This is a genomic window from Streptosporangium longisporum (assembly GCF_039534895.1).
GTDB classification, from domain to species: domain Bacteria; phylum Actinomycetota; class Actinomycetes; order Streptosporangiales; family Streptosporangiaceae; genus Streptosporangium; species Streptosporangium longisporum.
In genome coordinates, this window is record NZ_BAAAWD010000032.1 from 113,338 (window position 1) to 171,008 (window position 57,671).

Below are 57,671 nucleotides of genomic sequence, written 5' to 3' on the forward strand. Positions count from 1 at the left end.
CGGCCTCCCGCACCAGGTCGGTGTCGCGCGGGTCGACGGTGAACGCGGCGTGCCCGGCCAGGTGCGGCCACTTCGCCTTCTGCGCCTCGGTCAGCGCGCCGGGCGTCAGCCGGATCAGCTTGAGGTCACCGGTCAGGTCCCCCTCGGCGTAGGCGATGCCGCCCTTGCCGGAGAAGGCCAGGGCGTAGCGGTTCGACGCCGAGGAGTCGATCTTCCAGGCGACGGTGGAGCGGTCGATCCAGTGCGCCGAGGACTTCGACAGGTCGGCGTCGGCGCCGCGCGCCGCCGGCTGGGGCAGCAGGTGGCCCTCGGTACCGGCGACCCGCCACACCTCGTGGCCGTCGGCGGCCAGGTCCAGCGCCTGGTTGTCGGGCAGGTCCTTGGTGTCGCCGTTGTGGATGATGTAGCTCACGTTCGCGGCCCCCTCGGTCAGGGGGACGCGGAAGTACACGCCGAAGGCGTCCCTGCCCGCCGGCTGAAGCGGCGTGGCCCACTCGGTGGGAGCCGCCACGTCCCCCCACAGGTGCAGTCCCCAGCCGTCATAGTTCCCGTCGGGCCGGTGGTAATGCAGGATCGCGACGTTCTCGGCCGCGGCGCGGGTGGCGTGGACCGTGGCCGAGCCGGACACGACGTGGGCGTCCGGCTGCGCGGCCGGGGTGAACGACTGGTCGGCCCCGGGGTCCTTGACGTCCCCCCTGTGCACGATGAAGTTCACCGGGACCGACGCGTTCTTCAGCGGCACCCGCCAGAACGCGCCCGAGGCGTCGACGCCGTCCGCGGGCCTGGGTGCGGCCCACTCGGTGGGCACCCCGTCGGCGAGCCCGTCGCCCCACAGGTGCAGCCCCCAGCCGTCGTAGGCCTTGTCCGGCCGCGAGTAGTGGACGGTCGCGTACCCCTGCGCCGCGGCGCGGGAGGTGTGCGTCGAGGCCGATCCCTGCCTGAGCCAGACCTCGCCGTTCCTGGCGGGGTCGACGATCCGGTCACCGCCGTCCTTCTCGTCCCCCTTGTGGACGATGATCCCGACGTTGGTCGCGCCCGGCTTGAGCCTGATCCAGGCGAAGCGGCCGTAGTCGTCCTCGCCGGTCAGCGGCAGCGGCGCGGCCCACTCGGTGGGGTTCTCCACGTCGCCCCAGACGTGCAGGCCCCAGCCGTCGTAGTCGCCGTCCGCGCGCTGGTGGTGCACGACCAGCCAGTCGCGCTTCACCGTGCCGGGCTGCTCGGGAGCGGGCTCGGCGCCGACCGTGGCCGTCGCCGTCGCCGAGGCGAACCGTCCCGCGGAGTCCTTCACCACGGCCTTGTACGCGACCTTCGTGCCCGCGGCGAGACCGCGCAGGTCGTGGAAGACCCGGAAGACCCGGGAAGAACCGGACGCGTTGGGCGCGTCGTCGGTGCCGATGACCCTCCAGGGGCCTTCGCCGGCCTTGGCGGCGAAGGTGACCTGGTCGAAGCCGGTGCCCGGCACGGTCGCGGTGACCGGGATCCGGCCGTCCTCGGCGGTGCCCCTGATCTCGGCGCCGGGCAGGGCGACCGAGACGGCCGGGGCCGCGGCCGGGGCGGCGAGCCTGGCCGAGGCCCGGTAGACCACCGCGGACAGGGCCGGGACGGTGAGCCCGAGCCTCGTGTCCGCGCCGGTGGTGAGCGCGGACGGGCCCTCGCCGTACACGCGGGTGAAGGCGGCGCCCGCCGAGAAGGTGGGCACGGCCGCGGTCGCCGCCTGCTCGGCGTTGTTGACCGCGACCACGTACTCGATCTGCCTGCTCGCGTCGATCCTGGAGAAGGCGTAGACGCCGCCGGAGGCGAGCCGTTCGATCTGGGCGCCGTCGGCCAGGGCCGGGTGGGCGTCGCGCAGCCCCGCCAGGGCGGCGATGCTGCGGTAGAGCGGGTGGGAGGGGTCGTGGTTGTCGCGCGCGTGGGTGGCGCCGGTGCCGATGAGGTCGTCGTCGAGGTAGTCGGCGGCCTTGGCCGGGAACAGCGGCGCGCGGGCGTCCTGGTCGCCGCCCGAGCCGGTGAAGCCCTGCTCGTCACCGTAGTAGACGACCGGCTGGCCGCGGGTGAGGTACATCAGCTCGTGGGCGAGCAGGTCCCTGCGCAGCAGCTCGGCGTCGGGCGCCCCGGGGTTGTCCTGGGCGACGAAGCGGCCGATGCGGCCCATGTCGTGGTTGCCGAGGAAGGTCGGCAGCGACGAGGCGTTGCCGTCGGCGTCGGTGTGGTGGTCGTCCCCGGCGTACAGCCGGGCCAGCCTGGTCGCGTCCGCGGTGCCGCCGACGAAGGAGCGGGCGGCCTCCTGGAACGGGAAGTCCAGGGTGGCGTTCATGCCCCCGCGGGTGGAGTAGCGGCTGGTGAAGGCGGGCTCGCCCGAGTAGACCTCGCCGAACATGAAGAACCGCTTGTTGCCGTGCTGGGCGGCGTAGCCACGCAGGGCCGGGGAGAAGCGCTCCCAGAACTCCATGTTCACGTGCTTGGCGGTGTCGATGCGGAAGCCGTCGAGGCCGGTGTCGCGCACCCAGGTCCGGTAGATGTCGATCATGCCCTTGACGACCTCGGGCCGCTCGGTCCACAGGTCGTCGAGGCCGAAGAAGTCGCCGTACTGGTCGTTCTCACCGCTGAAGGTGGAGTCGCCCCGGTTGTGGTACATCGTCGGATCGTTCAGCCAGGAGGGCGTCTTGACCCTCTTCGGTGCGACCGGCGTGTACGGGAACGAGCCGGTGTCCACCTCGGGGAAGGTGTCCTTGCCGGCGTGGTCGCGGTCGTCGAACGGCCTGCCGTCGGTGTCGACGTAGGGGTAGGCGCCCTTGGAGCGGTAGGAGTAGGTCTTCTCGGCGTAGTCGATGACGTCGGCCGTGTGGTTGGTGATGATGTCGAAGAAGACCTTCATCCCGCGCCGGTGGGCCTCGCGCACCAGCTCCTTCATCTGGGCGTTGGTGCCCAGGTGCGGGTCGATCCTGGTGAAGTCGGTGATCCAGTAGCCGTGGTAGCCGGCCGAGACGTTCGCGCCGGTGCCCTGCACGGGACGGTTCGCGAACGCGGGGGTGATCCAGATCGCGGTGCTGCCGAGCTTCTTGACGTAGTCGAGTCCGCCGAGCAGACCCTTGAGGTCGCCGCCCTGGTAGAACCCCTTGTGGGAGGGGTCGAAGCCGGTGGCGAGCCGGTTGCCGGACAGGCCGCCGGTGTCGTTGCGGGGGTCGCCGTTGGCGAACCGGTCGGTCATCGCGAAGTAGAAGCGCTCGCGGCTCAGGTCGGCGCGCAGCGCGTCCCGGGCCAGCTCCCTGTCGGAGGGCTCGGCGGTGCGGCTCAGCGGCGAGACCACGGGCGCACCGGTGCCTGTGGTGACGGTGGTCCCGGAGATCCGCGGGGCGGACGGGGACGCCGATGACGGGGCGGACGCGGGGGAGGCGGACGCGGCGGCGGGGGGCGGGGTGGCGGCGAGGGGGGTGATCAGGGCTGTCACGAGCGCGACGCTCGCCAGCGAGGTCGTTCTCGCGCGCCGTGGGGGAAGTGGCCAGACCACGGGGGGCCTCCACGGAGGTTGTTTCGGAGGTATTGCCCGGAAGTTACTCATTGGGACACGTCTGTGCAATCCCTTGCGGCAATTTTCTGAATATCCGGTAAGGCGACGGTGCCGGAAGGGAGATGCGTCACCGCAAGGAACCGTACAAATAGGACTTACAGCTATTTAAGGGTCAATACGGGTGTACGGATTTGCGGGATGGATCGGTGATTCATCGGCTTAGGGGGTCGTTTGTAACGACTTTGCAGACTCTTGCAGAAACTTCTTCCACTCAGGTTCACGTCGGCGTAACGTCCGGCGTACTCCAGAACCGGCCGGACAGCTCAGTTCGATGTCCGGCCACCCCCCTTGAACCTGAGGAGAAGAACATGCGGCGAGCCTTCCCTGCCGCGACGATCGTCGCGGCCCTCGCCCTGGCGGTCTCCGCCTGCGGTGGCGGTGAGGCCGCTCCGGCGGCCCCCGCCCAGTCCGCGGCGGCCGACCCGTCGAAGATCAGCGGTGAGATCACCTGGTGGGACACGGTCCGGCCGGACAGCGAGGGGCCGACGTTCCAGGCGCTCATCAAGGAGTTCCAGGCGAAGTACCCCAATATCAAGGTCAAGTACGTCAACGTCCCCTCCGACCAGGCGCAGAACCAGTTCCAGACCGCGGCCCAGGCCGGCGCCGGGGCGCCCGACGTGATCCGCTCCGAGGTGGCCTGGACCTCCCAGTTCGCCTCGCTCGGCTACCTGCAGCCGCTGGACGGCACCCGCGCCGTGGAGAACGAGTCCGACTTCCTGCCCGGCCCGCTGAGCAGCACCAAGTACCAGGGCAAGACGTACGCGGTGCCGCAGGTGACCGACACGCTGGCGCTGCTGTACAACAAGAAGCTGCTGGCCAAGGCCGGGCACGAGAAGGCCCCCGCCACCGTCGAGGAGCTCAAGCAGGTCGCGCTCGACGTCAAGGAGAAGACCGGCGTCAACGGCCTGGCCCTCAACGTCGACTCCTACTTCCTGCTGCCCTTCATGTACGGCGAGGGCGGCGACCTGCTCGACGTGCAGAACAAGAAGATCACCGTCAACTCCCCGGCCAACGTCAAGGCCATGGCCACCGTCGCCGACCTGGTCACCTCCGGCGCCGCCCCCAAGCCCGCCATCCAGGACAGCTACGCCAACGCGATGACCGCCCTCAAGGACGGCAAGGCCGCGATGATCTACAACGGCCCGTGGGCGCTGGCCGAGATCTACCAGGGCAAGGAGTTCAAGGACAAGGAGAACCTGGGCATCGCCCCGGTCCCGGCCGGCTCGGTCAAGGCCGGCGCCCCCACCGGCGGCTGGAACCTGGCGATCTACGCGGGCTCCCCCAAGCTGGACGCCGCCTACGAGTTCGTCCGCTTCATGAGCACCCCCGAGGCCCAGGCCAAGGTCGCCAAGGAGATCAGCCTCCTGCCGACCCGGACCTCCGCCTACGAGAATCCCGACGTGCAGGGCAACAAGGACGTCGCCGTCTTCAAGCCGATCATGGACACCGCGGCCCCCCGGCCGTGGATCCCCGAGGGCGGCCAGCTCTTCCAGCCGCTGCTGGAGGGCTACCAGTCGCTGGTCGGCGGCAAGACGACCCCCGAGGACATGCTCAAGAAGGTCGACGGCCAGTACCGCGGCATCTTCAAGGACTGGAGCTGAGCCGTGGCGCTCTCGACTGGACGTGTGAGCAGCACGACCAGGGACCGGGCCGCGGGCGCCGAGGGCGCCCGCGGCCAGGGCCGCCGGTCCGGCGGTGGCGGCCCGTTCCGGCGGGCGCTGGGCAGGCACTGGTACGCCCTGGCCATGGTCGCCCCGGTGATCCTGGTCACCGGCCTGCTGATCGGCTGGCCGCTGGCCCGCGGCGTGTACCTGTCGCTGACCGACGCCACCGAGGCCAACATCGGCCGCACGATCGGCGTCAACGTCATCCCCTCCACCTACGAGTTCGTGGGTCTCGAGAACTACGTCGGGATCCTGACCAGCTCCCTGTTCTGGGACAAGCTGACCTGGACGGTCACCTGGACCGTCGCCTGCGTGGCGCTGCACTACGGCCTGGGCCTGGGACTGGCCCTGCTGCTCAACCGGCGCCTGCGGTTCCGCTCGGCCTACCGGCTGCTGCTCATCCTGCCGTGGGCCATCCCCGGGTTCGTCTCCGCGTTCATCTGGCGCTACCTGTACAACAGCGACTTCGGCGTGATCAACGCGATGCTCAAGGCCGCCGGCCTGGGTGCGGTCGGCTGGCTCGACGACCCGACCACGGCGAAGATCGCGGTCATCGCGGTCAACGTGTGGATGGGCGTGCCGTTCATGATGGTCGCCATGCTGGGCGGGCTCCAGTCGATCCCCGGCGAGCTCTACGAGGCCGCCGAGGTGGACGGCGCCACGCCGTGGCAGCGCTTCCGCTTCATCACCCTGCCCGGCCTGAGCACGGTGTCGAGCACCGTGGTCCTGCTGGGCACCATCTGGACGTTCAACATGTTCCCGGTGATCTACCTGATCAGCGGGGGCGGGCCGGGCAGCTCCACCGAGATCCTGGTCACCTACGCCTTCCGTGAGGCCTTCACCGGCGTCCGCAACTACTCCAACTCCGCGGCCTGGGGAGTGATCATCCTCCTGCTCCTCGTCGTGCTGGCCGTGGTCTACCGGCGCTCGCTGCGCAAGCAAGGGGAGGTCTGGTGAGCACCGCCGGTATCAGGGGCGCCGGGCGCGCCCGGGGACGGGGGGACCGCGGCCTGGGCAGTTCCGTCCTGCTGCACGCGACCCTGCTCGCCGCGGTCGCCGTCTCGCTCTTCCCGATCGTGTGGCTGGTCCTGACCTCGCTCAAGCCGCGCCACGGCTGGCTCTCCAGCGAGCTGGAGATCTTCAACCAGCCCTCGCTGGACAACTACACCCGGGTGCTGACCGAGACGCAGTTCCCGACCTGGCTGCTCAACTCGGTGATCGTCGCCGCCCTGACCACGGTCATCGGCGTCTTCCTGGCCTCCACCACCGGGTACGCGATCAGCCGCTTCCGCTTCCCCGGCTACCGCGGGGTCATGTGGATGCTGCTCGTCACCCAGATGTTCCCGGTGGCGATCCTGATCGTCCCGCTCTACAACCTGATGGCTGGCCTGAAGCTGCTCAACCAGATCCCCGGCCTGGTCATCGCCTACATGACCGTGGCGGTCCCGTTCTGCGCGTGGATGATGAAGAGCTACTTCGACTCCATCCCGCGCGAGATCGACCAGGCGGGGATGGTCGACGGCCTGACCCCGTTCGGCACCTTCTGGCGGGTCATCCTGCCGCTGGCCAGGCCCAGCCTGGCGGTCACCGCGTTCTACTCCTTCATGACCGCCTGGGGCGAGGTCGCCTACGCGACCGTCTTCATGTCCCAGGAGGAGAAGCGCACGCTCGGCATCGGCCTGCAGCAGTTCGTCGGCCAGCACTGGTCGGACTGGGGACTGCTCACCGCCTCGGCGGTGCTGATCGCGGTGCCCGCGGCGGTCGTCTTCCTGCTGGTCCAGCGGCACCTGGTCGCCGGGCTCACCAGCGGCGCCACGAAGGCGTAACACTCCCGTGCTATCACGTCCTGACATGTCATTTGATCGGGGGATTCAACCATGACCGAGCTCGTCCACGCGGACCCGTCACCATCGGGCACCGGCACCGCCACCCGGTGGTGGCGCGACGCGGTGATCTACCAGGTCTACGTACGCAGCTTCGCCGACGGCAACGGCGACGGTGTGGGGGACCTGCTCGGCGCGCGCGGCAGGCTGCCGTACCTGGCCGACCTGGGGGTCGACGCGGTCTGGCTCACCCCGTTCTTCACCTCGCCGATGGCCGACTTCGGCTACGACGTGGCCGACTACCGGGACGTGGACCCGATCTTCGGGTCGCTGGCCGACGCGCGGGCCCTGATCGACGACGCGCACCGGCACGGCCTGCGCGTGATCGTGGACGTGGTGCCCAACCACACCTCCGACCGGCACGCCTGGTTCGCCGAGGCCCTGGCGGCGTGCCCCGGCGACGCGGCGCGGGAGCGCTACATCTTCCGCCCGGGCCGGGGCGCGGCCGGTGAGCTGCCGCCCAACGACTGGGAGTCGATCTTCGGCGGCCCGGCGTGGACCCGGCTGCCGGACGGCGAGTGGTACCTGCACCTGTTCGCCCCCCAGCAGCCCGACCTGAACTGGGAGAACCCCGAGGTCCACGCGGAGTTCGAGTCGATCCTGCGCTTCTGGCTCGACCTGGGCGTGGACGGCTTCCGCGTCGACGTCGCCCACGGCATGGTCAAGGCCGAGGGCCTGCCCGACGTCGGCCACCCCGACCAGGTGAAGATGATCGGCGCCGACGTGGTGCCGTTCTTCGACCAGGACGGCGTGCACGAGATCCACCGCTCCTGGCGCAGGCTGCTCGACTCCTACCCGGGCGAGCGGATCGGCGTCGCCGAGGCGTGGGCGCCGTCCCCGCAGCGGCTGGCCAACTACGTCCGCCCCGACGAGATGCACCAGGCGTTCAACTTCCACTTCCTCAAGACCCCCTGGGACGCCGACGCGTTCCGCGCGGTCGTCCAGGAGTCGCTGGCCACCGCGGACCTGGTCGGCGCTCCCAGCACCTGGGTGCTGTCCAACCACGACGTCAAGCGTCACCTGACCCGCTACGGCGGCGGCGAGCTCGGCCTGCGCCGCTCCCGGGCGGCCGCCCTGCTGACGCTCTCCCTGCCCGGCTCGGCCTACGTCTACCAGGGCGAGGAGCTCGGCCTTCCCGAGGTGCTCGACCTGCCCGAGGAGTTCCTGCACGACCCGCAGCGCCACCGCAACCCCGAGGACGGCCGCGACGGCTGCCGGGTGCCGCTCCCGTGGGCCGCCGACGAGCCGCACTTCGGTTTCAGCCTGCTCCCGGGCACCGGTTCCCCCTGGCTGCCCATGCCCGCCTCCTGGGGGCCGCTCAGCGTCGACTCCCAGCTGCGGGACCCGCTCTCCACGCTGAACCTCTACCGCGAGGCGCTGAGGATCAGGCGCGAGCGCCGCCGCTTCGACGACGCCCCGCTGACCTGGCTCGACTCCCCGGAGGGGACGCTGGCCTTCCGCCGGGGCGACGGGTTCGCCTGCACGGTCAACCTCACCGGCGAGCCGGTCGCGCTGCCCGCCCCCGGGCGGATCCTGCTGGCCAGCGCCGGGACGACAGTCGAGGACGGCCTGGCACGGCTCGCCCCCGACTCCGCCGTCTGGTGGGGAACCGATGGCGCATAGCGCGGGCCCGCTGGGCAACGGCACCAGTGGCGTCAGCGGTACCGGTGGTGTCGGCGGCGTCGGCGGCACCGCACGGCTGACTGACATCGCCGCCCAGGCCGGGGTGAGCGAGGCCACGGTCAGCCGGGTGCTCAACGGCAAGCCGGGCGTCTCCGCCCTCACCCGGCGCTCGGTGCTGGCGGCCCTGGACGTCATGGGGTACGAGCGCCCGCAGCGGCTGCGCCAGCGCAGCAACGGGCTGATCGGCCTGGTCACGCCGGAGCTGGACAACCCCATCTTCCCGGCGTTCGCCCAGGCCTTCGAGAAGACCCTGACCCAGCACGGCTACACCCCGGTGCTGTGCACCCAGCTCCCCGGCGGCGCGGTCGAGGACGAGTTCACCGAGCTGCTGGTGGAGCGGGGGGTCAGCGGCATCATCTTCGTCTCCGGTCTGCACGCGGACGTCACCGCGCGCGCGGACCGCTACACCCAGCTCATCGGGCAGGGCGTGCCCATCGTCCTGCTCAACGGCCACGCGGCCGACGTCCCGGCCCCGTTCATCTCCCCGGACGACCGGGCCGCGGCCCGGCTGTCCGTGCAGCACCTGGTCGACCTGGGACACGAGCGGATCGGCCTGGCCGTCGGTCCCGGCCGGTTCGTCCCGGTGATCAGGAAGATCGAGGGGTACCGGCGGGCGATGTCCCGGCTGCTCGGGGTGACCGACGTGGACGGGCTGATCTCGCACTCGCTGTTCTCGGTGGAGGGCGGCCAGGCCGCGGCCGCCCAATTGCTGGAGCGCGGCTGCACCGGCATCGTGTGCGCGTCGGACCTGATGGCGCTGGGCGCGATCCGCGCCTGCCGGGACCGGGGCCTGACGGTGCCGGGCGACGTCTCGGTGGTGGGGTTCGACGACTCGCCGCTCATCGCGTTCACCGACCCTCCGCTGACCACCGTGCGCCAGCCCGTGCAGTCGATGGTGACCGCGGCCGTGCACACCCTGCTGGAGGCCGTCACCGGGACCCCCGGGCAGCGGCACTCCGAGCTCATCTTCCAGCCCGAACTCATCGTGCGCGGTTCCACGGGCTCCGGTCCCAAGATCCTGCGCTGACCCTCCGCCCGCCGGCCTCCCGGCGGGCCCCGCCCCTCGCCTTCTCACGCTTCACGCACCCGTCACGCCACGGAGACCGGCACCCCGCCGCCTCTCCTGTTCGGCACGCGCGTCCCCGGGTCGTCACCGATCCGGGCCCGCCCCCCTCGCTCGATCCGCCTACCTCGCGTGCCCGCCCAGGAGGCCCGCATGAGTGTGCCCGATCCCGCCCCACCCGCCGTCTCGCCGACCGCCCCGCTCATTGCCCCACCCGCCGTCTCGTCCACCGCTCCGCTCGCCGTCTCGCCGACCGCCCCGTCCACCGCCCCGCTCATCGCCCAGCCCACCGCCCAGCTCACCGTTCCCCTGCTGCTCGCCGCGCGGGCGCAGGACGACCCCGACCGGCCCGCCCTCGCCGGTGCCGACCCTCTCGGATCGGAGGACCTGACCTTCGGCCGCTGGGAACGGTGGTCCAACGCCGCCGCCCGCGGCCTGATCGCCCGGGGACTGCGGCCCCGCGACCGCGTCGGCCTGCTGTTCGGCGGGCGGGACTGGGCGGCGTTCGCCGTCGCCTTCTGCGCGGTGCTCAAGGCGGGCGGCGTGGCGGTGCCGCTCTCGGTCAGGCTCAGCGACCGCGAGATCCTCGACACCCTGGACCACTGCGGCGCCGCGGGCGTGCTCCACGGCCCGTCCGAGTCCCCGCGGGAGTCCCCGCGGGAGTCCCCGCGGGAGTCCCCGCGAGAGTCGTCGCGCGGGCCGGGCGCCGGGCGCTGGTGGTCGACGGTGCCCGACACCGGCGACGGTTCGCCGGTCGACGTCCCGGCCGGCCCGGGAGACCTCGCCCAGATCGTCTACACCTCCGGCACCACCGGGACCCCCAAGGGCGTCGGCGCCACCCACGCCAACCTGACCCACGGTCGCCCGCTCCGCCCGCGGCGCCGGGCCTACACCCACTCCGAACGCTTCCTGCACGCCTTCCCCATCGGGACGAACGCCGCGCAGATGATGCTGATGGACGGCCTGACCGCGCACCCGGCGGCGCTCACCCTCGACGTGTTCGAGCCCGAGGAGTTCTGCAGGCTCATCGAGGCGCACCGGGTGGGCACGGTCTTCCTGGTGCCGTCCATGGCGATCGAGCTGCTCGGCTCCGGCGCGCACCGCAGGCACGACCTGTCCGGCGTGCTGCTGCTGGGCTCCTCTGCCGCGGCGCTGCCCCCGGCCGTCGCCCAGGACCTGGCCGCGGCGTTTCCCGGTGCGACGCTGGTCAACCACTACACCTCCACCGAGGCGGTGCCCGCGCAGACGACCATGATCGTCGATCCGGCCAGGCCCACCTCGCTCGGCCGTCCCACCGACCCCGGTGACCTGCGGATCCTCGGGGAGGACGGGCGGATCCTGCCGCCGGGGGAGACGGGCGAGGTCTGGCTCCGCTCCCCGGCCCCGGCGCGCACCTACGTGGGCGACCCCGAGGGCAGCGCGCTGGTCTTCCGCGACGGCTGGGTCCGGATGGGCGACGTCGGCCACCTCGACGACGACGGCTACCTGCACCTGTCCGACCGGGAGAGCGACGTCATCAAGTCGGGCGCCCTGAAGGTGTCCACCGTCCAGATCGAGGCCGCCCTGCACGAGCACCCCGCCGTGGCCGAGGCCGCGGTCGTCGGGGTGCCCCACCCGGTGATGGGCTCGATGCCCGCCGCCGCGGTGCGCCCGGCGTACCCGGTGGCCGTGGACGAGCTGCGCGACTTCCTGTCCGGACGGCTGGCCCGGCACGAGCTGCCCACCCGGATCCTGCTGGTGGACTCCTTCCCGCGCAACGACATCGGCAAGATCGTCAAGTCCGGGGTGCGTGCCCTCTTCGCCGCCCGGGGCCGCGCCGTGCCCCTGACTTCCGGGCAGGAGCGGTGCCTGTCCGGCCCGCTCGCCTCCGGCGAGACGGTCCGGGTGGCCGTACGGGTGACCGAGGAGGTGGACCCCGGCCTGCTCAGACGGGCCCTGCGGGAGGTCGCCGCCGCCCACGACGCGCTGCGGCTGACGTTCCCCCGCCACGACGGGGTCCGTACCGCCGAGGTCGTCCCCGGCGCCGACCCCGAGCTGGTCGTGTTCCCCGCCGCGGACGCGGTCCTCGGCGACGGCGTCCCGGAGCGGGTGGAGGAGGAGTCGGTCAGGCCCTTCGACGTGGAGCGCGGGCCGCTCTGGCGGACGATCCTCACCGGCCCGTCCCCGGACGGCCGCCTGCTGGTGCTCTGCGCCTCGGAGCTGGTCTGCGACGCCTGGTCGCTGGAGACCGTCCTGTACGAGCTCGGGACCGCCTACGCCGCCGCGCTCTCCGGCGGGCCGTCCGCCGAGGTGCCCCCCGCCGACGACTCCCGTGCTCCCCGTGCCTCCTACGCCGACTGGGCGGCCGGACGCCGCTCGCGATCCACCGGCCAGGACGGCCCACCCGGCCCACCCGGCCCGCTCGGCCCGCCCGGCCCGCCCGATCCTGCAGGGCCGCTCGATCCTGCAGGGCCGCTCGATCCGGCCGGGACGGGCCGTCCGGAGGGTGCCGGTGAGGTGCACGCGTTCCGGCTGGAACCGGAGACGGCCGGCAGGATGCGGCAGGCGGCGCGCGCCGGACGGACCACGGCCGGCACGACGGCGCTCGCCCGCTGGGCGGGCCGCGGTGTCCCGGGTGCGGAAAGTACCCGATCCCGTGGTGCTCGTCCGCGAACCCGGGCGGGACGACCCCGCCCACGCCCTCCTCGTCGGGCCGCTCGCACTGGACGTCCCGATCCGCCCATCCGATACGTCCGGTACGCGCGAGACCGGTGGACCCCCCGGCCCGCCCGGGTCGTACGACGCCCGTTTCCTCTTCGAGGGGCTCGCGCCGGGACCGTACCTGCCGGGCCTGAGGTCCGAGCCGTGGGCGCCTCCCGCCGTGCCGCCCGCCGACGGCGTGCCGTCCCTCACCCTCACCGAGCAGCAGGACGGGTCCGTGTCCGGCGTCTGCTCGGGCCCGGACGCCGAACGCCTCGCCCGGGAGTTCCGGCGCCTGTGCGACCCGTCCGTCTCCTGAGCGCCTCCTCCCGGGGCCCCTCCCCGATGTGCGACCCGTCCGTTCCGGCACCACCCGGCCTTTCCCTCCCGGATCCCGTCTCCGATCGGAAGTGATCATGACGTCCGAGACCGATTCCCTGATCGGCTCCGTCCCCGTCCCCGCCTCACTCGCCCAGCAGGGCATCTGGTTCAACGAACGGATGGGCGGCACCGAGACCGTCTACACGATGCCGTTCTCCGTCTCCTTCGACGGTCCCCTCGACGTCACGGCACTGGCCGCGGCCTGGCGGGCGCTCGTCGCGCGGCACCCGGCGCTGACCCGCGCGGTCTCCGAACGCCAGGGCGTGCCGTACCTGACGCCCGCCGCGGAACCGCCCGGGCTGCGCGTCGTCGAGACCGGCGCCGACCGGCCCGGCGGACCGGTCACCGAGGAGATCCTGCACCCCTTCGACCTGACGCGCGGGCCGCTGCTGCGCGGCACCCTGTACGTGGAGGGCCCGCGCAGGGCGACGCTGCTGGTCGTGGTCCACCACCTCGTCTTCGACGGCGAGTCGACGTCGGTGTTCCTGCGGGACCTGGCCGCGCTCTACCGGGCCGAGGTCACCGGTGCCCCCGCCGGCCTGCCGGAAGCCTACGGCGACGATCCCCGCGAGCTCGCCGCCCGCGCCGAGGCCAGGGTCGCGGCGAGCCTGTCCTTCGCCCGCGAGTTCTGGGGACCGCGCCGGCGGGAGGCGGCCCAGGTCGTCCTGCCCGGCCTGACCGGGGAGGTGCCCGCGGTGGACCGGGGGGCGGCGGTGCGGTTCGACCTGCCCGCTCCGGAGCGCGAGGCGCTGGCCCGGCTGTCGGAGGAGATCGGGGCGAGCAGGTTCGAGATCGTCCTCGCCTCGCTGCACGCCCTCCTGTACCGGTACGGCAACGCCGAGCCGACGGTCGCCGTCGACCTGGGCACCCGCTCGCCGGAGACCCGCGACCAGATCGGCGCGTTCGTCAACGAGCTGCCCGTCACCGCCCGGCTCCGGCCGGAGTGGGGCTTCCGGCGCTTCGTGGGCGACCAGCGTTTCGCCTACGGCCTCCGCTCCGACCTGCGCGGCCTCTTCCGGGTCCGGGAGGTGCCGCTGTCGCGCGCCGTCAGCGGCGTACGGCCGGGCGTCTCGCTCGCGCCGATCTCCCTCGGTTACCGCAGACGTGAGGCCGCGCCCGAGTTCCACGGCGTCGGCGCCCACGTGGAGTGGGTGCTGTTCAACCACACCGTCCGCGGCGCCATGCGCGCGCACATCGTGGACGGGCCCGACCGGTTCGGCGTCGTCCTGCAGTACAACCCGCGCCTGATGACGGGCGACGACGCCGAGCGCGTCGCGGAGCACTGGCGCACCCTGCTCGCCGCGGTGGCCGCCGACCCGGACCTGCCGATCGCCGAGCTGCCGCTGCTCGGCGAGGAGGAGACCCGGCGCCTGCTGTCGGAGTGGAACGACACCGCCGTCGCCTACCCGTCCGCGACCCTGCCCGAGCTCCTCGCCGAGCAGGCCGCCCGTACCCCCGAGGCGGTCGCGGCGGTCTGCGGCGCGCGGACGATGAGCTACGCCGAGCTGGCCGGGGCCGTGGACGGGCTCGCGTCGCGGCTGCGGGCGCTGGGGGTGCGGCGGGGCACGCTCGTCGCGGTCTGCGCGGGACGCTCCCTGCCCACCCTGGTGACCCTGCTCGCCGTCTCCCGGGCCGGGGGCGCCTACCTGCCCCTCGACCCGGACCATCCGATCGAGCGCCTGCGCCTGATCCTGGAGGACTCCGGCGCCGGACTGCTCCTGACCGGCCCGGAACGCCGGGACGACCTCGCCGGGGCCGGCGTCCGCACCCTCGACCTGACCGACCTGACCGACCCCACGGACCTGACCGACCTGGTCGACCTGACGGATCCCACGGACCCGGCCGACCTGGCCGATCCCACGGACCCGGCCGATCCCACCGGGCAGGGTTCCCGGCCCGCCGTCCCCGCCGCGGCCGTGGCTCCGCCGCCGTGGCCCGAGCCGGGTGACCCGGCGTACGTGCTGCACACCTCGGGCTCCACCGGACGGCCCAAGGGGGTGCGGATCCCGCACCGGGCACTGACCAACCTGCTGCTGGCCATGCGCGACCTGCTCGGCTCGGCTCCCGGCGACCGCTGGCTCGCGCTCACCTCGCTCTCGTTCGACATCTCGGCACTGGAGCTCTACCTGCCGCTGGTCACCGGGGGACGGGTCGTGCTCGCCCCGGACGGGGCGCTCGCCGACGGGCGCGAGCTCGTACGGCTGGCCGCGGGAAGCGGGGTCACCCACGTGCAGGCGACCCCGTCGGGCTGGCGAATGCTGCTGGACGCCGGGCTCGGCCTGCCCGGCGCGACCGCCCTGGCCGGAGGCGAGGCCCTGCCCCGCCCCGCTGGCCCGGGAGATCCTCGGCGCGACCGGCAGGCTGTTCAACGTCTACGGGCCCACCGAGACGACGATCTGGTCCACCAGTGCCTTCGTCGCCGAGCCCGTCACCACCGTGCCCATCGGCGCGCCGCTGGCCAACACCCGGGTCCACGTGCTGGACGAGCGGCTGCGGCTGCTCCCGGTGGGCGTGCCCGGAGAGCTCTGCATCGCCGGGGACGGCGTCGCCGACGGCTACCTCGGCCTGCCCGAGCTGACCGGGGAACGCTTCCCCGCCGACCCGTTCGGGCCCGGCCGCCTCTACCGGACGGGCGACCGCGTCCGCAGGCGCTCCGACGGGCTCGTCGAGTTCATCGGCCGCCTGGACGACCAGATCAAGCTCCGCGGCCACCGCATCGAACCGGGCGAGATCGAGTCCCGGCTGCTGGAGCACCCCGGCGTGGCCCGCGCGGCCGTCGTCGCCAGGGAGGACGACAAGGGGGAGCGGCGCCTGGTCGCCTACCTGGAGTGCGCGACGGTACCCGCCGGCCTGCGCGAGCACTGCGCCGCCACCCTGCCCTCGTACATGATCCCCGCCGACGTCGTCGCGTTGCCCGCGCTGCCGATGACCGCCAACGGCAAGCTCGACCGGGCCGCCCTGCCCGCGCCCGGGGCCCGCGCCACCGCGCCCGGCACGACCGCGCCCGCCGTCCTGACCGGGGTGGCCGCGGAGCTGCACGAGATCTGGCGGGAGGTGCTCGGCGTCGAGGTCGTCGGCCTCGACGAGGACCTGTTCGAGCTGGGCGGCCACTCGCTGACGATCACCCAGATCGCCTCCAGGGTCCGGCTGCGGCTGGGCGCCGACCTGCCGCTGCACGTCTACTACGACGAGCCCACGATCGCCGCGATCGCCTCCGCCGTCGAACGTCTCACCGGGGAGCGCTGACCCATGACCCTCCCCTCACTCCCATCGCCTCCGGCCGTGCCCGGGCTGCACGTCAACTGGACCGGCCCCTACCGGGCGGGCCTGCGCCGCCACCGTGACCGGGCCCTGGAGAACGGCCCGTACACGATGCCGGTCGAGGAGATCCTCACCTGCGTGCACAGCGCGTACGCCTGGCGGGCCTTTCACGGCGGTGTCGCACTGGTGACCGACGAGCTGGGCGCCTCCTACACCGCGGCGCAGGGCCTGGACGTGCTCTACGACCGCGTCGACACCCGCCTCGACGACCTGGACGCCATGGACGTGGACCCGCTGCTGTACTTCGCGGCGGGCAAGATCTACACGGCCCGCCTGTACGCCGCCCCGTTCGCCGTCGTCGACACCGACCTCTACCTGCGCGCACCCGTCGGCCACCTGGGACGGGGCGGGTTCGTGTTCGCGCACTGGGAGTCGGTGGGCAACGCCGTCTACCCGCCGCCCGAGGAGGTCCCCCGGCCCGCCGGCCTGGAGCTGTCACGCTGGCTCTTCGACACCCCCGCGGCCAACATGGCCCTGTCCGTCTTCCTCGACGACCGGCACCGCGCCGAGTACGCGGAGGCGGCCATGGCCTTCATGACGGGGAACGCCGGGCCGTCGGCCGCCGAGCCGATCGTCCGCCAGACCTTCGCCGAGCAGCGACTGGCCCCCGCGGTCGCCCGCTCCCTCGGCGTGGACCTGCGCCCGCTCACCGACCGCTTCTGGGTCGTGGAGACCGAGGAGTGGGACGGGCCCTCCCACGCCGGGCGCTTCCACCACACCTGGAACCAGAAGCGCCTGCTGCGCCAGTTCCCCGAGCTGCGCCCGGCCTACTGGCGGTACCTGCTGGAGGACCTGCTCTGGAACCATCCCGGCGCCGCCGACCTGCTGCCGTCGGTGCCCGCCCTCGCCGGGTGCGCCGACCTCGTCCACGCCGTACGCCGCGACCTCGCCGCGCACGGCCCCAGCGTCCTGGATTGGAAGACCGCGTGACCGCGCAGAGCACCGAGACGGAGCTGGGCGCCCTGTGGCGTCAGGTGCTCCGCGTCCCCGAGGTCGCCCCCGGCGACAACTTCTTCGAACTGGGCGGGGACTCCTTCAGGGCGGCCCAGCTCGCCTCCCTGATCGGTGAACGGCTGGGCGTGCCCGCCACCCCGGCGCTGGCCTTCGACCGGCCCGAGCTGGCGGGCCAGGCCCGGTGGATCGACGGCGCCCGCCGCCCGGCCGCCCCGCCGCCCGCCGCCGCGGCGGGCGGGGCGGGGGGCGGGGGAGCGGCACTCAGCACGCAGCAGGAGGAGTTCCTGGAGTGGATGTTCTCCGGCGACCCCGTCCGCGACATCGGCTCCTGCGCCACCGCCGTCCGCATCCGGGACGCCCTCGACGTCCCCCTCCTGACCCGGGCGCTGGAGACGGTGATCGCCCGGCACGACCCGCTGCGCACCGTCGTCACCGCCTCCGGTCAGGTCATGGTCGCGGACGAGCTGCCCCCCGAGGTCGACGAGGCCGAGGCCCGTGGCGACACCCTCGAGGAACGCGAGCGCGACGCCGAACGCATCGTGTGGCACGAGCGGATGCGCCTCGACAGTGTGCTGCGCGGCCCGCTGGTGCGGGCCCTGGTGGTACGCCTGGACGAGGACGACCACGTGCTGGCCCTGGCCGTGCACCACTTCGCCTTCGACGGCTTCTCGCTCGGCGTCCTCCTTCGCGAGCTGGGCATCGCCTACTCGGCGCTGCGCACCGGGCACCCCGTCCGGCTGCGCCCGCTGCCGACGACCTACGCCGCCTACTGCGACGCCGCCCGCGCGCGGTGGCCGGTCAACCGGCCGTACTGGGACCGGGTGCTGGACGGCGCGCCGCGCGACCTGACGCCCTTTCCCGGACGGCGGGACACCACCCTGTTCTCCCGGCGCAGGCACGCCTTCGAGATCGACGCCGATCTCGCCCGGCGGCTGCGTGAGACCGCTCAGAGCCGCGGCGCGACCACGTTCATGGCGGTGGCCGCCTGCTGGACCTGGTTGCTGCGGCAGTGGACCGGCCTGACGGACCTGGTGGTGATGTCCCCCGTGCCCGGCCGTACCGCCCCCGAGCACGAGGCGCTGATCGGCTGCCTGGTGCAGTCGCTCGTCCTGCGCCTCGACGCCTCGGGCGAGCCCGCCTACACCGAGCTGGTCGAGCGGGTCAGGGAGGTCTCGGTCGGGGCGGTCGCGCACCAGTTCCACTCCTACCTGGAGACCCGGATGCGGGTGCCGTTCCCCTCGCGGATCCACTACGAGAGCTTCGGTGCCCCGCACTTCCCCGGCCTGCTGTCGGAGGCGTTCCCCTTCCCGCGCGAGCAGGAGGGGCTCGAATGGGCCGCGAACCCGGGCGAGCTCGACCTCAGCGCCCCCGAGCTGATCGTCGAGGAGCAGCGGGACGGCTCCATGCTCGCGGCCGTGGTCTACAACCACTACGGCTACGACCCCGCCACGGCCGCCGAGCTCGCCGAGGCGTTCCAGCGCTACGCCCGCCTCGCGGTCGAGCACCCGGACGAGCCGCTGCCGGGGCTGGGCACGTCACCGCGTTCCGGCACGGCGGAGTGCCCGGCGGCGGTGGAGCGTTCCGCCGTCGCCGGGGATTCCGGCACGGCGCCGGGGGAGGAGAGCTCATGACGGCCGGACGGGCCGCGATCGTCGGGGCGGGACCCGCGGGGTCGCTGCTCGCGATCCTCCTCGCCCGCCGCGGTCACCGGGTCGACGTCTACGACCTGCGTCCCGACCCGCGCGACGGCAAGGGCGACGGCGAGGGGCGCTCGATCAACCTGGGCCTGTCGGCCCGCGGCATCCGCGCCCTGCGGCGGGTCGGCCTGTGGGAGACGCTGCGCGACCGGCTGGTCCCGATGCGGGGACGCGTCGTCCACCGCCCGGACGGGTCGGCCGTCTTCCAGGCGTACGGCACCGACCCGGCGCAGATCCTCTACTCCGTCGACCGGGACGAGCTGACCACCCTCCTGGTCGAGCGCGCCGCGGCGCACGAGGGCGTCAGGCACGTCTTCGGCGTCCGCTGCACCGGACTCGACCGCGAGAACGCCGGCCTGACGCTGGCCGACACGGTCACCGGACAGGCGCGCGGCGTCCGCGCCGACTTCGTGGTGGGCGCGGACGGCGCGTTCTCCGCGGTACGCGCCGCCATGCAGCGGGGGCTCCCCACCGACCACCGCCAGGACTTCCTGGAATGGGGGTACAAGGAGCTGACGATCCCCGCCGCCCCCGGTGGCGGTCCCCGCGTCCCGCTGGAGGCGCTGCACGTCTGGCCGGGGGACGGTGCCCTGATCGTCGCCCACCCCAACGTGGACGCCTCGCTCACCGCCACGCTCTTCCTGCCCCGCACCGGCGTCCCCGGTGCGCCGGGCTTCGACGACCTGACCGGCGGCCGCGACGCCGTCCGCTTCCTCGGCCGGGTCTTCCCCGGCTTCGCGGACCTCGTGCCCGACCTGGCGGCCCAGTACGCCGCCGGCCCGGTCGGCACCCTGGTCACCATCCGCACCTCGCGATGGCGGCACGCCGGCCGGGTGGTCCTGGTGGGCGACGCCGCCCACGCGGTCTACCCCTTCTACGGCCAGGGCATGAACGCGGCGCTGGAGGACTGCCTGGTGCTCGACGACTGCCTGGCCCGCCACCCCGGCGACCGGGCGGCGGCGTTCGGCGCGTACCAGCGGCTGCGCAGGCCGCACACCGACATCCTGGCCGACCTGTCCGAACGCAACTTCGCCGACCTGCGCGACGGCACCCGCTCCCCGCTGCGGCTGGCCCGCAGACAGGCCGACCTGGCCCTGAACCGCATCTTCCCCACCCTGTGGCGGCCGCTCTACACGATGGTCTCGCACACCGACATGCCGTACGGCGAGGCGCTGCGCCGGGCCCGCCACCAGGACCGCGTACTGCGCTGGTCGGGTGCGGCCCTGGCGGCCGGCGTCGCCCTCGCGGCCGTGAAGCTCACCTCTGCTCGGAGGACCTCCCCGTGATCGTGCACCCCGACGACCCCTCGCTCCACCTGATCGAGGTGGCCGACCTCGACCTTCCGCACCCGCCGCCCGAGGCGCGCGCGCACCGGGACGCGCTGCGGGCCGTGATCGGCTGGGCCGGGACCTACCTGTGCCGTCCGCACCCCGACCTGGGCCGCAACGGCCCGGTCTGCCCCTACGCCCAGGGCTCGCTGAGCAGGGGCAGGTTCTACCTCGCGGTGCCCGGGACGGATCCGCGCACCGTGGAGGACGTCGTCGCCCTGGTGGAGCCGTACCGGGCCTGGTTCACCGGGCTCGCCCCGCGGGGCGGTCCCGACGCCGTGTTCACCACGATCCTGATCCTGCTGCCCGGCCTCGCCGGCCGGGTGGCGCTCGTCGACGCCGCGCAGGAGGCGCTGAAGGACCGCTTCGTCGAGGAGGGGCTGATGATCGGGGAGTTCCACGACGGCCCGCCCGACAAGCCCGGCCTGTGGAACCCGCTGCTGCGCCCGCTGTCCGGGCCCGTGCCGCTGCTCGCGATCCGCCACATGGTCGCCACGGACCTGCCGTTCCTGCACCTGGACCCGGCCCACCGCGATGCCTACCTGGCCCGCTTCGGCGGCCGGATCCCCGTCCACCTGCGGGAGACGGTCACCGAGGCCGGGAGCATGGAGGCCACCGTGACCGACGCGGTGACGGGCGCCGTGGCCGGGGCCGTGACCGCCACCGTGACCGGCGCCGTCCGCGACGCCGCGACCGGCACCGCCCTGGAGACCGTCCTGGAGGGAGCGGAATGACGCCCATCGCGCGCCGCGACCCCGCGGCGCCCGTCCCGCTCACCCCGGCGCAGGCCCGCCTGTGGTTCCTCGACCGGGCCGGACAGGACGCCGGGACGTCCTACGTGTGCTGGACCTCCCAGCGCGTCACCGGGCCGCTCGACGTGAACGCGCTGCGGGCGGCGTTCACCGCCGTGGTACGCCGCCATGAGGCGCTGCGCCTGGCCGTCGTCGAGGGACCCGCCCAGGTGGTGCGCGAGGACGGGCCCGAGCTGAACGTGGTGATCCTGCCCGGCGAGCCGGAGGCGCGCGCCCTGGCGGAAGGCCTGCTCGCGCGGGGGTTCGCGTTCGACGGCGGCCCGCTGCACCGGGCCGTGCTCATCCGGATCGCCCCCGGGGAGCACGTCCTGGTGTGGTGCCTGCACCACATCATGTGCGACGGGCCCTCCATCGGCATCCTGGAGGACGACCTGTGGGCCTGCTACCGGGCCCTCACCGAGGGGGCGGAGCCCCCGCCGGGCGTCTTCGCCCAGTTCCCCGACTACGCCGCCTGGCTCGCCGGGCAGGACGGGCGGGCCCGCGAGGCCGGGCGTGCCCACTGGCGCGAGCACCTGTCCGGCGCCCCGGCCCTCAGCACCCTGCCGCAGGACCGGCCCCGGCCGCGCGAGCCCGTACGCGACGGGGCCCGGCGCTCCCTGGGCCTGCCCGCGGACCTGGTGCCCGAGCTGCACGCCCTCGCCAGGACCAGGCGCACCACCCTGTTCGTCCTGGCGATGGCCGCGATGACCGCGGCCGTCGCCAGGTACTCCGACGAGGAGGACGTGGTCGTCGGGACCGCCCTGGTCGACCGGTTCTCCGACGGCCTGCCCGACCTGGAGGGCTCGGTCGGCTTCTACGTCAACCTCGTCCCGGTCCGGACGGACCTGCGGGCCGACCCCACCCTGGACGAGCTGCTGCGCGCCGTGCGCGGCTCGGTCATCCGGGGGCTGAGCCACCAGGCGATCCCGTTCGAGGAGATCGTCGAACTGGCCGGGGCGCCCCGCGACCTGAGCAGGAACCCGGTGTTCCAGACGCTGCTGGTGATGGAGTCCGCGGGCCGGTCCGGGCGGCGGGCGGCGGGCCTCGCGGTCGAGCCGTGGCCGCTGAGCGTCTCGTCCCCGGGCGCCCGCTTCGACGTGACCCTCGTGGTGACCGTGGGGGAGGGCCGGATCGACCTGCACGCCGACCACTCGGCCGACCTGTACGACACGGACACGATCGACCGGTTCCTGCGTCACGTCACCGCCTTCCTGACGGCCTTCACCACCACGCCGGACCTGCGGGTCTGGCAGGTCCCGCTGCACGACGAGGGTGACGCCGGCGCGGGCCCCGGAGGCGGCCCGCCGTCCGGGGACTTCACCGCGGTTCACGAGCTCTTCGCCCGGCGCGCGGCCGAGACCCCGGCCGCTCCGGCCCTGGTGTCGGAGGCCGGGACGGTCGGCTACGGCGAACTGGAGCGCCGCTCCGCGCGGCTGGCCGGGCGGCTGCGCGCGGCCGGGGCGCGACGGGGCTCGGTCGTGGCCGTCGTCCTGCCCGGCGGGCCGGACGCCGTCGTCGCCCTGCTCGCCGCCCTGCGGGCGGGGGCCGCCTACCTGCCGCTCAACCCGGCCGACCCGCCGGACCGGCTCGCCGGGATCCTCCGGGAGGCCGGGGCGGTCGTCGCCGTCACCTCCGCCCGGTACGCGGACGCGCTGGCCGGTCACCCCGGCACCGTCCTGAACCTCGACGCCCCCGACGACGCCCTTCGCGACGCCGACACCGGCGCCGTCGGCGACGCCCAGGTCGTCCGGGGCGCCGGGGACGACGGCGCGGCCACCGGGGACGTCGCCGTCCCTCCCGCGGAACCGGAGGACCTCGCGTACGTGATCTACACGTCGGGTTCCACCGGGCTCCCCAAGGGGGTGATGGTGACGCACGGGACCCTCGCCCGGCTGACCGGGTCGTTCCGCGCCGTGCACGGGTTCGGGCCCGGAGGCCGGGTGCTGATGCTGCCGCCGCTGACCTTCGACGCCTCGGTGGGAGACCTCTTCCCCGCCCTGTGCTCCGGGGCCGCCCTGGTGCTGCACCCCGACCCGGCCCTGCTCGACGGCCCGGAGCTGGTGCGCTTCTGCGCGCGGCACGGGGTCACCGCGGTCGACACCGCGGCCTCGCTCTGGCGCCGCTGGACCACCGAACTGGCCCCCGGCTCGGTGCCGGACGACTGGCCGGTCACCACCATGATGGTCGGCGGGGAGCGGGTGCCGCTCTGGGCGGTCCGCGCCTGGGCCGCGGCCACCGGCGGGCGGGTCGAGCTGTTCAACCACTACGGCCCGACCGAGGCGACCGTGTGCGCCACCGTGCACCGCACCCGCGACGGCGCCGAGGCGGCCGGGCGGGAGCACCTGCCCATCGGACGGCCGCTGCCGCACGTGCGCGCGTACGTCGTCGACCGCCGGGGCGGCCTGGCGCCGACCGGCACGCCCGGCGAGCTGCACCTGGGCGGGGACTGCCTGGCCCGGGGCTACGTCGCCCGGCCCGGGGAGACCGCGGCCCGTTTCCTGCCCGACCCGCACGCCCTAGGCGCGCAGGCCCGCGTGTACCGGACCGGTGATCTGGCCAGGCGCCTGCCCGGCGGGACGCTGGAGTTCCTCGGGCGGGCCGACCGGCAGCTGAAGGTCAACGGCCATCGGATCGAGCCGGCCGAGGTCGAGTCCGCGGTCGTGGCGCACCCGGCGGTGCGCGACGCCGCCGTGACGGCGGCCCCGGAGGGGGACCGGCTCGTCGGCTACGTGGCTCCGGGCACCGTCGATGCGGAGGAGCTGCGGGGCTTCCTGCGCGAGCGGCTGCCCCGGCACCTGGTGCCCGCGCTGCTCGTCCCGCTCGACGCGATCCCGCGCACGCCGCACGGGAAGGTCGACACCGCCAGGCTCCCGGACGTCTCCCGGCGCGTGTCCGGTCACGTCCCGCCGCGCGGTCCGCTGGAGACGGCGATCGCCGCCGTGTGGGCGCGGACGCTCGGCGTTCCCCGGGTGGGACGCCACGACGGCTTCTTCGCCCTCGGCGGTTCCTCGATGTCGGCCGCCCGGCTGCTCGGGGAGATCCGCCGCGAGACCGGTACCGAGCCGTCCCTCGCCGATCTCTTCGAGACGGACGACCTGGCCGGGTTCGCCGCCCGCGTGACCGTCCCGGAGCCCGCCCCGGGCGACGACGACCTGAGGGCGCGGGCGGTGTTCCCCGCCGACGTGCTCGGACTCCTCGGCACGGTGCGCGACGCGTCCGCTCCTCCGCACCCGGGGCGGCCGCACCCCGGCGTGGCCCCGGGCACGGAAGAGGCCGCGCTCCCGGTCACCGGCTCCGCGTCCGGCGGGGCGGGGCGTCCGGAGCGGGTGCTGCTCACCGGGGCGACCGGCCTGCTCGGGGCGAACCTGCTCGCCGCGCTGCTCGACCGCGGTGTCGCCCGGGTGACATGCCTGGTCCGGGCGGGCGGCGAGGACGAGGCCGTTCGCCGGGTCCACGACGTCCTGGCCGGGCACGGTCTCTGGCGGTCCGCCTACCGGGACAGGATCATCGGCCTGCCGGGAGACCTGGCGGCCTCCCGGCTGGGACTGACCCCGGAGGTCCACGACTCCGTGGCCTCCGGGAACGACCTGATCTGCCACGCCGCGCGGGTCGTCAACCTCGTCCTGCCGTACCGGACGCTCGCCCCGGTGAACGTCGGAGGGACGATCGAGGTCGTCCGGCTGGCCGCGCACCGGCGGCCGACCCCGCTGCACGTCGTCTCCACCCTCGGCGTGTACCTGGGCTGGACGGGACGGGAACGTCCCGTCACCGAGGACGAGGCCCCCGACGACCCGGCGGGCCTGGACTCGCCGTACTACCGGACCAGGTGGGTCGCGGACGCGCTGGCGCGGCGGGCCCGCGAGTACGGCCTGCCCGTGACGATCCACCGCCCCGCGAGGGTCGGCGGCCACGGCCGTACCGGTCGCGGCGACCCGGGGGACTACCTCAACCGGCTGCTCGCCACCTTCGTCAGGCTCCGTATGGTGCCGGACGTCCCGGTGGCCGAGGACGTCGTCCCGGTCGACCACCTCGCCGCCGCGATCGCGGAGAGGCTGCTGGACCCCGGTACGGCCGGTCGCGACTTCCACTACGCCGACGCCGCGGGGATCACCTACCGGGGGATGGCGGGCGCCCTGGCCGAGCACGGGTACGACGTGGAGACGGTTCCCTGGGAGCGCTGGCGCGCGGAGATCCTGCGCCGCTCGGCCGCGGGCGAGCCGCTCGCGATGGGGCCGTTCCTCTCCGACCCGGGGCCGGAGCCGCCCGGCCCGCGCCGCCTGCGGTTCGACTGCTCGTTCGCGTGCCCCCCGCCCGGCCCGGCCCTCATCGGCCGCTACCTCGCGTTCCTCGCCGGGTCCGGGACGATCCACCCGCCGGAGGGCGCCCGGGCGCCCGCGGAGGCGACGCTCCTGCCCGCTCCCGCCCCGGCCCCCGCCGGGACGTCCGTGCCGGGAGGGCTCCGATGAGGGCCGACGCGCTCAGGTTCGCCGGCATCTGGTCCGCAGAACTGGTGTCGGTGATCGGCTCCAGCCTCACCGGTTTCGTGCTCAGCGTCTGGGTCTACCAGGAGTCGGGCTCGGAGACGCAGTTCGCGCTCACCATGCTCTGCGCCACCCTCCCGGGCCTTCTCATCACGCCCTTCTCCGGGGTGATCGTCGACCGCTTCGACAGGAAGCGGGTGCTCGTGCTCAGCGACTGCGGGGCTGCGCTGTCGACGGCCGCGCTGCTGCTCGTCGTACAGGCGCAGGGCCTGGCCGTGTGGCACGTCTACCTCGCCACCGCGGTCGGCGCGGTCTGCGGGACCTTCCACCTCACCGTCTACCAGGCCATGACGCCGCTGCTGGTGCCCGAGCGCCACCTGGGACGGGCCAACGGGCTCATGCAGGCCACCTGGGGGCTGCAGATCGCGGCGCCGGTGGCCGCCGGAACCCTGCTGGAGGTGGTGGGGGTACGCGGAGTGCTCCTGCTGGACCTGCTGTCGTTCGCGGTCGCGACGGCCGTGGTGCTGGCGACCCGGCTGCCGCGCGCGGTCACCCGCCCCGAGGGCGTCGCGGTCGCTCCGTCGCTCGGCGCCGACCTGCTCTTCGGCCTGCGTCACCTGCGCCGGGGCGGGCTGCTCCCGCTGGTGGTGGTCTCGGCCGCGTTCAACCTCGCGTTCGCCGTGGCGGGGGTGCTGGTCCGCCCCCTCATCCTGTCGTTCGCCGGGCCCGCCACGCTCGGCGTGCTCGTCTTCGCCGGAGGAGCGGGGCTGTTCGCCGGGAGCCTGGTCATGGGCGCCTGGGGAGGGCCGCGCCGCAGGATCGCGGGGATGAGCCTATTCATGGGGATCGGGGGGATCGCGCTGGCCGCGCACGGCCTGTCCCCGTCGGTGGCGCTCATCGCGGTGGCCGCCCCGGCGTTCCTGTTCGTCCTGCCGGTGGTCAACGGGTGCGTGACGACCGTCCTGCAGACCAGGACGGAGAACGAGGCGCTGGGCCGGGTGCTGGCCACCGCCCGCACCCTGGGGCAGTGCGCGATGCCCGTCGCCTACCTCAGCGCCGCGCCCGCGGCCGAACACCTCACCGGCCCGTGGCTCATGCCGGGAGGCGTGCTGACCGGAAGCGCCGGGGAGCTGATCGGCACCGGTCCCGGAAGGGGCACCGCCCTGATCTTCCTGATCGACGGCCTGCTCCTGGTCGTCCTGGCGATCACCACCTACGCCCGTCCCCGGCTCCGCCGCCTGGACCACGAGGCCCCCGAGGTGCCCGAGGCCTCCAAGGTGCCTGAGGCCCCCGAGGCTCCCGACGTGCCCGGGGCCTCCAAGGTGCCCGAGGCGCCCGGGGCGGTCCGCGCGCGGACCGCCCCCGATCCCGCACCCTGACCCCGACCTCCGCCCCCCGCACCCCGACCCAGATCCCCGCCCGGAGCCCCACCGTGAAACCCGCGAACGAGGTCCCATGCCACTGCACCTGACCCCCGAGGACGCGCGCCGCTACCTGGAGAGCGGCGAGGCGCCCGGTCCCCACCTGGACCTGATCGGCGCCATGGCCGCGCAGGCCGCGGCGGCCGGGCTCCGGCTCGGCCTGTTCGAGGCCCTGGCGGACGGTCCCGTACCCCTTCCCGGTCTGGCCGCGGCGCTCGGCGCGGACCCGGCCGGGCTGCGGGTCCTGCTCGGCGCGCTGACCGCGACCGGGTACCTGACGGAGGGGCCCGGCGGGTACGCGCCGACCGCGGTGGCACGCTCTCTGCTCGGCGGGTACGGCAACACGCTGCTGTTCTGGCAGGAGGTCACGGCCGGGCTCTGGGGCGGGCTGGAGGAGTCGGTGCGCTCCGGTGGCCGCACGGCCGACTTCTACGCCTGGCTGGGCGAGCGTCCCGACGTGCTGGCCCGCTTCCAGCGGCTGCTGCGGGAGCAGGCGGAGTGGCTGGGCGAGGAGATCGTGGACGCCGCCCCCCTGCCGGACGGTGCCCGGCGGCTGCTCGACCTGGGCGGCGGCCACGCCCGCTACAGCATCGCCTACTGCCGTGACCGGCCGGGCCTGCGCGCGTGCGTCGTCGACCTTCCCGCGGCGCTGGAGGCGGGCCGCGCGGCGACGGCCTCGGCCGGGCTGACCGGCCGGGTCGAGCTGCTCGCCGGGGACGTCAGGGGCGAACTGCCGTACCGGGGGCAGGACGCCGTGCTGCTGTTCAACCTGCTGCACGGCTTCGGCGAGGAGGAGGCCGCGGCGCTGGTGCGGGCCGCGGTGGGCACGCTGCGCACCGGCGGGATCGCGCTGGTCCTGGAACGGGACCCCGGCCACCGGGGGGACGCGGTCGCGCGCGCCTTCACCTCGTTCTTCGAGCTCAACCTGCACCACACCCAGGGCGGGCGCCTGCACTCCCCGGCGACGGTCGACGGCTGGCTCGCAGCGGCGGGGTGTCCCGGGACGCGACGGCACGTCCTGACGCGTTCCCCGGCGCACGTCCTGACCGTCGCGACCCGGGCGTGAGGACCGGGCGGATCGGCGGGCCCGCGGATCGCCTGACGGGCCCGCGGGCCCGCGGTTCCACGCGGTCCCGCGGAGCCGCCGGGCGCGTGCCGCCGACCCCGGCCCGCGCGGTTGAACACGGGCCGGTGAAGCCCAGGTAACGGTCGGCTGTGGGTCCGCTCCGCGGATCACCGCGCGAGCGTCCGCTGTGCGAGGATCGCCGCCTGTACATGCGCGGTGAAGGTGATGGAGTGTGGCCACGATGAGTTCGACGAGGCGCTGGACCGTTCCCGTGGCGGGGCTCGTGGCGGCGAGCGCGCTCGTCGCGGCCCCCGGCGCCGCCGAGGCCACCACGGGCGCGGCGGGTACGGCGGCCACCGCGGGTGCGGCGGGCATGGCCGGCACCGTCTACTACGTCGACTCCAAGGCGGGCGACGACGCGGCCGCGGGCACCTCGGTCAAGGCCCCCTGGCGCAGCCTCGACAACGTCAACGCCGCGACGCTGCAGCCCGGCACCGTCGTGCGCCTCAAGCGCGGCGGAAGCTGGGCGGGCCCGCTGACCCTGTCGGCCCGCGGCACCGCCGCCGCCCCGATCACCGTCGAGCCGTACGGCCTGGGCGCCGCCCCCAGGATCGGCGGCAGGGACGCGGCCTGCGTGGTGATGTCGGGCTCCTACGTACGGGTGGCCGGGATACGGGCGAGCAACTGCCAGTGGTCCGGTTTCGAGGTGAGCGGTAACCGCAACGAGCTGGACCGCGTCGTCGCCGACCGCAACATCACCGGGGTCCACATCATCGGCGCGCACAACGTCCTCAAGAACAGCGTGCTGACCGACAACGACCGGATGAGCGTCAACGACGAGGGCGGCGACAACGACTCCGGCGCCTTCGGCGTGCTGCTCAACGGTGACGACAACCTCGTCACCGGAAACGTGATCACCGGCAGCTACGCGAAGAGCAGCGACTACGGCACCGACGGCGCCGCCGTCGAGGTGTTCAACGGCGACCGCAACCGGGTCACCCACAACATCGCCAGGAACAACGAGACCTTCGTCGAGCTGGGTGCGCGGAAGGGCAGGACCGCCACGGGCAACGTCTTCGCGCACAACGTGGTGACCTCCTCGCGCCGCGGCTCCTTCCTCGTCACCCGCGGCCCCCGCCACGTGGTGGGTCCGGTGAAGGGCACCGTCGCGGTGCACAACTCGGTCCACCTGCCGGCCCGCGACACCATCGGCTGGGCCTGCCACCACGGCTGCTCCCCGGCCATCCTGAAGCTGCGCAACAACGTCATCGTGGTGGGCGGGCAGGTGGGGTTCGAGGACGGCAAGGGGGCCGACGAGGACGCGGGCGTCTACCAGGGCCGCTCCAGGCGGTTCACGCTCGGCCCGCGGTCGATCATGGCCGATCCCGGTTTCCGGAGCCCCACCGACCTGCGCCTGCGGCCGGGCTCCCCGGCCCGGGGCCGGGGCGTCCGGCTCGGGGCCGCCTGGTACGGAGGCGCGGTCATGGCCCGCGACGTGTCCGGTGCCGTGCTCTCCGCCACCCCCGCCGCCGGTGCCTACCAATCCTGATATTTACTGATTTTGAGCATTGTTTTGGACATCTTCCTGGAACCCTCGTGAAACCTGGTTGGGACAGGCTGGGGACCAGAGCGAGGTGATCGACGATGATGTTGCGGCTACGGGTCTCCTTCCCCGACCGTCCGGGCGCCCTCGGCCAGGCGGCCCGGGTGCTCGGCACGCTGGGCGCCGACATTCTCCAGGTGACGGTCCTGGAACGGGAGTCGGGCCGGGCGATGGACGACTTCACCGTCTCCTGGCCGGGCACCGTGGACGCGGACACGGTCAGGGACCGGCTCTCCGGCGTGCCGGGGATGCGCGTGGAGGGCGTCTGGCCCACCAGGGAGGTTCCCGGAGCCGCCCCCGACTACGACCTGCTGAAGCACGTCGCCGCCGACCCCGGCCGGGCCTTCGCCACGCTGGTGGACGCGGTGCCCGACCTGGTGAGCGCCGAGTGGGCGGCGATCCTGTCCTCGGAGAGCGGGGAGCTGGTCCACCGCAGCTGGCAGGCGCCACGGACGCTGGACGAGACGGGCGGCCTGGCGGGCGTCAAGGCGGCCGACCTGGCCCCGCTGCGACCGGCCGTCCTGGGGTCGGGCCGGCACCGGATGATGAGCGTCCCGGTGCCGGAGACGGGCCTGCACCTGATCATGGCCCGCACCGACGGGCCGCCCTTCCACCGCGTGGAGCTGGAGCGCGCCGTCCGGGTGCTGGAGATCGTCTCCATCATGAGCCGCACCTCCTGAGCCGGTGCGCCGCGGTGCCGTACCCCCGAGGCCGGACGACGGTGCGGGGACGCCGCGTCCCCGGGCCGGGGTATGGGCGTGCCGGGGCCACGGAGACCAGGGGGACCAGGGGGACCAGGGGATCACGGCATCACGGCGCGGGGACGCCGCGCCGCCGGGACCGTCAGCGCTGCGGGGGGTCGACGCGGGTGCCGTCCATGGTGAAGAGCATCAGGCGGGTGGAGTCCACGCCGACCCGGGCGGACTCCCCGGACCGCCAGACCGGGCGGGAGCCGAGACGGACGATGAGGTCCGCCCTGCGGTGGTGACCGCTGGCGTGCTCCTGCTGCCGCAGCGGCTCGGCCTCCTCGTCCGCCACGGTGCCGGGCATCAGCCGGCGCAGCACCGAGCGGATCCGGCCGCCGGTCAGGGAGGGGTCGCCCAGCGCGCGGGCCTTCTGGCGGGGGTCGGGCGGCTCGGGGACGGCCACGGAGGTCAGGCCGCTCTCGACGTAGGCGAGCCACTCGTGACCGTGGTACTCCAGCGCGCGGACCCGGCCCAGGAAGACCGGCCCCTCGAAGCTGTCGGGAACCGGTGCCAGGCAGTCCGGGCGCAGCCCGACGATGATCTGACGGCCCACGTGCTGGGAGATGACGTAGGCCCTGGGATCGGTCCAAGGGATCATGATCTGGTGCGGGCCGAAGTCCAGCAGGATGTACTGGTTCTGCGGGGTGCGGACGGTCGCCGCGAGCAGGTTGAGCTGCTGGGAGCTGAGGAAGGCGGCGGTGAAGGCGGTCGCGGGGTCGTTGTAGACCTGCCCGGGGGTGCCGACGTCCTGCAGCACGCCGCGGTTCATGATGGCGATCCGGTCGGCCAGGGTCAGGGCCTCGACCTGGTCGTGCGTGACGTAGATCGTGGTCACCCCGAGCGAGCGGACCAGCGAGGAGATCTCCATCCGGAGCTCGGTGCGCATCCCCGCGTCCAGGTTGGACAGCGGCTCGTCCATCAGGAAGAGCGAGGGCTGGCGGACGATCGCGCGGCCCATCGCGACGCGCTGGCGCTGGCCACCGGAGAGCGTTCCAGGGCGTCTCTCCAGCGTCTCGTCGATCTGCAGTATCTTCGACAGCTCGGTCACGCGCTCCCTGACCATCGCCGGGTCGGCCTTGGCGATCTCCAGCGGGAAGGCGATGTTGCCGCGTACGGTCCGGTGCGGGTAGAGGGCGCCGTTCTGGAACACCATGGCCACGTCACGGTCACGGGGAGCGAGCTCGTTGGCGAGCGTGCCGCCCAGCCAGAGGTCACCGTCGGTGACGTCCTCGAGTCCCGCGATCATCCGGAGCAACGTGGACTTGCCGCAGCCGGAGGGTCCCAGCAGGACGAGGAACTCCCCCTGCTCCGCACGCAGGCTCATGCGATCAACCGCAAGGTATCCACCCGGGTACACCTTGCTCACGTTGTCGAGGACGACGGTACTCATGCGCGCTCGTTCCTCCCGGACGATCTCGCCCGGATCCCAGCCGTGTGATTGATGAGGTAGTACATCGCGTCGCTTGCCCGTGTGTCCATAGATGTCGTTAGAAATCGCTCATCTAATGGTTACTTCTTCGTTCCCTGATGTGACGGACGGTCATGACCGGACGGCTTTACGGCGACCTCACCGTGAGGGTTGAGATGTTACAGTTTGTGAAAATTTACAGAAACGAACCGCACGGGGGACGCCGGGCGCCGATCGGCTCGCGCCCGCCTGTGCCGCATGGTGGGGTGGCTCGTGATGGACGGTGAAATCGCGCAGACCTCGCGCTCACGCCCCGACGGCGCGTCGATCCGGCTGGCCGACATCGCCGCGCACGCCGGGGTGAGCGAGGCCACGGTCAGCCGGGTGCTCAACGGCAAGCCCAGCGTGTCGTCGTCGACGCGGCAGGCGGTGCTGGCGGCCCTGGACGTCATGGGGTACGAGCGACCGCAGCGGCTGCGCCAGCGCAGCAACGGATTGATCGGCCTGGTCACCCCGGAGCTGGACAACCCCATCTTCCCGGCGTTCGCCCAGGCCGTGGAGAAGGCGCTGACCCAGCACGGCTACACCCCGGTGCTGTGCACCCAGCTCCCCGGCGGTGCCCCGGAGGACGAGTTCACCGAGCTGCTCATGGACCGCGGGGTCAGCGGCATCGTCTTCGTCTCCGGCCTGCACGCCGACACCACCGCCAGGATGGACCGTTACACCCGGCTGACCGACCGCGGCCTGCCGATCGTCCTGGTCGACGGCTACAGCGAGCGGATCGAGGCGCCGTTCATCTCCCCGGACGACCGGGCCGCGGCCCGGCTGGCCGTGCAGCACCTCGCCGACCTGGGACACGAGCGGATCGGCCTGGCCGTGGGGCCGCGCCGGTTCGTCCCGGTGATCAGGAAGATCGAGGGGTACCGGCGGGCGATGTCCCAATTGCTCGGAGCGGTCGAGGTGGACGAGCTGATCTCGCACTCGCTGTTCTCGGTGGAGGGCGGCCAGGCCGCGGCGACCCAGCTGCTGGCGCGGGGGTGCACCGGCATCGTGTGCGCGTCGGACCTGATGGCGCTGGGCGCGATCCGCGCCTGCCGGGACCGTGGCCTGACGGTGCCGGGCGACGTCTCGGTGGTGGGGTTCGACGACTCGCCGCTCATCGCCTTCACCGACCCCCCGCTGACCACCGTGCGCAAGCCCATCGGGGCGATGGCCTCGGCGGCGGTGGCCACCCTGCTGGAGGAGATCAACGGGGTGCACGCCAAGCACGTCGAGCTGATCTTCCAGCCCGAGCTCGTGGTGCGCAGCTCCACCGGCTCCGGCCCGCTGGTCAACCGCTGACCTCCCGTACGGACGCCCGCGACCGGCGCGTCCGGACCCGGTGACCCTCCGCGGGCGGATGGGCGGGCTGACGGACGGGCGGGTGGCACCGGCCTCGCCGGACCGGTGCGAGCATGAGCGCATGAGCACAGCCCACGACACCGTCGACGTCGTCGTCATCGGCGGGACCGGCGTCGACACCACCGCCTACGTCCCCTCGCTGCCCCTGCCGTACGCCGACACCTACGCGGTGCCCCCGGTGATCGACCGGATCGGCAACACCGGCAGCGGCGTCGCCCTGGGCTGCCACGCCCTGGGCCTGAGCGTCAAACTGGTCGACCTGATCGGCGACGACCCGCAGGGCCGGTTCATCAGGGACCGCTTCGAGGGCACCGGCATCGACACCGCCTGGGGGCACGCCCCGCAGGGGACCCGGCGCAGCGTGCTGCTCGTCGGCCCGGACGGGCGGCGCACCTCGCTGTTCGACCCGCGCGCGGCACCGGGCGAGCGGCTGCCCGTGCGGCTGTACCTGGACGCGGTGCGCGCCGCCCGGCACGTGCACGTGTCGATCAACGACTTCTCCCGCCACGTCTACCCCGACCTGCAGGACAGGGCAGGCAAGCTCGTCTCCACCGACCTGCACGACTGGGACGGCGACGACGACCACCACAGGGACTTCGCCCTCTCCTCCGACCTGGTCTTCCTGTCGGCCACCGCACTGGGCACCCGCCGCGACGAGGTCATGCGCGGCATCCTGGCCCGGGGCCGCGCACGCGCCGTCGTCTGCACCGACGGCGCCGCGGGCTGCCGCGTCCTCGACGAGGACGGCTTCTGCGACGTTCCGGCCGCACCCCTGCCGGGCCCGGTGGCCGACACCAACGGCGCGGGCGACGCGTTCGTCTCCGGGGTCCTGTACGGGCTGCTCGCCGGGAGGTCGCTGCGCGACGCCGTCCCGCTGGGCGCCGTCGCCGGAGCCCACGCCTGCACGTCGGCCGGAACCCACGAGGACCCCGTCGACGAGGCGACGCTGCTGCGCAGGGAGCGGGAGCTCCCTGCGCAGCCCGGCCCCGGCAGGGCACGGGCGGGGAACTAGAGCGTGGACAGGTCGTGCAGCAGCCGCGCCGCCCGCTCGCGGTAGGCCGTCACGTTGCGGAGCTTCACGTGCTCGTACCCCCGGACCAGGTCGGGCAGCCCGGCCAGCTCCAGCACCCGCTCGGCGGTCTCCGGCCGCAGGTGGTCCAGCGCGCGGTGCACGTCGCGGGTGTACTCGCCGGCGAGCTCCCGCTCGGTCCCGCGCACCGCTCCCAGCCCGAACGGGTCCAGCCGGGTGCCGCGCAGCCGGCGCATGCCGTACAGCGCGCGGAAGGCCGGGTCGAACCAGGCGCCGAGCCGGATCTTGCGCTTCACGCCCATGGCGCGCAGCACCGGCGGGTGCAGGTTGTAGGAGATCCGCGCGCCCGGCCCGAACTCGGCGGCGATCCTGGCCCGCTCGGCCGGGTCGAGGTGCAGGCGCGCCACCTCGTACTCGTCCTTGTACGCCATCAGCCGGTGAAGCTCGCGGGCGTAGACCTCGGTGACCGGGCAGGAATCCCCCGAGATCGCCCGCTCGCGCTCCAGGACGGCGCGGACCGCGTCGGCGTAGCGGGCGGCGTGGCGCAGGTCCTGGTAGGCGACCAGGTCGGGCACCCGGACGGTGAGGATGCGGTGCAGCTCGGTGCCGGGCCCGGCGACCGCGTCGACGAGCCGCGCGGCCTGCGGGGACGGGGCCGGCGCGGCCGGGGACGCGGGACGGGTCGCCTCGGCCACCGCCTCGGGGGCGGCGACGACGGCGCGTCCCCAGGCGAAGGCGGCCAGTGTCCGCTCGGCGGACCGGCCACCGGTCGCGCGGATCGCCCCCTCGATCGCCTCCAGCCCGACCGGGATGAGGCCGCGCTGCCAGGCCGCCCCGATGACGATGGTGTTGGCCGGCATGTGGTCGCCGAACAGCGCCTGGGCCAGCTGCTCGGCGTCGAGGTAGACGTTCTGCCCGCGCCGGGTCCGCGTCTCCAGCACCGCGATCGGCGAGGCCGGGTCGGTCAGGTGGGTGGACGGGTCGAGCACCATCGAGCCGGTCGGGGCCAGGCTGGTGGAGACCACCGCCACGGTCCGGCCGCGGTCGGCCGCGGCCAGGTGGGCGGGGTCGGTGGCGCCGATCAGGTCCAGCGCGAGGTAGGCGTCCACGCTGGCCGTGCCGCCCCGCGCCGTACGCTCACCGTCGTCGCCTTCCCCGTCGGCGTCGTCGTAGATGAGGATGTCGGAGACGACGGTGCCGCCCTTCTGGGCCAGGCCGGTCTGGTCGAGCCCGCGTGAGCGCCTGCCGTCGAGCATCGCGGCGGTGCCGAGGATCTGCGCGACCGACACCACCCCGGTGCCGCCGACGCCGACCATCCTGATCGACGCCTCCCCGGCGCGCGCCTCGGGCAGCGGCATCGCGGGGGGAACCGGCACGGCGGCGCGCCTCCCGGCGGCCTTGCCCCTGGCGGGCAGGACGGTCACGAACGAGGGGCAGTCGCCCTCCACGCAGGAGTAGTCCTTGTTGCAGGACGACTGGTGGATCTCGGTCTTGCGGCCGAACTCGGTCTCCACCGGCAGCACCGACAGGCACTCGGACTTCTGCGCGCAGTCGCCGCAGCCCTCGCAGACCCGCTGGTTGATCGCCACCCGCTTCGGCGGGTCGGGCAGCTCGCCCCGCTTGCGCAGCCGGCGCTTCTCGGCCGCGCACTGCTGGTCGTGGATGAGCACGGTCACGCCGGGGATCGCGGCCAGCTCGCGCTGGGCGTCGTCCAGGGCCGTGCGGTCGCGGACGTCGGCGATGCCCGCCAGTTTGATCCCCCGGTAGCGCTCCGGCTCGTCGGTGGTGACGACGACCCGGCGCACCCCCTCGATCTCCAGCCAGCGGGTCAGCTCGGCCACCGACAGGGCCGGGGTGATGGTCTGCCCGCCGGTCATCGCCACCGCGCTGTTGTAGAGCAGCTTGTAGGTGATGTTGACGCCCGCGCCGACCGCGGCCCTGATCGCGAGCGAGCCGCTGTGGTGGAAGGTGCCGTCGCCGAGGTTCTGGAAGATGTGCGGGGTGTCGGTGAAGGGCGCCTGGCCGATCCACTGCGTCCCCTCGCCGCCCATCTGGGTCAGGCCCAACAGCTCGCCCTTGCCCTCGCGGTTGAGCACCACCATCGTGTGACAGCCGATACCGGCGCCGACGGGCGCGTTGTCGGGCACGGCGGTGGAGCGGTTGTGCGGGCACCCCGAGCAGAAGAAGGGGGTGCGCTTCGGGGCGAGCAGCGTCAGCGGCGCCGGGCGGTTCAGCAGCGCGAGCCCGGCGTCCATCCGGTCGCCGAAGCCGGTCAGGCCGCGGCGGCGCAGCCGGAAGGCGATGGCCTTGGCGGCCAGGTCGGCGTCGACGGACCCGTACCCGGGGATCAGCCGCTCGCCGTTCTCGTCGTGCCTGCCCAGCACGCGGGGGGCGTCGGCCGTCCCGTAGAGCACGTCCTTGACGGAGGTCTCCAGCAGCGGGGCCTTCTCCTCCACGACCAGGATCTCCGTCAGGCCCCGGGCGAACGTGCGGACGATCTCCTTCTCCAGCGGCCAGATCATGCCGATCTTCAGCAGCCGGACGCCGGCCTCCTCGGGGGTGACGCCCAGCTTGCGGAAGCCCTCGCGCACGTCGTGGTAGGCGGTGCCGGAGGCGACGATGCCCAGCCAGGCGTCCGGCGGGTCGCAGGTGATCCGGTTGAGGCCGTTCTCGCGGGCGTAGGCGCGGGCCAGCTCCAGCCTCGGGCCGACCAGGGTGCGCTCCATCTCCAGCGACCACGGGGTCAGCAAGGTGGCGTCGGGAACGTGCCGGTAGGGCCTGCCCTCGTACTCGACCTCGGGTACGACCGGGGCTGCCCGGTCGTACCCGAGGTCCACGGTGCCGGTGGCGTCCACGACGTTGGAGACGGCCTTCACCGCCACCCAGAGGCCGCTGACCCGGGACGCCATGATCGCGTGGCGTCCCAGGTCGAGCAGCTCCTGGACGCTTCCGGGGTGGACGACCGGCATGCCGAGCGCGGCGAGCGCGCTCTCGGTCGCCGAGGGGAGCGTGGAGGACTTGCAGGAGGGGTCGTCGCCGCAGAACGCGATCAGGCCCCCGGAAGGATGGGCGCCGACGAAGTTGCCGTGCCGGAACGCGTCGGCCGCGCGGTCCACGCCCGGCGCCTTGCCGTACCAGACGCCCAGCACGCCGGACCTGCGCGGGCGGGGGAGGGTGGGCACCAGCTGGCTGCCCCAGACGGCGGTGGCGCCGAGCTCCTCGTTCTGCCCGGGGCGGTGCACCACGCCGAGCGGCTCGGCGTGCCGTCGCGAGCGGGCCAGCTCCTGGTCGAAGCCGCCCAGCGGGGAGCCGGGGTAGCCCGACACCATCGCGCCGGTGTCCAGGCCGGCGGCGCGGTCGGCGCGCATCCGGTCGAGGATCACCCGCACCAGGGCCTGGGTGCCGGTCATGAAGACCCGGCCCTCCTGGCGGAGGTAGCGGTCGTCAGGGGAGATCTCACGGGCGTCGGCGAAGATCGTCATGGTCCTGGTCCCGTCTGTGGCACTCCTGCGATGTCCGCAAGGTTATGCCAGACAGAACAAAATTCGATTTCAATCTTTCCAAGGCCGGACCGTCTCGTTAGCATCCGATGTCATGGACGGGACGGATCGCGCAATTCTCAACCACCTCCAGGTGGACGGGCGGCTGAGCAACCTGGAGCTGGCCGAGCGGGTGCGGCTGACGCCGTCGCCCTGCCTGCGCCGGGTCCGCAACCTGGAGGAGGCCGGGGTGATCACCGGCTACCGGGCCGTGATCGACCCCGCGGCGGTGGGCCGGGGCTTCCAGGTCGTCGCCTACGTCGAGCTGGAGGGCCAGGACGCCGAGACGGTCACCGCCTTCGAGGCGGCCGTCCTGGAGATCGACGACGTGGTCGAGTGCCTGCGGATGTTCGGCCGCCCCGACTACGTGCTGCGGGTGGCCGTGCCCGACATGGACGCCTACAGCCAGCTCTGCCTGGAGCGGCTCGGCCGCCTGCCCGGCCTGGACAAGCTCACCTCGCAGATCGCGATGAAGGCCCTCAAGACCGGCGGCGCCCTGCCCCTGTGAGAGCAGGACGCCCGGCGGCCCCGGAGCCGTCCCCGGGGACCGCCGGGCGTCCTCGCCGCGATCGACGGCGCCCGGTCAGCCGCCGAGCGTGACGTGCAGGATCCTCTCGTTGCTGTTGTTCGGCGTGCTGTCCTTGTCACCGGTGTTGGAGGTGGTCAGCCACAGGCCGCCCGGGGCGGGCTCCACGGTGCGCAGCCGGCCGTAGGTGCCGTTGAAGTACTCCTGCACACCGGGCAGGCCGGTGCCGCTGATCGGCGAGCGGTACATCCGGGTGCCGCGCAGGCAGGCCACGTAGATCACGTCGCGCACGATGGCGATGCCCGAGCAGGAACCGGCGGCGGTGGGGTAGGTGCGCTTGGGGGCGACGAACCCGGCGGTGCCGCAGGCGCCGTTGGTGCCCTCGCACGCCGGCCAGCCGTAGTTGCCGCCCCTGGTGATGAGGTTGGTCTCGTCCATGACGCTGTTGCCGAACTCCTGCTCCCACAGCCGGCCCTGGGAGTCGAACGCCAGCCCCTGCGGGTTGCGGTGCCCGTAGCTCCACACGGGGTTGCCGAACGGGTTGTCCGACGGCACGCTGCCGTCCGCGTTGATCCGCAGGATCTTGCCGCTCAGGTTGGACGTGTTCTGCGCGTGGTCACCGTTCTGCGCGTCGCCGGTGGCGACGTACAGCTTGCCGTCAGGGCCGAACCGCAGGCGGCCGCCGTCGTGGTACTTGTTGCGCAGGATCCCGCTGAGCAGGACCTGGGCGCCGGCGGTGTTGAGCCTGTCGTTCTCCAGCTTGATCCGCACGACCCGGTTGTCGGTGGGCGAGGTGTGCATGACGTACACCCAGCGGTCGCTAACGAAGGTGGGTGAGATCTCCAGGCCCATGAGGCCGCCCTCGCCGTCAGTGCCGGCCACGTTCGGCACGGTGCCCACGGTCGTCTTCGCCCCGGTGGCGGGGTCGAGGCGGATGATGTCGTCGGCGTCGCGGCGGCCGTAGAGGATCGTGCCGTCCGGGAGCGTGACCAGGCCCCACGGGATGTCGGTGTCGGTGGTGACCTGCTTCACCGCGCACACCGGGTTGCCGCACGCCGCGCCGGTGGTCACCGTCACGGTGTTGCTGCGCGCCGAGACGTTGGCCTGCCCGTCGCGGGCCACCACGTGGTACTGGTGGCTCGTGGCGCCCGCCAGCCCGCTGTCGATGAAGGTGGTCGCCGGCGGGGTGCCGTTGACCGTGCCGACCTTGGCGCCGCCGCGGTACACGTCGTAGGCCCGGACCCCGACGTTGTCGGTCGAGGCGGTCCACCTCAGCGTCACCGTGGTGCCGGACACCGAGGCGGCCAGCTGCGTCGGGGCGCTCGGCGCCTGGGTGTCGGCCTGGCACTGCGGCGGGGTGATCGTCACCGTGGTGCTGGCCTGCGAGACGTTGCCCGCGGCGTCGCGCGCGTTGACGTACAGGCCCCAGGTGGCCCCGGGGACCACGGTGAGGCTGGTGGACAGCGTGGTGCCGCTCACCGTCTTCATCTGCTGGCCGTCGTGGTAGACGTCGTAGAAGGCCACCCCGACGTCGTCCGTCGAGGCGTTCCAGGCGAACGTCACCGAGTCGCACGTCAGGTTGCTCACCCGCGGGCCGCCCGGCACCGTCGGGGGCAGGGTGTCGGCACCGCCCGCGGACGTCGTCCACCTCTGGTTGCCGCGCCCGGTGCAGGTCCACAGCCCCACCCGGGTGCTGTTCGCCGTGCCCTCGCCGGTCACGTCCAGGCACAGGCCCGACTGCACGCCGGTGACGGTGCCGTCGGCGTTGATCCTCCAGCGCTGGTTGGCGCCGCCGGTACAGGTGTAGATCTGCAGCGCGGCCGGGGCGGTGGTGTCCTGGCCGACCACGTCCAGGCACATCGTGGCGTTGTACACCCGGAACTCACCGGCCGCGGTGAAGGTCCAGGACTGGTTGGCCTGTCCGTTGCAGTCGTAGATGTTGACGCCGGTGCCGGAGGCCGTGCTGTTGCCGATCACGTCGAGGCAGCGGCCGGAGGCCACGCCGACCACGGTCGCCGGTGCCGCCGAGGCGGGCGCCGCGGCCGCCACCGTCATGGCGAGCGCGACGGCCGCGGTGGCCACGGTGGCGACCGCGGTCATCGCGGCCACCAGCACGCGAGGCCACGGCCTGTGGCCGTTGATCGAGGGGGGTGTTCGCACCTGTTCTCCAAGGGGGGTCGTCCGCGGGGTGTCCGGGGTGAGGTGATCGTCAGCCTACGGGGCAAAGCTGACCGTTTCGGGAGTTTTGTGCTGACTCCCTCTGTCCGAAAAGATCGATCGGAAACCGCCGCGGCGTCCTCCCTGGCCGCCCGGCTACCCCCCGCGGGTCACGACGTCACGCGGAAGGTGGCGTCGCCCCGGCTCTGCGCGTCGCCGATCGGGTCGAGCCGGAGCAGGTAGTCGTAGTGCCGGATGTACCGGTCGGGGTGGTTGTAGGACTGGAAGGACGACCACGACGCGTCGGCCAGCCCGGCGACCTGGCGGAACGTGGAGTCGGCCGCGAAGGTCGCGGTGCCGTCGTCGGGCGCCAGGACGAAGTCGAACCCGTAGTGCCGCAGGTAGTAGCCGGGGTAGTTCACCGACGCGAAGGACACGTGGCCGCTTCCGTTCGCCAGGCCGGGCACCAGCCGGAACTGCGCGTCCTGGGCCGGGCTGACGTTCGCGTCGATGCGCACGTCGAGGTTCGCGTGCCGCACGTACCGGGTCTGGAAGTTGTACGACTGGATGCGGTTGACCGGCGCGGTGGCGCCCCAGCGGCCCAGGACGCGGTTCTCCTCCGCGGCGGTCAGGTTGAGGATGGAGCCGTGCCGCTTGCGGTTGGTGCCCATGCCGTAGTCGGAGCGCGTCCGGAAGTTCCGCGTGCTGCCCAGGTTCGTGGAGGTGACGGGCATGTAGCCGCGGCCGGTGGCGTACTGGTCCAGCCACAGGGCCCACTCGTTGCGGCCGTTGAACTGCGCCCACATCGGGCCCTCCACCACGTTGCCGCCACCCGTGCCGTTGGAGATCCCCATGTGCGACAGGTTCCCCAGCGTGGTCCAGGTTCCCAGGATCGAGTTGCCGGCCTCGATCGTGATGTGGCCGTCCGCCGAGGCCCGGTAGTACCGGTAGCCGCCGACGGCGCCGGGCACCTCGACGATCTGCGTGTCGATGATGCCCTGGCTGCCGCCGCGCTCGATGTACAGCTGCGGTGCCGTGAAGCTGCGGAAGTCACTGGTGCGCGCGTACCAGATGCGGTGCTTGGTCACGCCGTTGCGGGGCGAGTTCGTGGCCCAGTACAGGACGTAGTCACCGGTCTCGGGGTTGTACACGGCCTCGGGCGCCCAGGCGTTGCCGGCGCCGGGGATGGCGCCCGCGACGTTGATCAGCCGCGGGGCCGACCAGTTCACCAGGTCGCTCGACTCCCACACGACGAGCGAGGTGCTCCCGCGGTTCGCGGCGTCGCTCCACGAGGTGCCGGCGGCGATGCGCAGGTCCGTCGCGACGATCCAGTACCGGTCACCGGCGGGGGACCGGACGAGGGCGGGGTCGCGGACCCCTCGCGTGCCGACCGTGGAGCGCAGGACCAGGCCGCCGTTGTTGAGATCGCTCCAGCGCAGCCCGTCGTCGCTGTGGGCGAGGTAGATCTGCTCGCCGTTCGCCGACTCCCCGGTGAAGTGCGCCATCAGGTATCCGGTGAAGGGTTCGAGGGCGACCGCCGCCTTCGGCGCGGCCAGCGACCACGACGTGAACATCAGGCAGGCGGCGAGCACCGCGCCCACCCTGGACAGGGCCTTCAGCATGCGTTTCTCCTTCGGGGGGTGAGCGCGACGGGACGGGGCCGCCGTCCTCGGCGACCTCCGCACGGCCGGCCGCGTCGCGGGGACACGAGCGCGTCCCACGTCGTGCCGGCCCGCTGGTGTTAGCGTTAACATCTCGCGTCGCGAAAATTCGTCCGTCGCATGGACATGTGACCGCCGGCGCGCCGGAATCACGGTACGAGGCCCCGGCCCGGCCGAGGTCACATCGGCGTCACATCAGTGTGATCGCCGGTATGAGGTCGGTCAATACCCCATGACCCCGGCCGCCGATCGACCGTCAGCATCGCCACCGCTCCGGCCGCGTGCCGCGTGTCGACCGGCTCGGGACCGGCCGCGTGACCCGGACCCCGGCCGCGTGACCCGGACCCCGGACGGCTCCTAGCGCAGCAGGGGGAGGCGGCCGGTGAGGCGCTCCACCACCGCCCGCGGGCCCAGCAGGCTGACCGCGTAGTAGGCGAGGTCCGCGCTGGCGGTACGGGCCAGCCCGGCCAGGTACTCGTCGTAGACGTTGGTCCGCTGCGCGATGGCCGCCATGTCGGTGACGACCAGCTCGGCCTCGCCGGCCGCCTCGTCCCGGACCCGGCGGATCGTCTCACCGGGAGCGGCCAGCACCGTGCACCCGATCCACGGCAGGCCGGCGTGGGCGCGGCCGGAGGCGTCGGTGCCGGACGGGCCCAGGATCGCCGGGACGGCCCCGCCCGCGGACGCGGCCAGGCAGGCGGCGGCGTTGGCCTGCAGGCCGCGCGGCAGGTCCCCGTCGATCACGATCACCCACTTCACCGGGAGCCTCCGGGTGGGCAGGTCGGTCCGGAGCTCCAGGTCCCCGGCCCAGCCGGGCCAGCCGTCCTGACCGGCCCGATTGGCCGGGGCGTCCTGGGTGTCCTGGGTGGCGGGGGCGGTCCGGGTGGTCGTCCGCACGGTCATCTCCACGATCCTCTCCTCGAACTTGTGAGTGGACGGTCGCATCTTCTCCGTACGACTCACAACTCGATCGAGGCGATTCCGAATTTAGTTCAGGAATTTCTGCGAAGATGGGCCCGTGGACGAATGTGACACGGCCATTCTGGCCGAGCTGCAGCGCGACGGCCGGCAGACCAACCGCGAGCTGGCCGAGCGGATCGGCATCGCGCCCTCGACCTGCCTGGAGCGGGTCCGGTCACTGCGGGCCAGGGGGGTGATCCAGGGGTTCCACGCCGAGGTCGACCTGGCCGCCATCGGCCGGCCGGTCCAGGCGCTGATCAACGTCCGGTTGCACCCCAAGGTGCGCGAGGCGGTCGAGGCCTTCCGCGACCACGTCACCGCGCTCCCGGAGACCCTCGCGGTCTTCGTGGTCTCCGGCGGCGACGACTTCATCGTCCAGGTGGCCGTGCGCGACACCGGGCACCTGCGCGACTTCGTCCTCGACCACGTCTCCCGGCACCGCAACATCGCCGACGTGCGCACCTCGCTGGTCTACGACCACATCCGCAAGACCTCGGTCGAGGTGCTCCCCCCGGGGCGGCCGAGCCCGCCGAGGACCCGTCCCCGTCCCGCGTTCCCGCCCGCCTGACGGCGGGCGGGAAGGCCGCGTGCGGGGGGCCGTCTCAGGTGGTGGTGATGTTGACGACGCTGGTGAGGATGACCACGGAGTCCTCGTCGGCCTCCAGCGAGTGCCGCCGCTGCGGGATCGCGGCGGCCTGCCCCGCGGAGAGCGAGGCCCCCTGGCCGGTGCCGGAACCGTCGGCAGGCTCGCCGTCGACGACCCGCACCCGTCCCGACAGGACGTGCAGGGTCGCGGCCGGCGGGGCGTCGTGCTCGCCCAGGACGGTGCCCGCGGTCAACGCGATGATCGCCTGGCGGAGCGTGCCCTCGTCCAGGTAGGTGTGCGCGCTGCGGCCGTGCGCGCTCTGCCTGGCCAGGGAGAGGTGCTCCTCGGCGAGCGCCGTTATGTCGATCATGTTGTTTCCTCCCGGTCGTTCCGGCGCCCCGGGTGGACGGGGCTCGGAACCGTATATGGGTGAGTCAGCGGCTCCGCGATGCTCCGGGCCGCTCGTCGAAGCGGATCGCCCGGAGCATATCCGCATCCGGGCGGCCCAGGACGGTCACACCGGCTGCCGGGGGGAGCGTGCCGTCGCGGGCCTGGTCCATGAGCATCCGCCAGCGGCGGCAGTGCCGGGCGAAGGTCGCGTCCGTGACGACCCGGCCGCGGGCGCGCTGCCCCTCCCGGGCCGTGGCCGGGTCCACGTCCAGCAGGATCAGGTGGACCTCGCTGCCGACCCTGCGGGCCAGCCAGGCGAAGCCGTACAGGATGTGCGGCCAGGTGCCCCGGGTGTGCGCCACGACGCCGTGCCCGCCGAGCAGGGCGCGGGCGATCCGCACCACGTGGGTGGTGTGCACGATCGGGACGCGGGCCCGCGGCGGGATCGGGCCGAGGTAGCGGGTCCACCAGTTGCGGGACTGGCGCGAGTCGATGACCCGCACGTCGCCCGCCCGCACCGGATCGCGCTCGTCGCCGCTGAGCCCGTACAGCCGGTCGAGCAGGGTGCTCTTGCCCGCCCCCGGGATGCCCGCGAGCAGGACCAGCGCCCCCGCCGGGTAGTGCAGCTCTCCGTCCGGGGGACGGCCTGCCGGTGTGGTGGCCATCACGTGCACCTCGCGGAGATGGGGAATGTCGCTCGTCACGCTTCGGGCGCCCTTCCAGTGGCGGACAGGAGTTCGCCGCCGGGAGGTGCGGCGCCGTGCCGGGGGGAGCACCGGGCGGGTGGCACCCGGAAGCGGGGAGGGACGGTCGGCGGGCATGTTCGCACCTCGAATGCGCTCGTCATCCGAGGTCTCCTTCACCCGCATCGTCGCGGGCGACCGTCCGGGGACGTTGCAGAACGTCCGTACTGACCGGGCCGATTCTTGGGAAGTACTCCCCTCGCTGCTTCAAGGTTAAAGGAAACGGAGGGCGGACGCGGTCATCGAGGGCTCCAGGTCCGGGAACGCGCCACCGCGCCCGGCCCCGGGAGGGCCTCACCGGGCGTCCGGGGAGGGGCCGGGGAGGGCTCACCGGAGGGCCCGGAGGGGGACCTGCGGGACGTGCCGCGGCGCCGGCACCCCCGTGCCGGTCTGACGGACCTTCGGTGGGGGAGTGCCGGCGCCGCTGTACGGGCCGCGGGCAGGGCGGGAACGCGGGAACGCGGGGAACGGTGGAAACGCCTGGAACGGCGGGAACGGGGCCCGCGGCAGGACACGGGAGTGAGGGCGGGCCGTGGACCGGGCGCGAGCGGATCATGGGCCGATCGCGGGCGGGCCGGGGCGGGCACGAGCCGGGAACGGGTCAGGCACGGGTCAGGCCCAGGCGGGCATGGCGGGCACGAGCGGGCACGGACGCTCGGGTCCGGTCGTGGTCGGTCAGTAGCCGTACCCGGAACCGCCGGAGTTGCTGGAGTTACCGGAGTTGTTGGAGTTGGAGTTGGAGTTGCCGGAGTTGTGGGAGCTCGGGTGCGAGGACCTCGGGGACGGTGAGGCGTTGGGCGAGGACGAGGACCCACCGGCGCCCGCGGGCCTGATCAGGCCGAGCAGGCCGTGCGTGCCGCCGTCGCTGCCCGCGCTGAACCAGAGCGCGTCGGTGCCGCCGACCGCCTCGGTGCCCGGTTCCAGGTCCCACAGACCGCTCAGTGTGATGGGCCGGCCGTCGGAGGAGCGCAGCGGCCCGAGCGGGCGGCCGTTGCGCGGGTTGTAGGCGTTGATCCGGCCGTCGCCGAAGTTGCCCACGAGCAGTGCCCCGGAGTGGGCGCCGAAGCCCTTCGGGGCCAGCGTCATCGCCCAGGGGGCGTTCAGGGCCCCGCGCGCGGCGAAGCGGCCGACGAACCGGCCCGAGCCGTTGAACTGGCTGACGAACCCCTTGCCCTGCCCGGCCACCGACTTGCCGGTCTGCGGGTCGCGCTTGGCGTACGCGACGAGGATCGAACGGCCCACCACCTCCACGTTGAACGGGGCGTAGTCCTCGGGCAGGCCGGGGTCGCGGAACGCCCGTCGGCTCGTCGGGACCCGGTCGAAGTCGCCGTCGAAGACGTGGATGCGGTCGCCGGCGAAGTCGGCGGCCAGCAGCATCGCCCCGCGGTCGGTCTGGGCCAGGGCCAGGCCCTTGAAGTCGGCTCCCCTGACGAACGCGCTGATGACCGCGTCGTCCGGGTCGGCCTCGGCGTTCCAGCCGGTGATGGCCCCGCTGGGGCTGGCGAAGATGAAGGTCGCCGGTCCCGCGCCGCCCGGGCCCTTGACGACGAACTCCTCGCCCATGTTGACGACCTGCCCGGTGGGCCTGCCGCCCGGGACGCGGACCTGGGTCTTCTCCTGCTTCACGCCGCCCGCGCCGCCGGAGTAGACCGTGGCCAGGCCGGTGCCCGCGGCCGAGACCCAGAGGGTCTTGCCCATCGCCAGGCCCCAGGGGTTGACGAGCGTCGCGTCCGTGATCGCGGCTCGTCCCCCGACGTCCGAGACGAGGTTGGTGACCGAGAAACGGCTCCGGGTGAGCGCCGTCCCGGCCTTCGCCTGACCCGTCCCGGTCTTCGCCAGGCCGATCCCGGCCGGTACCTGTTTCGCTCCGCCCTGCGCCTGTCGTGTCCCGGCGGACGCCGTACCGGCGACGCCCATGACCAGGACCGTGGCGCAGATCGTGACGATGCGTACTCGCATGCATGGCTCCTCTGTGAGGGAGTGCCTTTCGCCGCGAGATACGCGCGGGGCCCGCGCCGGGTTCAGCCCGCCCGGGAACGGCGGGTGGCGGGCGGGGGCCGAGGGAGCGTGACGAGGGGTGTGACGAGGCGGCCCGCGACCGCCGGGTGGGGCGGCCGCGGGCCGGATCCATGAACGTCACACCGGGTCACGGTGCCTCATGGCCGCGGGCGGGTCCAGGGAGGACGGACACGCCCGCGGGGATCGTGGTCCGGCACGGGCCGGGGCCTGCGCGCGACGCCGCGGACGGGGGCCGGGCGCGGTGCCGGAGGAGGGAAGGCGAGGGGCCCGGCTACCGCAGGGCGGCCGCCTCGGCGGCCAGCTTCTCGATCCGGGCGTAGTCGCCCGAGGCGAGCGCGTCGGCCGGGGTGAGCCAGGTGCCCCCGACGCAGCCGACGTTCGGCAGCGCCAGGTAGGCCGGGGCGGTGTCGGGCTTGATGCCGCCCGTCGGGCAGAACCTGACCTGCGGCAGCGGGCCGCCGAGCGCCTTGAGGTACGGCAGGCCTCCGGCCGCCTCGGCGGGGAAGAACTTCATCTCGCTCACCCCCCGGTCGGCCAGCGCCATGACCTCCGAGGCGGTCGCCACGCCCGGCAGGAACGGCACCCCGCTCGACTCCATGGCGTCGACCAGCCCGGGGGTGGTCCCCGGGCTGACCAGGAACCGGGAACCGGCCGCGACGGCGGCGGCCACGTCGGCCGCGCCGCGGATCGTGCCCGCGCCGATCACCGCGTCGGGGACCTCGGCGGCGATGCGCGCGATCGCCTCCAGGGCCGCGTCGGTGCGCAGGGTGACCTCGATGACCGGCAGGCCGCCCGCCACCAGGGCGCGCGCCAGGGGGACGGCGGTCTCCACGTCGTCGATGACGACGACCGGGACGACCGGGGCGATGTCCAGCAGGCTCATGCGTACTCCATGTCTGACAGGCGTTGGTCCAGCCACGCCGCCGCGCCGACCAGGGCGGGCTGGGGGGCCACGATCAGCGTCGTGGCGATGCCGGAGAGGTAGTCGTTCAGGGTGGGGGTCGCCTCGAACCGGCGGCGGAAGTCGCTGGAGCGGACCCGCTCCACGATACGCGGCAGCACCCCGCCGCCCAGATAGACGCCGCCCCTGGCGCCCAGGGTCAGGGCGACGTTCCCGGCGAAAGTGCCGAGCATCGCGCAGAAGACCTCGACGGTCTCGGCGCAGAGCGTGTCGTCCATCCGGGCGACGATCTCGGCGGCCGGCAGCCTGGGCGCGTCCGTGCCGTGGACCAGCGCCAGCCCCCGGTGCAGCCGCGACAGGCCGGGGCCGGACAGCAGGTGCTCGGCGACCACGTGGTCCAGGCCGTCGGCCCGCAGCGCGCGGACGATCTCGTGGTCCCGCTCGTCCAGGACCGGGGCGGTGACGTGCCCGCCCTCCCCGGGGATCGGCACCCAGCCGCCGGCGGAGGGCACCAGGCCGCCCACGCCGAGTCCCGTCCCGGGGCCCAGCACCGCCTTGACGCCGTCACCGGGATCCGGGCCGCCCAGAGCGGCCAGGTCCTCACCGTCCAGGTGCGGCAGGGACATGGCCAGGGCCTCGAAGTCGTTGAGCAACCAGGCGTCGGGGATGCCCAGGTCGCGTACCGACCCCGTCCATCCGGCGTTGGTGAGCCGGTAACGGTCCCCCTCCACGGGCCCCGCGATCGCGACGCACGCGGCTCCCGGCCGAACTCCGCCCGCATGATCTGCGAGATAGGCGGCTACGGCTCCGGGTAGGCCGTCGTGTTCCGCGCCCGCGAGCACGGCCACCGCCTCGGGACGGCCACCGGGTTCGGTGACCAGCCCGAAGCGGGCGTTGGTGCCGCCGATGTCGGCGACGAGCCAGGGGAGGGTCATGAGGTCGCGTCCGGGACGGTCGCGAGACGGGCGGCCTCCAGGGCCGCCGATGCCTCGGCGCGGCCGTTCAGGGCGAAGACGCTCGCGCCGCGGTCGGCCGGTCCGGCGGCGCGGCGGAAGGCGCCGAACAGCTCGCGGCCGGTGCCGACCCAGCGGGCGTCGCTGAGCGGGGCACCCAGCAACGGCCGGGCGGCCAGCTCCTCGGCGGGCACCAGCAGCTCCAGGGTGCCCGCGGCGGCGTCGAGGCGGATCGGGTCGCCGTCCAGCACCCGCGCGATCGGGCCGCCGTCGGCGGCCTCGGGCGAGAGGTGGATGGCGGCCGGGACCTTGCCGGACGCGCCGGACATGCGGCCGTCGGTGACGATCGCCACCCGCTGCCCACGGTCCAGCAGCACCGCCATCGGCGGGGTGAGCTTGTGCAGCTCGGGCATGCCGTTGGCGCTGGGTCCCTGGTAGCGGATGACCGCCACGAAGTCCTGCCCGTCCAGCTCGCCCGCGTCGAAGGCGCGCAGCAGCTCCAGCTGGTCGTCGAAGACCTTGGCCGGGGCCTCGATGACCAGGTGCTCGTCCTTGACCGCGGAGACCTTGGTGACCGCGCGGCCGAGGTTGCCGTCGAGCATGTGGATGCCGCCGTCGGCGGAGAACGCGTCGGCGACCGGCCGCAGCACGTCCGGGTCGGTGCTGCCCTCGGTGCGCTCCTGCCAGACCGGTTCGCCGTCCTTCAGCTCCACGGCCGAGCGGTAGTGGTCCAGCCCGCGGCCGGCGATCGTCAGCACGTCGCCGTGCAGCAGCCCGGCGTCCAGCAGCTCGCCGATGAGGACCTGCATCCCGCCCGCGGCCTGGAAGTGGTTCACGTCGGCCTGGCCGTTGGGGTACATCCGGGTCAGCAGCGGCACGACCTTCGACAGGGCGGCCAGGTCGTCCCAGAGCAGCTCGATGCCGGCCGCGGCGGCGATGGCGACGATGTGCATGGTGTGGTTGGTGGAGCCGCCGGTGGCCAGCAGCGCCACGCAGGCGTTGACGATCGCCTTCTCGTCGACGACCTCGCCGACCGGGGTGTACTCGTCGCCGTGCGCGGTCAGCTCGACCGCCCGCCTGCCCGCCGCCCGGGTCAGGGCCTCGCGCAGCTCGGTGCGCGGGTTGACGAACGTGGCGCCCGGCAGGTGCAGGCCCATGACCTCGATCATGACCTGGTTGGAGTTGGCGGTGCCGTAGAAGGTGCAGGTGCCGGGGGAGTGGTAGGACTTCGCCTCGGCGTCGAGCAGCTCGTCCTTGCCGACCTTGCCCTCGGCGAACAGCTGCCGGGTGCGGGCCTTGACCTTGTTGGGCAGGCCGGAGGTCATCGGCCCGGCCGGCACGAACACCGCGGGCAGGTGGCCGAAGTGCAGGGCGCCGATCAGCAGGCCGGGGACGATCTTGTCGCAGACGCCGAGCAGGAGGGAGGCGTCGAACATGTCGTGCGAGAGCGCGATCGCGGTGGACATCGCGATCACCTCGCGGCTGTAGAGCGACAGCTCCATGCCGGCCCGGCCCTGGGTGATGCCGTCGCACATCGCGGGCACGCCGCCGGCGAACTGCGCGACGCCGCCCGCCCTGCGCACGGCGTCCTTGAGGATCGCCGGGTAGGTCTCGTACGGCTGGTGCGCCGAGAGCATGTCGTTGTAGCTGGACACGATCGCCACGCCCGGCTTGACGTTCGCCCGCAGGTCCCGCTTGTCGGCCTCGCCGACCCCGGCGAAGCCGTGGGCCAGGTTGGCGCATCCCAGGCTCGCCCTGGCCGGTCCGCGGCGGCGGGCCGCCTCGGCCTCGGCGTGCAGCCTGGTCAGGTACGCGGTGCGGCTGGGGCGGCTGCGCTCGGTCAGGCGGCCGGTGACCTCCTGGATCACGGGATGCATCCGATGTCCTCCGTCGCGGTCGTGATGATCGTGTCGGCCGTCGTCCGGGCCTGCGGCCGGGTCCGGCCGTTCCGGTCGGCCGGAGACGATCCGGTCTGCGGGTCGCGGGGTCTCGGACATGGGGCGGGCTCTCCACGGTGATCTACCGGAATCTGGATAGATCGGACAGTAGTCAGACCTTGCGCTCTCCGCAAGCGGAGTTTTGTCATTTGAGATAAGAAAGTGCGAAGGTTTCATTTACTAAGTGGGTGTGATTCACTTGGCCGATGCCTCGAAGTCCCGCCGCCGCGCTGGCCACCAGCGGTGAGGTGCTGCGCCTCATCCGCTCCGGAGAGGCCGTCACGCGCTCCGACATCGGGCGTGTCACCGGCCTGTCCCGGCCCGCCGTGTCCCTGCGCGTGACCGAGCTGATCGAGCGGAACCTCGTGGTGGAGGACAGCGAGGGCCCCTCCACCGGGGGCCGCCCGCCGACCCGCCTGGTCTTCAACGCCTCCGGCGGGGTCGTGCTGGTCGGCTCCCTGGGGGCCAGCCGCGCCCAGATCGCGGTCTGCGACCTCGGCGGCCGGGTGCTGGCCAGGGCCGGGCTCGCGGTGGACGTGGAGGAGGGGCCGGACGTCGTCCTCCCCCTGGTCATGGCGACCTGGAGCGAGCTGCTCGACGGCCTTCCCGGCACGCCGGTCCGCGGCGTCGGCCTGGGCGTCCCGGCCACCGTGGAGTTCGCGGCCGGCCGCACCGAGAGCACCCGGATCATGGCGAGCTGGACCGGCGTGGCCATCCCGCCGATCATCGCCGAGCGCTTCCCCGTCCCGGTCTTCCTGGACAACGACGTGAACGTCATCGCGATCGGCGAGCACCGCGAGGTCTACGCGGGCCAGGCCGACGACCTGCTGTTCATCAAGGTCTCCACCCGGATCGGCTCCGGGGTCATCGCCGGGGGCGAGATCCTGCGCGGGGCGCTGGGCGCCGCCGGGGAGATCGGGCACATCCCCGTCCGCGACGGCGGGGGAGTGCTCTGCCGCTGCGGCAACGTCGACTGCGTCGACTCGGTCGCCAGCGGCACCGCGATCCTGCGCGACCTGCGCGCCCTGGGGTACGAGGTCAAGACCCTCGACGACGTGGTCGGCCTGGTCCGGGCGGGGGACGCGCAGACCATGACCGTGGTGCGCAACGCCGCCCGGATGCTCGGGGAGGTCGTCGCCAGCGCGGTCAACCTGCTCAACCCCTCCGTGGTCGTCCTGGGCGGCGACGTGGCCGAGACCTTCCAGCCGCTGGTGTCGGGGGTCCGCGAGGTGGTCCACCGCCGCTCGACCGCCCTGGCCACCCGCAACCTGCGCATCGAGCGCAGCCGTCTCGGCCCGGAGGCCGGGATCGCCGGATGCGCCCACATGGTCCTGGACCACATCCTGTCCCCCGAGGCCGTCGACGCGGCCTGGCGTCGGACGGCGGCCCGGCCGGTCCGCTCCCTGGCCTGAGCCCCGCCGCGGGCCCGGCCGGACACGGGCCACGAGGAGCCGGCGCCGGTACGCGTCCGGCCGGACACGGGCCACCAGGAGCCGGTACGCGACCGGCCGGGCATGGACCACGACGGGCCGGCGCAGGTCCGGGCGGGGTCGCGGGCGGGCCGGGACGAGCCGGTGCGGGCCGGTGCGGGCCGGCGCGGGTGCGATCAGACGCGGGCCAGGACGAGGGTGAAGTCGCCGGTCGGGTCGGTGTAGTGACGCTCCACCCGGAACCCGGCGTTCATGAGCTCCCGCCGCAGCCCGCCCAGGCGGAACTTCGCGCTGACCTCGGTGCGCATCTCCTCCCCGGCCGCGAAGGAGACCCACAGGTCCAGGGCGGGGATCGGCACGCGCATGGCGCGGCTCGCGCGCAGCCGCATCTCGATCCACTCCCGGCGCTCGTCGTAGAGCGCGACGTGCTCGAAGGCCTCCGGCTCGAAGCGGGCGCCCAACTCCCTGTTGATCACCCGCAGGACGTTCCGGTTGAAGGCCGCGGTCACCCCCGCGGCGTCGTCGTACGCCGCGACCAGCCGCCCGGGGTCCTTGACCAGGTCGGCGCCGAGCAGGAAGGTGTCACCCGGGCAGAGCGTGGCGCGCAGCTCCTTGAGGAACACCTCGCGCGCCTGGGGGACGAGGTTGCCGACGGTGCCGCCGAGGAAGGCCACCAGGCGCCGTCCGGTCCGGGGCAGCAGGGGCAGGTGCGCCTCGAAGTCGGCGCAGATCGCCCGCACGGTCAGGCCGCGGTAGCGGGAAGCGAACCGCCGCGCGGCGTCGCCCAGGGTCACCGCGTCGACGTCCACCGGCGTGTAGGCGCGCAGCGTGCCCCTGGCGGAGAGGGCGTCCAGCAGCAGCACGGTCTTCTCGCCGGTCCCCGAGCCGAGCTCGACCAGGGTGTCCGCGCCGCTGCGGACGGCGATGTCGAGGGCGTGCCTGCGCAGGATGGCCAGCTCCCGGCGGGCGGGGTAGTACTCCGGCAGCCGGGTGATCCTGGAGAACAGGTCGCTGCCCGCCTCGTCGTAGAACCACTTGGGCGGCAGCCACTTGGGCGTGGCCGCCATCCCGGCGCGGACGTCGCGGCCCAGGGCCTCGCGCAGGTGCTCGCCGCCGAGATGATCGATCAGTTGTACGGGTGACTGGCTGATGGACACGGTGCCTCCCGGGGCTGTGGGCCACGTCCCGCTCGCGGGCCGGTGGCCGGGTCGTCCGGTCAGAGCGTTCGGTCGCGGTGCTGTGCTGGACCTCCGGTCACGGTGTTCGGGTCACGGTGTTCGGTCATGGCGTCCGGTCCCGGTGTCCGGACGGGGTGCCCGGACGGGGTGCCCGGGTGCGGCCGGTCGTGGTGTCCGGTCCCGGTGTCCGGACGGGGTGCCCGGTCGTGGCGGACGGGTGTGGTGTGCGGTCGTGGTGCGCGGTCACAGGGGCCGGATGCGCACGCCGTCGGGCGAGGCCAGGACGAGGGTCCGTTCGGGCACGGCCCGCCAGCCGGGACGGCCGTCCAGCGGCTCGCTGGCCACCAGCACGCCGTCGCGCGGGTGGTCGCCCAGATGGACGAAGAGCGTGTCCCCCCAGGCGGTCGCGGCCACCGAGACGCCGTCGCAGGCCAGCAGGTTCAGGCGGGCTCCGGGATCCTTCACCCCGGTCCGGGTGACGACCTCGGCCAGGGCCTCGCCGAGCGGTTCGCCCGCGCGCCGTCGCGCGAACACCGCCGCCGCGAGCCAGGCCGAGTCGCACGTGCTCTCCGCGTCGTCGGCCAGCTCCCTGACCACCTCCCGCGCGACGCGCCCGTTGTGGCTGACCAGCCACGGCCCGTCGGCGAAGGGCGGGGTCGCGCTCTCCTCGACCGGCATCCCCGCGGTCGCCGACCGCACGGAGGCCAGCAGGCAGCCCGACCTGGCGGCCCGCGCGATCCCGGGCAGGTTCTCGTCGGTCCAGATGGGGACCGCGCGCCGGTAGCGGACCGGTTCGGCGCGGGCGCCGTCATACCAGCCGACCCCGAAGCCGTCGGCGTTGACCGTGCCGTGACGCTGCAGGAGCGGCGCGTAGGACTGCCGGAGCAGGCCGTGGCGGGGCTCGTGGACCAGCGAGGCGAGGGTGCGCGGGGCGCCCAGCCACGCCGCGTGACGGCACATCTAGCCCTCCTCCGGCCGGGCCGAACGGGCACAGCGGAACCCGGAGAAGATCTGCCTGCGCGCCGGGCGGTCCCAGTTGCGGAACGTCGTGCGGACCACCGCAGGGTCCGACGCCCAGGACCCGCCCCGCAGCACCCGGTGGCGGGAGTCGAAGAAGACCTCGCTGTACTCGGGGTAGGGAAAGCTCCGGAAGCCCGGGTACGGCAGGAACCACGAGCCGGTCCACTCCCACACGTCCCCGATCATCTGCTCGGTCCCGCAGGGAGAGGCCCCGGCGGGAAAGGCGCCGAGCGGCGCGGGCCGGGCCGCCCGGTGGCCGAGGTTCGCCCTGCCGGGCCCGGGGGCGTCGTCCCCCCAGGGATGGAGCAGGGCCCGCTCCGCCTCGGCGTCCCAGCCGCAGGCCCTCTCCCACTCGGCCTCGGTCGGCAGCCTCCGGCCCGCCCACCGGGCGTAGGCGTCGGCCTCGTACCAGCACACGTGCTGGACGGGTTCGTCCATCGGCACGGGCTCGGTCCGCCCGAAGCGGGTACGCCACCACCTGCCGCCGTCCCGTCTCCAGAACAGCGGCGCGAAGGCACGGCTGTGCCGCAGCCAGTGCAGGCCCTCCCCGCTCCACCACCGGGGATCGTCGTAGCCGCCGTCCTCGACGAAGTCGGCGTAGGCCCGGTTGCCCACGGGGAGCCTGTCGATCCAATAGCCGGGCAGCTCGACCCGGTGGGCGGGGCGCTCGTTGTCGTAGGCCCACGGCCGGGTGGCGGTGCCCATCACGAAGGAGCCCGGCGGGACGAACACCTCGGCGGGGCCCGGCGGCCCGGCGGGCGGCAGGTCGCCGTCGCGGACCAGGCCCGCCTGGCCGGACAGCTGCAGGGTCGCCAGCATGGTCTCGTCGTGCTGGTGCTCGTGCTGGATCACCAGGCCGAAGACGAAGCCGTCCCGATGCAGCGGGTCGGGGCCGTGCAGGTCGATCTCGTCCAGGACGTCCAGCACCCGGCCGCGCACGCCCCCGATGTAGTGGCGCGCCTCGCCGGGCCCCAGGACGGGCAGGGACGGGCGGTCGGCGCGCGGGTGCCGGAACGCGTCGTACATGTCATCGATCTCCGGGCGGAGCGGGGCGATACCCCCGGCCTGCCGCAGCACCCACAGCTCCTCGTAGTTGCCGACGTGCGCCAGGTCCCACACCAGCGGTGACATCAGCGGTGAGTGCTGCCTGACCAGCAGGTCGTCCTCGGCGTCGGTGTAGGCGATGGACCGGCTCCGCGCGGCGGTCAGCTCGGCGGCGATCCGTTCCTTGAAGTCGCTCATGGCATACCTCCTGCGCGGGGCCGCGCGGTCCGGGGCCAGGTCCGGGTCCGGGTCCGTGAGGACGTCAGGCCCGCCCCTCCCCGGCCAGCCAGGCCGGGAGGCGTCCTTCCGGCCCTCTCACCAGTTCCAGCAGGTCCACGGCCGGGGACCGGCCCGGGGACACGTGGCGGTCGGCGAAGGCGGCCACGTCCCGGACCAGCTCCGGTGACGCCCCCAGCCGGGGCAGCGCCTCCAGCGCGGCACGGAAACAACCGTCGGCCGCGTCCCTCAGCCGGGGCTCGGCCAGCCCGCGGCGTCCGGCCCGGGGCCACATCCCCGCGACCCCCGCGCACGGCTCGGCGGCGGCCAGTGCCGCGTCGGCCGCGCGGTCGTCGGTCACCAGGGCGTGGGTCACCGCCGCGCACACCTGCCAGCCCGCGGGATCCTGGGCGTCGAGGTAGCGGATCTCCAGCCAGCCGCGCGGCCGTACCGGAGGGAAGAGCGTGGTGGCGTGGTAGGCCAGGTCCTCCAGGGTCGGCGGACGCCGGGACGTGGCCAGCAGGTCACGGAAGGTCGAGCCGTCCCGTACGGTGCGGTAGCGCACGCCGTCCGCGTGGTCGCCGACCCCGCCCGGGAGGTGCCCGCCGTGCCCGTTCGGGCCGCCCCGGTCGTGGTCGCCCCTGCCGTGGACGTCCCGGCTGTGGCCGCCGCCGTCGTGGGCGTCCCGGCCGTGCGCGTCCGGGTCGTGCGCGGCGTTCCCGCGGCGCCGGGCTCCGCCGGGACCGCTCCCGCCGTGGCGCCCGTTCCCGTCGCGCTGCCCGTTCTCCTCGCGTGACCCGTTTCCCCCGCGCGACCCGTTCCTCTCGCGTGACCCGTTCCCGGAGCCGTTCCCGTCCGCTCCCGGAACCTCGCGTTCCGAAGGCTCGCGTACCGCCATCACGCGGGCGTCGAGCAGGTACTCCGCCCAGGCGTCGGCCGGATCACCGGTCGTGGGGACGGCGGCCGTCCGCGTGGGGTCGAGCCGTTCCCACACCGCCTGGCGGCCCGACATCCACCCGCACGGCCTGCTCCCGCTCAGGGGCGAGCAGGCGAAGGCCGCCACCAGGACGGGACCCAGCAGGTGCGCGCGCTCCCAGCGCACCGCGGGGTCCGGGCCCAGGTCCAGGTTGACCTGGATCGACGCGGTCGAGCACATCATCAGCGCCCCGTACGGGGCCCCGAGGAACTCGGCCATGGCCTCGTAGCGGGGCAGGCGCAGCTGCCGCCAGGCCGGTCGCAGCGGGTCGAGCCCCACCCCGGCCAGCACCAGGCCCACCTCCCGCAACGCCTCGCGTACGGCCTCGACGTCGGAGGTGAGACGGGCGATCGCGCCGGGCAGCGGGCCCGGCGGGCCGGAGAGCTCCAGCTGTCCGCCCGGCTCGAAGGTCACCACGCTGCCGCCGGGCAGCGGCGGCAGGGCGTCGGCGATCCTGGCGATCGGGACCTGACGGGCGGGAGCCGTACGGTCGAAGACCAGGAACTCCAGCTCCACCCCCAGCAGGTCGCCGGGTGAGCCGGAGAAGCAGCGCCGCGCGAAGGCCTCCACGTCGGCGACATCCCGGACCAGCGTGTTCTCGGTCGCGAGACCGGTCATCCCCGTCCCCCCTCGCCATTCCCCTACGGCTTCACAGGTATGAGTGATCAGATCCATCCGCCCGGTCTCCGGGGCCGCGCACGGCCTTCGCGGATCCGGCCCGCTCCCGCGGGTTCCCGGTGCCCGCCGTCCGGCCGGGGCGCCCGGAACCCTCATGACGAAAGGTCATGGTCCGATCGCCGAGCGTCACGGTGACGGCGCGGCGTCCCGCTCGGCCCCCGGGCGTGATGACGCCCTTCTCACCGGGGCGCTCCCGGGAGCGACGGTGGTTCTGGGAGAAAAATTCCCCTTCTGACCTGGTTCAACACCTTTTTGGGGACGGGGGATCGGCGCCCGTGCCCGCTCGCCCGGGGCGGGCGGGGGCACGGGACGCCGGGGACGGCGCTCTGGGGACGGCGCTCTGGGGACGGCGCGTCGGGGACGTCAGGGGACGTCAGGGGACCCGGAAGGGGTGCCCGTCCGGGAGGAGGGCCGAGACGACCTCGATGCCGGGCGGCCGGGGCCCGCGAAGACCACCGGCCGGGGACTCGTGCGACCCGAGGGCGTGCCACCCGGGTTCGTGCGGTCCGGGTTCCTGCGGTCCGGGCTCGTGCGGCCCGGGTTCGAGGGGGCCGAGGCCGGACAGGCCGAGGACCGCGCAGGCCAGCCA

The 57,671-nt window shown here is 73.7% G+C and carries 38 protein-coding genes and 1 pseudogene (2 of these 39 only partly in view); 22 read left to right on the top strand and 17 right to left on the bottom strand.

Translation table 11 applies throughout. The features are described 5' to 3' along the window. Nucleotides 1-3,448, bottom strand: the 5' portion of a protein-coding gene (gene pulA / locus ABD832_RS41330; protein WP_344908262.1) for a pullulanase-type alpha-1,6-glucosidase. The gene continues 2,354 nt to the left of window position 1, outside the view; only the first 3,448 of its 5,802 coding nucleotides appear in the window; its start codon is at nucleotides 3,446-3,448; its stop codon lies beyond the left edge, outside the window. A gap of 428 nt (nucleotides 3,449-3,876) precedes the next feature. Here pulA and ABD832_RS41335 point away from each other — a divergent pair, with 428 nt between their 5' ends. The 17 genes and pseudogenes from ABD832_RS41335 to ABD832_RS41415 all read left to right on the top strand — a co-directional run bounded on the left by ABD832_RS41335 (nucleotide 3,877) and on the right by ABD832_RS41415 (nucleotide 30,263). Further along, nucleotides 3,877-5,169 (top strand): extracellular solute-binding protein, encoded by a 1,293-nt coding sequence (locus ABD832_RS41335; protein ID WP_344908267.1) that lies wholly within the window; start codon nucleotides 3,877-3,879, stop codon nucleotides 5,167-5,169. A 24-nt stretch (nucleotides 5,170-5,193) separates the two neighbouring features. Continuing rightward, on the top strand, nucleotides 5,194-6,189 hold the full coding sequence (locus ABD832_RS41340) for a carbohydrate ABC transporter permease (protein WP_344908271.1): 996 nt from the start codon (nucleotides 5,194-5,196) through the stop codon (nucleotides 6,187-6,189). Beyond that, on the top strand, nucleotides 6,186-7,058 hold the full coding sequence (locus ABD832_RS41345; protein ID WP_344908275.1) for a sugar ABC transporter permease: 873 nt from the start codon (nucleotides 6,186-6,188) through the stop codon (nucleotides 7,056-7,058). The genes ABD832_RS41340 and ABD832_RS41345 overlap by 4 nt, the downstream gene beginning before the upstream one ends. Before the next feature lie 51 nt (nucleotides 7,059-7,109). Further along, a complete protein-coding gene (locus ABD832_RS41350) occupies nucleotides 7,110-8,738 on the top strand; it encodes a glycoside hydrolase family 13 protein (protein ID WP_344908278.1) in 1,629 nt (542 codons plus the stop codon). After that, nucleotides 8,728-9,825, top strand: a complete 1,098-nt coding sequence (locus ABD832_RS41355) for a LacI family DNA-binding transcriptional regulator (protein ID WP_344908281.1) — start codon at nucleotides 8,728-8,730, stop codon at nucleotides 9,823-9,825. The genes ABD832_RS41350 and ABD832_RS41355 overlap by 11 nt, the downstream gene beginning before the upstream one ends. 189 nt (nucleotides 9,826-10,014) lie before the next feature. Next, nucleotides 10,015-12,954, top strand: coding sequence for an AMP-binding protein (locus tag ABD832_RS41360; RefSeq protein ID WP_344908284.1), 2,940 nt, complete (start codon nucleotides 10,015-10,017; stop codon nucleotides 12,952-12,954). Between the two features lie 86 nt (nucleotides 12,955-13,040). Beyond that, nucleotides 13,041-15,170 (top strand): annotated as a pseudogene (locus ABD832_RS41365) (AMP-binding protein); the annotation flags it as partial. A gap of 112 nt (nucleotides 15,171-15,282) precedes the next feature. Beyond that, the gene (locus ABD832_RS41370) at nucleotides 15,283-16,167 is read left to right on the top strand and encodes a non-ribosomal peptide synthetase (protein WP_344908525.1); all 885 of its coding nucleotides are present in this window, start codon (nucleotides 15,283-15,285) and stop codon (nucleotides 16,165-16,167) included. Between the two features lie 36 nt (nucleotides 16,168-16,203). After that, nucleotides 16,204-17,172 carry a DUF6734 family protein gene (locus tag ABD832_RS41375; RefSeq protein WP_344908287.1) on the top strand — a complete coding sequence of 323 codons (969 nt, stop codon included), beginning with the start codon at nucleotides 16,204-16,206 and terminating at the stop codon, nucleotides 17,170-17,172. Next, nucleotides 17,169-18,827, top strand: a complete 1,659-nt coding sequence (locus tag ABD832_RS41380; protein ID WP_344908291.1) for a condensation domain-containing protein — start codon at nucleotides 17,169-17,171, stop codon at nucleotides 18,825-18,827. The genes ABD832_RS41375 and ABD832_RS41380 overlap by 4 nt, the downstream gene beginning before the upstream one ends. Beyond that, nucleotides 18,824-20,179, top strand: coding sequence for an FAD-dependent oxidoreductase (locus tag ABD832_RS41385; RefSeq protein WP_344908294.1), 1,356 nt, complete (start codon nucleotides 18,824-18,826; stop codon nucleotides 20,177-20,179). Before ABD832_RS41380 ends, ABD832_RS41385 begins: the two co-directional genes overlap by 4 nt. Then, a complete protein-coding gene (locus tag ABD832_RS41390; RefSeq protein WP_344908297.1) occupies nucleotides 20,176-20,955 on the top strand; it encodes a DUF6875 domain-containing protein in 780 nt (259 codons plus the stop codon). Before ABD832_RS41385 ends, ABD832_RS41390 begins: the two co-directional genes overlap by 4 nt. Next, nucleotides 20,952-25,478 (top strand): amino acid adenylation domain-containing protein, encoded by a 4,527-nt coding sequence (locus ABD832_RS41395; RefSeq protein ID WP_344908300.1) that lies wholly within the window; start codon nucleotides 20,952-20,954, stop codon nucleotides 25,476-25,478. The genes ABD832_RS41390 and ABD832_RS41395 overlap by 4 nt, the downstream gene beginning before the upstream one ends. Further along, nucleotides 25,475-26,872 (top strand): MFS transporter, encoded by a 1,398-nt coding sequence (locus ABD832_RS41400; RefSeq protein WP_344908304.1) that lies wholly within the window; start codon nucleotides 25,475-25,477, stop codon nucleotides 26,870-26,872. Before ABD832_RS41395 ends, ABD832_RS41400 begins: the two co-directional genes overlap by 4 nt. Nucleotides 26,873-26,948: 76 nt before the next feature. After that, nucleotides 26,949-27,980, top strand: a complete 1,032-nt coding sequence (locus ABD832_RS41405) for a class I SAM-dependent methyltransferase (RefSeq protein WP_344908307.1) — start codon at nucleotides 26,949-26,951, stop codon at nucleotides 27,978-27,980. Nucleotides 27,981-28,221: 241 nt separating this feature from the next. Further along, a complete protein-coding gene (locus tag ABD832_RS41410; protein WP_344908310.1) occupies nucleotides 28,222-29,529 on the top strand; it encodes a right-handed parallel beta-helix repeat-containing protein in 1,308 nt (435 codons plus the stop codon). Nucleotides 29,530-29,624: 95 nt separating this feature from the next. Continuing rightward, the gene (locus ABD832_RS41415) at nucleotides 29,625-30,263 is read left to right on the top strand and encodes an ACT domain-containing protein (protein ID WP_344908313.1); all 639 of its coding nucleotides are present in this window, start codon (nucleotides 29,625-29,627) and stop codon (nucleotides 30,261-30,263) included. Nucleotides 30,264-30,426: 163 nt separating this feature from the next. On the opposite strand, the gene ABD832_RS41420 is transcribed toward ABD832_RS41415, so the two are convergent. Further along, the gene (locus ABD832_RS41420) at nucleotides 30,427-31,653 is read right to left on the bottom strand and encodes an ABC transporter ATP-binding protein (RefSeq protein WP_344908316.1); all 1,227 of its coding nucleotides are present in this window, start codon (nucleotides 31,651-31,653) and stop codon (nucleotides 30,427-30,429) included. 360 nt (nucleotides 31,654-32,013) lie between these two features. On the opposite strand from ABD832_RS41420, the gene ABD832_RS41425 reads away from it, so the two are divergent. After that, nucleotides 32,014-33,078, top strand: coding sequence for a LacI family DNA-binding transcriptional regulator (locus tag ABD832_RS41425; protein WP_344908321.1), 1,065 nt, complete (start codon nucleotides 32,014-32,016; stop codon nucleotides 33,076-33,078). A gap of 121 nt (nucleotides 33,079-33,199) precedes the next feature. Continuing rightward, nucleotides 33,200-34,150 carry a carbohydrate kinase family protein gene (locus ABD832_RS41430; protein WP_344908324.1) on the top strand — a complete coding sequence of 317 codons (951 nt, stop codon included), beginning with the start codon at nucleotides 33,200-33,202 and terminating at the stop codon, nucleotides 34,148-34,150. On the opposite strand, the gene ABD832_RS41435 is transcribed toward ABD832_RS41430, so the two are convergent. Continuing rightward, nucleotides 34,147-37,650, bottom strand: a complete 3,504-nt coding sequence (locus tag ABD832_RS41435; protein WP_344908327.1) for an indolepyruvate ferredoxin oxidoreductase family protein — start codon at nucleotides 37,648-37,650, stop codon at nucleotides 34,147-34,149. The two genes, ABD832_RS41430 and ABD832_RS41435, sit on opposite strands and share 4 nt — an antisense overlap. A gap of 112 nt (nucleotides 37,651-37,762) precedes the next feature. Here ABD832_RS41435 and ABD832_RS41440 point away from each other — a divergent pair, with 112 nt between their 5' ends. Then, on the top strand, nucleotides 37,763-38,215 hold the full coding sequence (locus ABD832_RS41440) for an Lrp/AsnC family transcriptional regulator (protein ID WP_344908331.1): 453 nt from the start codon (nucleotides 37,763-37,765) through the stop codon (nucleotides 38,213-38,215). 75 nt (nucleotides 38,216-38,290) lie between these two features. Here ABD832_RS41440 and ABD832_RS41445 read toward each other — a convergent pair whose 3' ends face one another. The 3 genes from ABD832_RS41445 to ABD832_RS41455 all read right to left on the bottom strand — a co-directional run bounded on the left by ABD832_RS41445 (nucleotide 38,291) and on the right by ABD832_RS41455 (nucleotide 42,996). Next, entirely contained in the window at nucleotides 38,291-40,393 is a 2,103-nt protein-coding gene (locus tag ABD832_RS41445) for a PQQ-dependent sugar dehydrogenase (protein WP_344908335.1), read from the bottom strand. Between the two features lie 167 nt (nucleotides 40,394-40,560). Then, nucleotides 40,561-42,012 carry a glycoside hydrolase family 43 protein gene (locus ABD832_RS41450; protein ID WP_344908338.1) on the bottom strand — a complete coding sequence of 484 codons (1,452 nt, stop codon included), beginning with the start codon at nucleotides 42,010-42,012 and terminating at the stop codon, nucleotides 40,561-40,563. 396 nt (nucleotides 42,013-42,408) lie between these two features. Then, nucleotides 42,409-42,996, bottom strand: coding sequence for a DUF2000 domain-containing protein (locus ABD832_RS41455; protein ID WP_344908341.1), 588 nt, complete (start codon nucleotides 42,994-42,996; stop codon nucleotides 42,409-42,411). A gap of 73 nt (nucleotides 42,997-43,069) precedes the next feature. On the opposite strand from ABD832_RS41455, the gene ABD832_RS41460 reads away from it, so the two are divergent. Next, a complete protein-coding gene (locus tag ABD832_RS41460) occupies nucleotides 43,070-43,579 on the top strand; it encodes an Lrp/AsnC family transcriptional regulator (RefSeq protein WP_344908344.1) in 510 nt (169 codons plus the stop codon). A 34-nt stretch (nucleotides 43,580-43,613) separates the two neighbouring features. Here the strand turns inward: ABD832_RS41460 and ABD832_RS41465 are convergent, their stop codons facing one another. From ABD832_RS41465 to edd, 6 genes are all read right to left on the bottom strand, one after another. Next, nucleotides 43,614-43,967: a cupin domain-containing protein gene (locus ABD832_RS41465; protein ID WP_344908347.1), complete on the bottom strand. Its 354-nt coding sequence runs from the start codon at nucleotides 43,965-43,967 to the stop codon at nucleotides 43,614-43,616. Nucleotides 43,968-44,031: 64 nt separating this feature from the next. Continuing rightward, the gene (locus ABD832_RS41470; RefSeq protein ID WP_344908350.1) at nucleotides 44,032-44,652 is read right to left on the bottom strand and encodes an AAA family ATPase; all 621 of its coding nucleotides are present in this window, start codon (nucleotides 44,650-44,652) and stop codon (nucleotides 44,032-44,034) included. 753 nt (nucleotides 44,653-45,405) lie between these two features. Continuing rightward, complete coding sequence (locus tag ABD832_RS41475; protein WP_344908354.1) at nucleotides 45,406-46,689, bottom strand: TIGR03118 family protein; 1,284 nt, start codon at nucleotides 46,687-46,689, stop codon at nucleotides 45,406-45,408. A gap of 331 nt (nucleotides 46,690-47,020) precedes the next feature. After that, nucleotides 47,021-47,632, bottom strand: a complete 612-nt coding sequence (eda, locus tag ABD832_RS41480) for a bifunctional 4-hydroxy-2-oxoglutarate aldolase/2-dehydro-3-deoxy-phosphogluconate aldolase (RefSeq protein WP_344908358.1) — start codon at nucleotides 47,630-47,632, stop codon at nucleotides 47,021-47,023. Then, on the bottom strand, nucleotides 47,629-48,585 hold the full coding sequence (locus tag ABD832_RS41485) for a glucokinase (protein ID WP_344908361.1): 957 nt from the start codon (nucleotides 48,583-48,585) through the stop codon (nucleotides 47,629-47,631). The genes eda and ABD832_RS41485 overlap by 4 nt, the downstream gene beginning before the upstream one ends. After that, nucleotides 48,582-50,480 (bottom strand): phosphogluconate dehydratase, encoded by a 1,899-nt coding sequence (gene edd, locus ABD832_RS41490; protein ID WP_344908364.1) that lies wholly within the window; start codon nucleotides 50,478-50,480, stop codon nucleotides 48,582-48,584. Before edd ends, ABD832_RS41485 begins: the two co-directional genes overlap by 4 nt. A 266-nt stretch (nucleotides 50,481-50,746) precedes the next feature. Between edd and ABD832_RS41495 the strand changes: the two genes are divergently transcribed. Beyond that, entirely contained in the window at nucleotides 50,747-51,952 is a 1,206-nt protein-coding gene (locus ABD832_RS41495; protein ID WP_344908368.1) for an ROK family transcriptional regulator, read from the top strand. Between the two features lie 194 nt (nucleotides 51,953-52,146). Here ABD832_RS41495 and egtD read toward each other — a convergent pair whose 3' ends face one another. The 5 genes from egtD to ABD832_RS41520 all read right to left on the bottom strand — a co-directional run. Then, a complete protein-coding gene (gene egtD, locus ABD832_RS41500) occupies nucleotides 52,147-53,127 on the bottom strand; it encodes an L-histidine N(alpha)-methyltransferase (protein ID WP_344908371.1) in 981 nt (326 codons plus the stop codon). A 264-nt stretch (nucleotides 53,128-53,391) separates the two neighbouring features. Further along, the gene (egtC, locus tag ABD832_RS41505; protein WP_344908374.1) at nucleotides 53,392-54,108 is read right to left on the bottom strand and encodes an ergothioneine biosynthesis protein EgtC; all 717 of its coding nucleotides are present in this window, start codon (nucleotides 54,106-54,108) and stop codon (nucleotides 53,392-53,394) included. Then, nucleotides 54,109-55,410 (bottom strand): ergothioneine biosynthesis protein EgtB, encoded by a 1,302-nt coding sequence (gene egtB, locus ABD832_RS41510; protein ID WP_344908377.1) that lies wholly within the window; start codon nucleotides 55,408-55,410, stop codon nucleotides 54,109-54,111. Between the two features lie 64 nt (nucleotides 55,411-55,474). Further along, nucleotides 55,475-57,022, bottom strand: coding sequence for a glutamate-cysteine ligase family protein (locus tag ABD832_RS41515; RefSeq protein ID WP_344908380.1), 1,548 nt, complete (start codon nucleotides 57,020-57,022; stop codon nucleotides 55,475-55,477). Between the two features lie 433 nt (nucleotides 57,023-57,455). Beyond that, nucleotides 57,456-57,671 carry the end of a DUF2264 domain-containing protein gene (locus tag ABD832_RS41520; protein ID WP_344908385.1) on the bottom strand. Its footprint extends 1,785 nt past the window's final position, so only the last 216 of its 2,001 coding nucleotides appear in the window; its start codon lies off the right edge, out of view — the gene reads right to left on this strand; the stop codon is at nucleotides 57,456-57,458.

Bases quoted from the DNA above. Each gene is read 5' to 3' on its own strand.
- ABD832_RS41400 (WP_344908304.1), top strand. From the start codon at position 25,475: ATGAGGGCCGACGCGCTCAGGTTCGCCGGCATCTGGTCCGCAGAACTG.
- ABD832_RS41450 (WP_344908338.1), bottom strand. From the start codon at position 42,012: ATGCTGAAGGCCCTGTCCAGGGTGGGCGCGGTGCTCGCCGCCTGCCTG.
- ABD832_RS41455 (WP_344908341.1), bottom strand. From the start codon at position 42,996: ATGCGACCGTCCACTCACAAGTTCGAGGAGAGGATCGTGGAGATGACC.
- ABD832_RS41440 (WP_344908331.1), top strand. From the start codon at position 37,763: ATGGACGGGACGGATCGCGCAATTCTCAACCACCTCCAGGTGGACGGG.
- ABD832_RS41475 (WP_344908354.1), bottom strand. From the start codon at position 46,689: ATGCGAGTACGCATCGTCACGATCTGCGCCACGGTCCTGGTCATGGGC.
- ABD832_RS41495 (WP_344908368.1), top strand. From the start codon at position 50,747: ATGCCTCGAAGTCCCGCCGCCGCGCTGGCCACCAGCGGTGAGGTGCTG.
- ABD832_RS41430 (WP_344908324.1), top strand. From the start codon at position 33,200: ATGAGCACAGCCCACGACACCGTCGACGTCGTCGTCATCGGCGGGACC.
- egtC (WP_344908374.1), bottom strand. From the start codon at position 54,108: ATGTGCCGTCACGCGGCGTGGCTGGGCGCCCCGCGCACCCTCGCCTCG.
- ABD832_RS41465 (WP_344908347.1), bottom strand. From the start codon at position 43,967: ATGATCGACATAACGGCGCTCGCCGAGGAGCACCTCTCCCTGGCCAGG.
- ABD832_RS41350 (WP_344908278.1), top strand. From the start codon at position 7,110: ATGACCGAGCTCGTCCACGCGGACCCGTCACCATCGGGCACCGGCACC.
- ABD832_RS41410 (WP_344908310.1), top strand. From the start codon at position 28,222: ATGAGTTCGACGAGGCGCTGGACCGTTCCCGTGGCGGGGCTCGTGGCG.
- edd (WP_344908364.1), bottom strand. From the start codon at position 50,480: ATGCATCCCGTGATCCAGGAGGTCACCGGCCGCCTGACCGAGCGCAGC.
- egtB (WP_344908377.1), bottom strand. From the start codon at position 55,410: ATGAGCGACTTCAAGGAACGGATCGCCGCCGAGCTGACCGCCGCGCGG.
- ABD832_RS41415 (WP_344908313.1), top strand. From the start codon at position 29,625: ATGATGTTGCGGCTACGGGTCTCCTTCCCCGACCGTCCGGGCGCCCTC.
- ABD832_RS41515 (WP_344908380.1), bottom strand. From the start codon at position 57,022: ATGACCGGTCTCGCGACCGAGAACACGCTGGTCCGGGATGTCGCCGAC.
- ABD832_RS41435 (WP_344908327.1), bottom strand. From the start codon at position 37,650: ATGACGATCTTCGCCGACGCCCGTGAGATCTCCCCTGACGACCGCTAC.
- ABD832_RS41355 (WP_344908281.1), top strand. From the start codon at position 8,728: ATGGCGCATAGCGCGGGCCCGCTGGGCAACGGCACCAGTGGCGTCAGC.
- ABD832_RS41395 (WP_344908300.1), top strand. From the start codon at position 20,952: ATGACGCCCATCGCGCGCCGCGACCCCGCGGCGCCCGTCCCGCTCACC.
- ABD832_RS41420 (WP_344908316.1), bottom strand. From the start codon at position 31,653: ATGAGCCTGCGTGCGGAGCAGGGGGAGTTCCTCGTCCTGCTGGGACCC.
- ABD832_RS41360 (WP_344908284.1), top strand. From the start codon at position 10,015: ATGAGTGTGCCCGATCCCGCCCCACCCGCCGTCTCGCCGACCGCCCCG.
- ABD832_RS41485 (WP_344908361.1), bottom strand. From the start codon at position 48,585: ATGACCCTCCCCTGGCTCGTCGCCGACATCGGCGGCACCAACGCCCGC.
- ABD832_RS41335 (WP_344908267.1), top strand. From the start codon at position 3,877: ATGCGGCGAGCCTTCCCTGCCGCGACGATCGTCGCGGCCCTCGCCCTG.
- ABD832_RS41470 (WP_344908350.1), bottom strand. From the start codon at position 44,652: ATGGCCACCACACCGGCAGGCCGTCCCCCGGACGGAGAGCTGCACTAC.
- eda (WP_344908358.1), bottom strand. From the start codon at position 47,632: ATGAGCCTGCTGGACATCGCCCCGGTCGTCCCGGTCGTCGTCATCGAC.
- ABD832_RS41385 (WP_344908294.1), top strand. From the start codon at position 18,824: ATGACGGCCGGACGGGCCGCGATCGTCGGGGCGGGACCCGCGGGGTCG.
- ABD832_RS41425 (WP_344908321.1), top strand. From the start codon at position 32,014: ATGGACGGTGAAATCGCGCAGACCTCGCGCTCACGCCCCGACGGCGCG.
- ABD832_RS41405 (WP_344908307.1), top strand. From the start codon at position 26,949: ATGCCACTGCACCTGACCCCCGAGGACGCGCGCCGCTACCTGGAGAGC.